49 protein-coding genes (2 of these 49 running past the window's edge) are annotated in these 57,343 nt (G+C 64.4%); 22 read left to right on the forward strand and 27 right to left on the reverse strand.

The window, feature by feature from the left end:
• Together RCH14_RS14260 and RCH14_RS14265 are read left to right on the forward strand one after the other, a co-directional pair.
• Window positions 1–521 carry the 3' portion of a histidine kinase gene (locus RCH14_RS14260; RefSeq protein WP_343026757.1) on the forward strand. Its footprint begins 430 nt before the window's first position, so 521 of the gene's 951 nt are visible here — the last part of the coding sequence; its start codon lies off the left edge, out of view; the stop codon is at window positions 519–521.
• Between the two features lie 230 nt (window positions 522–751).
• Window positions 752–1,675, forward strand: coding sequence for a diguanylate cyclase (locus RCH14_RS14265; protein ID WP_343026972.1), 924 nt, complete (start codon window positions 752–754; stop codon window positions 1,673–1,675).
• Between the two features lie 221 nt (window positions 1,676–1,896).
• Here RCH14_RS14265 and RCH14_RS14270 read toward each other — a convergent pair whose 3' ends face one another.
• The 3 genes from RCH14_RS14270 to RCH14_RS14280 form a co-directional block, all read right to left on the reverse strand.
• On the reverse strand, window positions 1,897–3,624 hold the full coding sequence (locus RCH14_RS14270; RefSeq protein ID WP_343026758.1) for a hypothetical protein: 1,728 nt from the start codon (window positions 3,622–3,624) through the stop codon (window positions 1,897–1,899).
• A gap of 260 nt (window positions 3,625–3,884) precedes the next feature.
• Complete coding sequence (locus RCH14_RS14275; protein WP_343026759.1) at window positions 3,885–4,160, reverse strand: hypothetical protein; 276 nt, start codon at window positions 4,158–4,160, stop codon at window positions 3,885–3,887.
• 13 nt (window positions 4,161–4,173) lie between these two features.
• A complete protein-coding gene (locus tag RCH14_RS14280; protein ID WP_343026760.1) occupies window positions 4,174–4,962 on the reverse strand; it encodes a DNA/RNA non-specific endonuclease in 789 nt (262 codons plus the stop codon).
• Between the two features lie 351 nt (window positions 4,963–5,313).
• Here RCH14_RS14280 and RCH14_RS14285 point away from each other — a divergent pair, with 351 nt between their 5' ends.
• Window positions 5,314–7,623 carry an ATP-binding protein gene (locus tag RCH14_RS14285; RefSeq protein WP_343026761.1) on the forward strand — a complete coding sequence of 770 codons (2,310 nt, stop codon included), beginning with the start codon at window positions 5,314–5,316 and terminating at the stop codon, window positions 7,621–7,623.
• 98 nt (window positions 7,624–7,721) lie between these two features.
• Here the strand turns inward: RCH14_RS14285 and RCH14_RS14290 are convergent, their stop codons facing one another.
• Together RCH14_RS14290 and RCH14_RS14295 are read right to left on the reverse strand one after the other, a co-directional pair.
• A complete protein-coding gene (locus RCH14_RS14290) occupies window positions 7,722–8,900 on the reverse strand; it encodes a glycosyltransferase (protein WP_343026762.1) in 1,179 nt (392 codons plus the stop codon).
• Between the two features lie 429 nt (window positions 8,901–9,329).
• Window positions 9,330–10,538 (reverse strand): hypothetical protein, encoded by a 1,209-nt coding sequence (locus tag RCH14_RS14295; RefSeq protein ID WP_343026763.1) that lies wholly within the window; start codon window positions 10,536–10,538, stop codon window positions 9,330–9,332.
• A gap of 145 nt (window positions 10,539–10,683) precedes the next feature.
• Here RCH14_RS14295 and RCH14_RS14300 point away from each other — a divergent pair, with 145 nt between their 5' ends.
• Complete coding sequence (locus RCH14_RS14300) at window positions 10,684–11,976, forward strand: NCS2 family permease (RefSeq protein WP_343026764.1); 1,293 nt, start codon at window positions 10,684–10,686, stop codon at window positions 11,974–11,976.
• Window positions 11,977–12,145: 169 nt separating this feature from the next.
• Window positions 12,146–12,949 carry a DUF481 domain-containing protein gene (locus RCH14_RS14305; protein ID WP_343026765.1) on the forward strand — a complete coding sequence of 268 codons (804 nt, stop codon included), beginning with the start codon at window positions 12,146–12,148 and terminating at the stop codon, window positions 12,947–12,949.
• A gap of 4 nt (window positions 12,950–12,953) precedes the next feature.
• On the opposite strand, the gene RCH14_RS14310 is transcribed toward RCH14_RS14305, so the two are convergent.
• From RCH14_RS14310 to RCH14_RS14320, 3 genes are read right to left on the reverse strand one after another with little or no spacing between them, the layout of a single operon-like run.
• Window positions 12,954–13,430 carry a GNAT family N-acetyltransferase gene (locus tag RCH14_RS14310; RefSeq protein ID WP_343026766.1) on the reverse strand — a complete coding sequence of 159 codons (477 nt, stop codon included), beginning with the start codon at window positions 13,428–13,430 and terminating at the stop codon, window positions 12,954–12,956.
• Entirely contained in the window at window positions 13,427–14,707 is a 1,281-nt protein-coding gene (locus RCH14_RS14315) for an MFS transporter (protein WP_343026767.1), read from the reverse strand. Before RCH14_RS14315 ends, RCH14_RS14310 begins: the two co-directional genes overlap by 4 nt.
• Complete coding sequence (locus tag RCH14_RS14320; protein ID WP_343026768.1) at window positions 14,704–15,024, reverse strand: thioredoxin family protein; 321 nt, start codon at window positions 15,022–15,024, stop codon at window positions 14,704–14,706. The genes RCH14_RS14315 and RCH14_RS14320 overlap by 4 nt, the downstream gene beginning before the upstream one ends.
• Before the next feature lie 222 nt (window positions 15,025–15,246).
• Here RCH14_RS14320 and RCH14_RS14325 point away from each other — a divergent pair, with 222 nt between their 5' ends.
• Window positions 15,247–16,086: a glucose 1-dehydrogenase gene (locus RCH14_RS14325; protein ID WP_343026769.1), complete on the forward strand. Its 840-nt coding sequence runs from the start codon at window positions 15,247–15,249 to the stop codon at window positions 16,084–16,086.
• Window positions 16,087–16,321: 235 nt separating this feature from the next.
• Window positions 16,322–18,112, forward strand: coding sequence for a sensor histidine kinase (locus RCH14_RS14330; RefSeq protein WP_343026770.1), 1,791 nt, complete (start codon window positions 16,322–16,324; stop codon window positions 18,110–18,112).
• Here the strand turns inward: RCH14_RS14330 and RCH14_RS14335 are convergent.
• A complete protein-coding gene (locus RCH14_RS14335) occupies window positions 18,102–18,581 on the reverse strand; it encodes an META domain-containing protein (protein ID WP_343026771.1) in 480 nt (159 codons plus the stop codon). The two genes, RCH14_RS14330 and RCH14_RS14335, sit on opposite strands and share 11 nt — an antisense overlap.
• 129 nt (window positions 18,582–18,710) lie before the next feature.
• On the opposite strand from RCH14_RS14335, the gene RCH14_RS14340 reads away from it, so the two are divergent.
• Window positions 18,711–19,325 (forward strand): M23 family metallopeptidase, encoded by a 615-nt coding sequence (locus RCH14_RS14340; RefSeq protein WP_343026772.1) that lies wholly within the window; start codon window positions 18,711–18,713, stop codon window positions 19,323–19,325.
• Here the strand turns inward: RCH14_RS14340 and RCH14_RS14345 are convergent.
• Together RCH14_RS14345 and RCH14_RS14350 are read right to left on the reverse strand one after the other, a co-directional pair.
• Window positions 19,252–21,759: a transglycosylase domain-containing protein gene (locus RCH14_RS14345; RefSeq protein WP_343026773.1), complete on the reverse strand. Its 2,508-nt coding sequence runs from the start codon at window positions 21,757–21,759 to the stop codon at window positions 19,252–19,254. The genes RCH14_RS14340 and RCH14_RS14345 overlap by 74 nt on opposite strands.
• Window positions 21,760–21,836: 77 nt before the next feature.
• A complete protein-coding gene (locus RCH14_RS14350; protein WP_343026774.1) occupies window positions 21,837–24,623 on the reverse strand; it encodes an EAL domain-containing protein in 2,787 nt (928 codons plus the stop codon).
• A gap of 116 nt (window positions 24,624–24,739) precedes the next feature.
• Here RCH14_RS14350 and RCH14_RS14355 point away from each other — a divergent pair, with 116 nt between their 5' ends.
• The 3 genes from RCH14_RS14355 (at window position 24,740) to RCH14_RS14365 (ending at window position 27,879) form a co-directional block, all read left to right on the forward strand.
• Window positions 24,740–25,240: a MarR family winged helix-turn-helix transcriptional regulator gene (locus RCH14_RS14355; RefSeq protein ID WP_343026775.1), complete on the forward strand. Its 501-nt coding sequence runs from the start codon at window positions 24,740–24,742 to the stop codon at window positions 25,238–25,240.
• Window positions 25,241–25,454: 214 nt separating this feature from the next.
• On the forward strand, window positions 25,455–26,216 hold the full coding sequence (locus RCH14_RS14360) for a ZIP family zinc transporter (protein ID WP_343026776.1): 762 nt from the start codon (window positions 25,455–25,457) through the stop codon (window positions 26,214–26,216).
• Window positions 26,217–26,298: 82 nt separating this feature from the next.
• Window positions 26,299–27,879, forward strand: a complete 1,581-nt coding sequence (locus RCH14_RS14365; protein WP_343026777.1) for a hybrid sensor histidine kinase/response regulator — start codon at window positions 26,299–26,301, stop codon at window positions 27,877–27,879.
• Window positions 27,880–27,898: 19 nt separating this feature from the next.
• Here RCH14_RS14365 and RCH14_RS14370 read toward each other — a convergent pair whose 3' ends face one another.
• The 8 genes from RCH14_RS14370 to cyoA are packed head-to-tail and all read right to left on the reverse strand — an operon-like array spanning window position 27,899 to window position 35,093.
• Window positions 27,899–28,300 (reverse strand): c-type cytochrome, encoded by a 402-nt coding sequence (locus RCH14_RS14370; RefSeq protein ID WP_343026778.1) that lies wholly within the window; start codon window positions 28,298–28,300, stop codon window positions 27,899–27,901.
• Window positions 28,301–28,302: 2 nt separating this feature from the next.
• Window positions 28,303–28,842: a response regulator transcription factor gene (locus RCH14_RS14375; RefSeq protein ID WP_343026973.1), complete on the reverse strand. Its 540-nt coding sequence runs from the start codon at window positions 28,840–28,842 to the stop codon at window positions 28,303–28,305.
• On the reverse strand, window positions 28,829–30,178 hold the full coding sequence (locus RCH14_RS14380) for an ATP-binding protein (RefSeq protein ID WP_343026779.1): 1,350 nt from the start codon (window positions 30,176–30,178) through the stop codon (window positions 28,829–28,831). Before RCH14_RS14380 ends, RCH14_RS14375 begins: the two co-directional genes overlap by 14 nt.
• Before the next feature lie 51 nt (window positions 30,179–30,229).
• On the reverse strand, window positions 30,230–31,057 hold the full coding sequence (locus RCH14_RS14385; RefSeq protein WP_343026780.1) for an SURF1 family protein: 828 nt from the start codon (window positions 31,055–31,057) through the stop codon (window positions 30,230–30,232).
• 2 nt (window positions 31,058–31,059) lie between these two features.
• A complete protein-coding gene (gene cyoD, locus RCH14_RS14390) occupies window positions 31,060–31,446 on the reverse strand; it encodes a cytochrome o ubiquinol oxidase subunit IV (protein ID WP_343026781.1) in 387 nt (128 codons plus the stop codon).
• Window positions 31,443–32,081, reverse strand: coding sequence for a cytochrome o ubiquinol oxidase subunit III (gene cyoC / locus RCH14_RS14395; protein ID WP_343026782.1), 639 nt, complete (start codon window positions 32,079–32,081; stop codon window positions 31,443–31,445). The genes cyoD and cyoC overlap by 4 nt, the downstream gene beginning before the upstream one ends.
• A complete protein-coding gene (gene cyoB / locus RCH14_RS14400) occupies window positions 32,074–34,083 on the reverse strand; it encodes a cytochrome o ubiquinol oxidase subunit I (RefSeq protein WP_343026783.1) in 2,010 nt (669 codons plus the stop codon). Before cyoB ends, cyoC begins: the two co-directional genes overlap by 8 nt.
• A gap of 2 nt (window positions 34,084–34,085) precedes the next feature.
• Window positions 34,086–35,093, reverse strand: coding sequence for a ubiquinol oxidase subunit II (gene cyoA, locus RCH14_RS14405; RefSeq protein ID WP_343026784.1), 1,008 nt, complete (start codon window positions 35,091–35,093; stop codon window positions 34,086–34,088).
• Between the two features lie 162 nt (window positions 35,094–35,255).
• Here cyoA and RCH14_RS14410 point away from each other — a divergent pair, with 162 nt between their 5' ends.
• The 3 genes from RCH14_RS14410 (at window position 35,256) to RCH14_RS14420 (ending at window position 40,684) form a co-directional block, all read left to right on the forward strand.
• On the forward strand, window positions 35,256–36,596 hold the full coding sequence (locus RCH14_RS14410) for an MFS transporter (RefSeq protein ID WP_343026785.1): 1,341 nt from the start codon (window positions 35,256–35,258) through the stop codon (window positions 36,594–36,596).
• A 342-nt stretch (window positions 36,597–36,938) separates the two neighbouring features.
• Entirely contained in the window at window positions 36,939–37,778 is an 840-nt protein-coding gene (locus tag RCH14_RS14415) for a PhnD/SsuA/transferrin family substrate-binding protein (RefSeq protein WP_343026786.1), read from the forward strand.
• 11 nt (window positions 37,779–37,789) lie between these two features.
• Entirely contained in the window at window positions 37,790–40,684 is a 2,895-nt protein-coding gene (locus RCH14_RS14420; RefSeq protein ID WP_343026787.1) for an EAL domain-containing protein, read from the forward strand.
• Between the two features lie 51 nt (window positions 40,685–40,735).
• Here the strand turns inward: RCH14_RS14420 and RCH14_RS14425 are convergent, their stop codons facing one another.
• From RCH14_RS14425 to RCH14_RS14445, 5 genes are all read right to left on the reverse strand, one after another.
• Window positions 40,736–41,644 (reverse strand): ZIP family metal transporter, encoded by a 909-nt coding sequence (locus RCH14_RS14425; protein WP_343026788.1) that lies wholly within the window; start codon window positions 41,642–41,644, stop codon window positions 40,736–40,738.
• Between the two features lie 226 nt (window positions 41,645–41,870).
• A complete protein-coding gene (locus RCH14_RS14430; protein ID WP_343026789.1) occupies window positions 41,871–42,608 on the reverse strand; it encodes an LrgB family protein in 738 nt (245 codons plus the stop codon).
• A complete protein-coding gene (locus RCH14_RS14435) occupies window positions 42,601–42,957 on the reverse strand; it encodes a CidA/LrgA family protein (RefSeq protein ID WP_343026790.1) in 357 nt (118 codons plus the stop codon). Before RCH14_RS14435 ends, RCH14_RS14430 begins: the two co-directional genes overlap by 8 nt.
• 67 nt (window positions 42,958–43,024) lie before the next feature.
• The gene (gene hppD, locus RCH14_RS14440; RefSeq protein WP_343026791.1) at window positions 43,025–44,134 is read right to left on the reverse strand and encodes a 4-hydroxyphenylpyruvate dioxygenase; all 1,110 of its coding nucleotides are present in this window, start codon (window positions 44,132–44,134) and stop codon (window positions 43,025–43,027) included.
• Between the two features lie 34 nt (window positions 44,135–44,168).
• Window positions 44,169–45,074 carry a LysR family transcriptional regulator gene (locus RCH14_RS14445; protein ID WP_343026792.1) on the reverse strand — a complete coding sequence of 302 codons (906 nt, stop codon included), beginning with the start codon at window positions 45,072–45,074 and terminating at the stop codon, window positions 44,169–44,171.
• Between the two features lie 174 nt (window positions 45,075–45,248).
• Here RCH14_RS14445 and hmgA point away from each other — a divergent pair, with 174 nt between their 5' ends.
• The gene (gene hmgA, locus RCH14_RS14450; protein WP_343026793.1) at window positions 45,249–46,544 is read left to right on the forward strand and encodes a homogentisate 1,2-dioxygenase; all 1,296 of its coding nucleotides are present in this window, start codon (window positions 45,249–45,251) and stop codon (window positions 46,542–46,544) included.
• 25 nt (window positions 46,545–46,569) lie between these two features.
• Here the strand turns inward: hmgA and RCH14_RS14455 are convergent, their stop codons facing one another.
• Complete coding sequence (locus RCH14_RS14455) at window positions 46,570–46,887, reverse strand: hypothetical protein (protein WP_343026794.1); 318 nt, start codon at window positions 46,885–46,887, stop codon at window positions 46,570–46,572.
• 35 nt (window positions 46,888–46,922) lie between these two features.
• On the opposite strand from RCH14_RS14455, the gene RCH14_RS14460 reads away from it, so the two are divergent.
• The gene (locus RCH14_RS14460) at window positions 46,923–48,323 is read left to right on the forward strand and encodes a PLP-dependent aminotransferase family protein (protein ID WP_343026795.1); all 1,401 of its coding nucleotides are present in this window, start codon (window positions 46,923–46,925) and stop codon (window positions 48,321–48,323) included.
• Window positions 48,324–48,398: 75 nt separating this feature from the next.
• On the opposite strand, the gene RCH14_RS14465 is transcribed toward RCH14_RS14460, so the two are convergent.
• A complete protein-coding gene (locus RCH14_RS14465; RefSeq protein ID WP_343026796.1) occupies window positions 48,399–50,090 on the reverse strand; it encodes a methyl-accepting chemotaxis protein in 1,692 nt (563 codons plus the stop codon).
• Between the two features lie 341 nt (window positions 50,091–50,431).
• Here RCH14_RS14465 and RCH14_RS14470 point away from each other — a divergent pair, with 341 nt between their 5' ends.
• The 4 genes from RCH14_RS14470 to RCH14_RS14485 all read left to right on the forward strand — a co-directional run bounded on the left by RCH14_RS14470 (window position 50,432) and on the right by RCH14_RS14485 (window position 55,069).
• On the forward strand, window positions 50,432–51,757 hold the full coding sequence (locus RCH14_RS14470) for a hemolysin family protein (protein WP_343026797.1): 1,326 nt from the start codon (window positions 50,432–50,434) through the stop codon (window positions 51,755–51,757).
• Window positions 51,758–51,776: 19 nt separating this feature from the next.
• Window positions 51,777–52,595: a TlpA disulfide reductase family protein gene (locus RCH14_RS14475; protein WP_343026798.1), complete on the forward strand. Its 819-nt coding sequence runs from the start codon at window positions 51,777–51,779 to the stop codon at window positions 52,593–52,595.
• Window positions 52,596–52,662: 67 nt separating this feature from the next.
• Window positions 52,663–53,364, forward strand: a complete 702-nt coding sequence (locus tag RCH14_RS14480; RefSeq protein ID WP_343026799.1) for an MBL fold metallo-hydrolase — start codon at window positions 52,663–52,665, stop codon at window positions 53,362–53,364.
• A gap of 331 nt (window positions 53,365–53,695) precedes the next feature.
• Complete coding sequence (locus tag RCH14_RS14485) at window positions 53,696–55,069, forward strand: amino acid permease (protein WP_343026800.1); 1,374 nt, start codon at window positions 53,696–53,698, stop codon at window positions 55,067–55,069.
• Here the strand turns inward: RCH14_RS14485 and RCH14_RS14490 are convergent.
• Window positions 55,044–55,601, reverse strand: a complete 558-nt coding sequence (locus RCH14_RS14490; RefSeq protein WP_343026801.1) for a DinB family protein — start codon at window positions 55,599–55,601, stop codon at window positions 55,044–55,046. The two genes, RCH14_RS14485 and RCH14_RS14490, sit on opposite strands and share 26 nt — an antisense overlap.
• Before the next feature lie 241 nt (window positions 55,602–55,842).
• Between RCH14_RS14490 and RCH14_RS14495 the strand changes: the two genes are divergently transcribed.
• A complete protein-coding gene (locus RCH14_RS14495; RefSeq protein WP_183552559.1) occupies window positions 55,843–57,075 on the forward strand; it encodes a 3-methyl-2-oxobutanoate dehydrogenase (2-methylpropanoyl-transferring) subunit alpha in 1,233 nt (410 codons plus the stop codon).
• 2 nt (window positions 57,076–57,077) lie between these two features.
• A protein-coding gene (locus RCH14_RS14500) for an alpha-ketoacid dehydrogenase subunit beta (RefSeq protein WP_343026802.1) crosses the window boundary here: on the forward strand, window positions 57,078–57,343 show its 5' end (the start). It continues 781 nt past the right edge of the window; the window shows 266 of its 1,047 coding nt (coding positions 1–266); it begins with the start codon at window positions 57,078–57,080; its stop codon lies off the right edge, out of view.

The following is a 57,343-nucleotide window of genomic DNA, read 5'->3' on the forward strand; positions in this document are numbered from 1 at the left end:
CTGCCCTGGCCAGCCGCCTGGAGAGCGCCATGCAGCACATTGACGGCGCGATCGGCGCCGTGCGCGCGGTGGCGGGCGGCCTGCGCGGGTTCGGCCCTGGCGACGGCTTGCGCCACGCGCTCGAACGCTGCCTGGCCGAACATGCGCACCTGTACGGGATGCGCTACCGCTTCGAGGCCGGCATTGACCCCAGCTCGCGCGCCACGCAGGATCGGAGCGCACGGCTGGCCGTGTTTCGCGTACTGCAGGATGTGCTCGCCACTGCTGCGCGCGTCCAGCACGGCGAACTGCACGTGCGTCTGCTGGAAAATGCCGGATCTCTGGGGTTGGAAATCGATGGCTGCGCCAGCGCTCCGGGCGAAGTGGCCTCATTGCCGGCCGAGCTGATCGACCAGATCCGCACCATGGGCGGCGTGCTGCGTGTGATTGCCACCTCCGGACACGCGGGCCGCTGGTCCTTGTCGCTGCCGGTCCGCAATAGCGCGCCCGACCTGGCCACCGAGATGGCCGTGGTTGCCTGATCGGCGTGCGACCGCACAACCGTGTGCGTTAAACACAACGCTGAAACCTCCTTGCTAAAGATCAATAGCATGTCTTGATGCCGGTAGCAGAATCGGTTTCTGACGGCCGCCACCCGGTTGCCGCAAACCGAAGCGTTACCAATCGCAGAGGACTGCTCATGATCAACACAAGCAGCAGCGCCGCACACCCGCCCCCCCTGCTACAGGACGTCGCCTTCGTCGGTCAGTTGATGGAAAGCCTGTCGGTGCCGGTCTTCGTGCTCGATACCCATGCGCGCGTGACGATCTGGAACCGTGCCTGCGAACAGCTTACCGGCGTACCGGCGCTTGAAGTACTGGGCACCGGCGACCATTGGCGCAGCTTCTACGATATCCAGCGGCCCACGCTCGCCGATCTCGTTCTGCGAACCGGGTGCGATCCTGCGCTGGCAGGCGAGCCCGCAGCCGCGGCCGTGGGCGATGCTGCGCGCGCAACGCCCGGCTTGTCCATCGAGAGCTGGTGCGATATGCCGCGCGCCGGTCGCCGTCGCTATCTGGCGGCCGACGCCAATCCCATTTTCGACGCCAGCGGTCAACTGTCGGCAGTGGTTGAAACCCTGCGCGACCTGACCGATGAAAAGATGGCCCAGGCAGCGCTGGAGCAACTGGCCACCCGGGACGGCTTGACGGGCCTGGCCAACCGGCGCTGCTTTGATGACACGCTGCAGGCAGAATGGGCGCGCGCGCTGCGCCAGGTGCAGCCGCTCTCACTGCTGATGGTCGATGTCGACAATTTCAAGGCCTACAACGATGCGCATGGCCACCTGGGCGGCGACGAATGCCTGAAGCGGGTGGCGCGCGCGGTGGCCAGCGAGATGCGGGCCAACGACCTGGTGGCACGCTATGGCGGCGAAGAATTCGCCGTCGTCTTGCCGAACCAGTCGCTCAAGGGGGCCGCGATCGTGGCCGAGCGGATCCGTAGCCGGGTCGAACAGCTGCAGTTGCCCTGCCGCTTCGCCGCCGGCCACGTCACCGTGTCCATCGGCGCGGCCACCGCAATCGCCGGCCCCGACAACCATGCCAACCAGCTCGTCGCCATTGCCGATGCCGCCCTGTACCGGGCCAAGCACCTGGGGCGCAACCGGATCAGCTTGCCGATGACTGAGGCGGCCTGAACGCTGCAGCAAGCGCACAGTTACACCGTTCAAATTGACTGGCCAAGCCGGTGGGGTGGACGGGTATGCCGTCCACGCGTTTGAAATAGCAGGATTTGTTGGACGCGTGGACGGGAAATCCGCCCACCCTACGAGGAAATCACCTGGCAAGTGCTCACAAACATGAAAAACGACGCCAATCGGCGCCGTTTTTACTCGTGCTTCACTGTTGCCAAAGGCGCTTAACGCATCATGCGTTCCCAGCCGTGACGCACTGCCGACTTCATTTTGTCCCAGGTCGACTGCTCGCCCGGATAACGGTTGTCCCAATCGCTGCGCAGATCGGTCTCGACCTCGGCCCATGGACGATTGCGATATTTCTCTTCGCGCGCCATTGCGGTACCGTAGTTGTAGGCCGGACGGTATTCATCGTAGGCGCCACCAGTGCTGCCGTAGACCGAATTCCAGTGATTACGGTAATAGACGTCGTCGTCATTGTCGTCCGTCATTTTATCCCAGCCATGACGCACGGCGTTCTTGACGCGATCCCAGGCCGATGGCTCGCTGCTGTCGCTGCCGGTGGTGCTAAATTCGCGGGTGCCGTCGATACGATTGTCCCAGCCGCTGCGCAAGTCGGTCTCGACATCGTCCCATGGACGGTTACGGTACAGCTCATTGCGACGCATTTCGGTACCGTACGAATAGGCTGGCTTGAGGTCGTCGTACTTCTCGCCGGTCGACGCGTAGGTGCTGTCGTAGTGACTACGGTAACCGTCGTCGTCGCCGGTCATGCGTTCCCAGCCATGACGCACTGCGGCCTTCATCTTTTCCCAGGTCGATGGCTCGCCGCCATTGGCGTAACGACTGTCCCAATCGTTGCGCAGGTCGGCTTCGATATCGTCCCAGGCACCGTTGGTGTAACGGCCACTGCGGGCAGCTTCGCTACCGTAGCTGTAGGCCGGTGCGTACTCGTCGTACGATGCACCGGTCGCGCCGTAGGTGGTGTCGAAGTGGTTACGGTAAGCCGTATCGTCGCCGCCGTAGGCGCCCATGGCGCTGCTGCCAGAGCCCGCTTCAAAACCCGTCGCCGCGCCCAGAGCCGCGTCCGATTGGCCGCGCGAGAAGATGCGCACGCCATTGCGCTGCTTGTCGGTGAACCTGGTGCCGGTGCTGCCGGTGCTGCCGATGCCGCCAACACTGGTGTCGCGCTGCAGCGAATCGCCACGGTCGACTGCGGTCGAACCCTGGCGAATCGAGCCTTCCAGCGCCGAACCCTGGATGGCCGAGTCACGCAGTGTCGAGGCTTGCAGCGACGTGCCGCCGGTGGCGGTCAGTCCACTCTGGCCCATTGGTTCCTGGTGCGTCGAGTTGGTCAGGTCGGCCGTGCCCAGCGACCCCTGATGCTGGAACAGCTGACGGTCGCCCGGATTGTCCAGCGACGGGATGGCGGCAGCTTGCACCGAGCCAGCGCCGGTCGACGACGATTGTGCCGACATCGACGATGCCTGCTGCATGCCGATCGTGCTGCCAGCATGCATCGCGCCGCTGCTGAAGCCGGTCGAGGCCAGGTCGGGCGTGCCGCTCGAGGTTTCATCGATGTCGGTCGGACCGTAGCGTTCGACGATGTCTGCGCCGCGCTCGACTTCAGGCAGCGAGTTGGCCACCAGCGTCAGCACGTGGCTGCCGCGGTTGACGGCGCCTTCATAACGATTGGCGTGCTCGGCATCATCCGAGCCGAACAGGTCGCCGAAGAAATTCTTGATGCTGGCAGTAATGCCCGTGTCGCCATCGGCGCTGCGGGTCGTGTCGAGGTCGGACGATGCGGAGAAGCTATCGCTTTGGCCGATGGTATCTGCATTGGCGCCCGACAGCCGTACATCGGTGCTGGTAAAGCCCGACGACAACAATTCGTTCATTGCGTTCTGTGCATCAGTGCGGTTATCGAACACCGCCACGAGAGTATGTTGCATGGTCGTTCCTCCGAAAAATAGTGGATCTTGCGCGGGCGGCGACGCCGCCTCTCCGTTCGCGCTATGTTGTCAACATTACTCTATTCTCGGCGGAACTCGCACACCATTGACGAGCGGAAATTTTACGATCGTTGCCGCACGCTTGCCCGATGACAGCGCCATGACATGCAGGAGGAAAGGGACTGGGAAAGAAGGTGCGAAAGGCTCATCCGCTCGAAGGGGATCGAGCGGTGTTGTCACGGCGCGGCGGGCGCGCGAGGTCATGCGAAGGGATTCTCGATGGTCTTGACCACCGGCGGCGGCAACTGGGCCGGCAACTCGCCCGATGACTCGCGCGCTTCCAGCGCGGCCACGATCTCGCCCAGCATGGCGTGCAGGCGCCGGGCGTGCGCCAGACCCGGCACGTCCGCAGTCAGGTCGACGTCACCCGATATCGTGATGCGGTCGATCCGGTTTTCCAGCATCAGGTCGCCAATGCCGATGACATCGGCTTCATTGGCGAACGGGACAAAGCTGACGGATTTTTTCTTGCTCATGGGGCCTCTCGTGTTATGAACGTTTTCTGGATTGCTTGATCTTCGGCAGGCGCAGCATCCGCTCCTTTTGCTGCGTAGTGAGCGACGGCAGCAGTTGAATGCCGACGATTCGCTCGAGCTCGGCCACGGGTACGACGTTGATCGGCGCATCGGCCCGGTTTTCCGTCAGCCAGGCTGCGCCCAAGCGTTGACGCGGACTGTAGACAACCTTGTACAGATGGGTCGGCACGATCACGTTGCCGACTTTTTTCAGGCTCGTGCCCAGAAACGCCGGCCCCGTAATCACATACAGCTCGCCTTCATTCTTTGCCATCGTGCGCACGGCGCCTTCGATGGGCGCCCAGATCTTGCGGTTATGGTCACGGTCTTGCGGCACCATATTGGCCAGCGAAAAACTCTCGCGCTGGGTGCGGCGATCGGGCATGTTCGCGTTGGGCGCCAGGTGGCCACGGTCGAAACCGCTGCGGGCGTAATCGGACAATTCGGCGCGCTGGCCGCGCGGCAGACGCGACTCGGCATGAAACTTGTCGTCCCGATCGAGCCCCTGGGCACGCTCGAGATTATCGGCGCGCACATACTCGGCCGACCATAACGGTGTACGGGTCACGCCCGAATGCACGACACCAAACACGCCATAGCATAGCTCGCGCGTGGACACGGCCAGCTTCTGGTTCTGGATTTCCGGCGCACGGCCGTCGAGGTAATGGACAGGGCAACTCGCCGCCTGGACAGCGGCGGAGGCCAGCAGCGCGCCGGCCAATGCAACCCGGGCGACCATGCTGGAAAGGGACAATCGAAACATGATAGCGACACAGTGAAGGAAACAGCCGGCATTCTAGCTGAGCGACAATTTCCTGAGCATACATTTAACGTAACGCATCAACGCACGCATGGCGCGGCGCTGCAGGTTGATGCCGACAACGGCAGCGCCGATGCCCTCCCGGAGGCGCTGACCACACCGGCGCCGTCGCGACAGGTGCCTGAAAAACCGTCATGCCGGCGCTCTTGCGGCGCATGCGGGAGACGCCTGCATGATTGTTTGCGGGCAAGTTTGACGTTGACACTTGTTCATCTGCGCATTAAATTGTCAGAATAAACACACTCGCACACCAGGCGCATGTTGAACGATCCGAACGACTGTCCCGACAGTCTCATGAGCAGTTGCATCCTGTTCATCTGCCAGCATCCCAACGTCGATCCGGTCGTGACGGAGGTTGCACGCGAACTGGGCAGAGCCGTACTGCATGCCACCTCCCTCGAAGATGGCCTGGCGCACGTACAGCGCCAGGCTTTCGCACTGGTCCTGGTCGGCTACGCGGGCGACCCCGAAGGCATGCTTGCCGACGTGGCCGCCGTGCGCAGCAACGCACGTTCGAGCCTGACGCCCATCGTCGCCATCGGCTTGCCGCTGCCAATGCCCATGCCGCACGAGGCGCTCTACGATGCCGGCGTGATTGCGGTACTCACCGCGCCACTTTCGCCGGCGATCCTGCGTGCCAAAGCGCGTTTCTATACCGCCGCCTTCGACACGCAAATCGAGCGCAGCCGCGCCGAGGCAGCGCTCGACGACACCAGCCGGCGCCTCGCACGCATTATCGAGGCTGCCGAGCTGGGTATCTGGTCATGGAATATCGGCGCCGATCGCGTCGAGGCCGACGAGCGCGTGGCCGGTGTGTTCGGCGTGCCACCAGACGAACGCAGCAGCGCCCCGCTGGCCCGCTACCTGGCCGCCATCCACCCCGACGATGTGGCATCGACGTTGGCCGAAATCCGCGCCGCGATTGCCGCATGTGGCGCCTATGGCGCCACCTACCGGATCCGCCTCGCCGGCGGCGGCTGGCGCTGGATCATTGCGCGCGGCCATGTCGACACCGATGGCCAGGGCAATGCCGGCGCAGTGCGCGGCGTGATCATCGACGCCACCCGCCAGCTCGAGGCAGAACAGCAGCTGCGCGCCAGTGAAGAGCGCTACCGCACCGTGTTCAACTCGATCGACGACGGCCTGTGCGTGATCGACATGCTGTTCGACACCCACGGCGCGCCCTGCAACTACCGCTTCATCGAAACCAATCCCGCGTTCATCGCGCATACCGGTCTCGTCGACGCGGTTGGCAAGACCGCGCGTGAACTGGTGCCGGGCCTCGAACAACACTGGTTCGACATGTACGGGCGGGTCGCGACCACGGGCGAGCCGGTGCGCTTCGAGAACGAGGCAAAGGGTCTCTCGCGCTGGTACGACGTGTACGCCACGCGGCTGGGCGGCCCGTCTTCGCACCGCGTCGCCGTCTTGTTTACCGACGTGACCGAGCGGCGCCGGTCCGATGCCGCACTGCGCCAGATGGCGACCGACCTGTCCGAGGCAAACCGGCTCAAGACCGAATTTCTGGCAACGCTAGCGCATGAGCTGCGTAACCCGCTGGCGCCGATCCGCAGCGGACTGCAATTTATCCGGCGCGCGCCGGGCGACGCCGCCGCCGTCAGTCGCGTCCACGAGATCATGGAGCGCCAGCTCGACCACCTGGTGGTGCTGGTCGACGACCTGCTCGACGTCGCTCGCATCCACCGCGGCCAGGTCGAGCTGCGCCTCGAGCCGGTCGATCTGGCAACCGTCGTGAACGCAGCGCTCGAGACGAGCATGCCGCTGATCCAGGCAGCGCGCCACAGTGTCGACCTGCGCCTGCCGGCCATGGCGCTGCCGTTGCTGGCCGATCCGACGCGCCTGACCCAGGTCATCAGCAATCTGCTCAACAATGCCGCGCGCTACACGCCCAAGGGCGGGCACATCGCTCTGTACGCCGAACGCGACGGCGATGAGGCCTTGATTACCGTCACCGACAACGGCATCGGCATCGCGCCCGATGCGCTCGAAGCGGTGTTCCGGATGTTCACGCAGGTGGGCCAGGCGCAACAGCCGGGCTCCGGTGGGCTGGGCATTGGCCTGTCGCTGGTGCGTAGCCTGGTCGAACTGCATGGCGGCAGCGTGCGCGCCGATAGCGCCGGCACGAATGCCGGCAGCCGGTTCACTGTCCGCCTGCCGCTGGCCAGCGAACCGGCCAGTGCGGCGCCGCCGGCAACGCGCACACTGCCAGCCGGCGTGGTGCCGCCGCGCAGCGTGCTGGTGGTCGACGATAACCGCGACGCGGCCGAAACCCTGGCCGCGCTGCTGTCGATGCTAGGCCACAGCGCCCCGGTCGCCAACGATGGTCATCAGGCGCTGCGCATGCTGCCAGGGTTGATGCCGGATGTCGTGTTTCTCGATCTGGGGATGCCTGGCATGTCCGGGTACGAGGTGGCGCGTGCGATCCGCGCCGACGCCCGTTATGCGCCTGTGCGCCTGGTGGCGCTGACCGGCTGGGGCGGCGAAGCCGACCGCGAGCGCACCGCGCAGGCGGGGTTCGATGCGCACCTGACCAAGCCGGCGACAGTGGAGGCCATCGAAGACGTGCTTCGGCAGATGACATAGCGAATAAATCCCGGCACGGTCGCCAGCGCCATGCAGCCACGTAAAAAGGGCCGGTATCCTGCGATACCGGCCCTTTTTACGACTGCTGGTGACTGCGCTTAACCGGCGTTGGCAACCGCGACCAGATCTGGCGTGCTCGGCACGGCTTCCTGGTTGCTGGCGAAGAAGCGCTCGACCTTGTTGCTGCGCACCGCGCTGTCGATCAGCGCGTGCATGCTGCTCGCGGTCAGGTCCCACGAGGTACCGGCCACGACTTCACGCATGCGCGCCGCCATCGTTGCGCGCTCGTCGGGCGTCAGCGCCAGCTGCCGTTCGCAAGCCGCGATGAAGTCAGCGTGCGATTCGGCGATCTCGACCACGTCACCGTACGGCACCTTGACGTCGGTAATCGGCGTGGACACCGACGGCAGTTCGGCCGCCATGTATTCAAGCACCTTGGTCGGGCTGATGAACTTGGTCGAATCGTTGATCGCGAATGGCAGCAGGCACACATCCCAGCCAGCCAGGAACTGCGGCAGCTCGTTATACGTGCGCTGGCCCATGTAATGCACATTGGCCTGCTTCGGCAGCGTTGCCGGATCGATCTTGACGACTGGACCGACCAGCACGATCTGCCATTCCGGATGCGCATCGGCCATGCTCGAGACCAGATCGACATCGAAACGCTCGTCGATCACGCCGTAGAAGCCCAGGCGTGGATGCGCAATGTGCGCCTGGTCAGGATGCGAGATAGCGGCATCCTGTGCCTGACGGAAATGGCCTGCATCGACGCTGCTCGAGAAGCAGTGGGCGTTTGCGTGACGGTCGCGCTTGGACTGATACAGGCTCGGACCACCGGTGAAGACCACGTCGGCGATGTTGAGCAAGGCGCTTTCGCGCTGCAGCAGCTGCTTCGGCGCATTCTTGAACATCGCCAGCTCATCCATGCAGTCGTAGATCACCTTCGACGGCTTCAGGCCTTGCAGCAGTGGCAGCGCCATTGGCGTGTAGAACCACACGACTGGCTCTTCGCCGGCAGGCACGAGATCGGCCAGCAGGTTTTGCAGCGTCGGCAACTGGTCATCGTGGAAGCCCCACTGATGGATCGGCGTGTGCGGACGGCACACGGTAATGTTGGCCGCGACTTCCATCTTTTCCAGGCGCGCTTCGCCGTCCGTGTGCATCGGCTCTTCGACGAAGAGAATCTTGTAGTGTTGCGCCAGACGTGTCATCAGGTGCTGGGGACGTTGAAACACGAAATCCCAGCGGAGATGGCAGAACACGATGAGGGTCGGCATGTGAATTTTCCTTTCGCCTTTGTGGCGCTATAGTTGTTGGTCATTGTGCAGTCGGACGGCTCTTCTCTCTCTACTGAAACCACCGCTAAGGGCGCGTGGGAGCCTGCCGGACCAGCGGATCCTAACATGCAATTTTCTTAATTTTTTGATTTGTGCAGAGCACTATTTCAAGGAATGTAACGCGACCGCAGGTGGTTTCTGCTGAGCGTCATAGGAGGACGAGATTCGTCGTGCCGCTCCCTGTCAGCGACGTCCTACAGGGCGACAGGTAGTTCCACTACGACGACAAGTGGAAATCTTGACAGGCCACACCGAAAGTCACCCGCGAAAATCGCGCCCCGAGGCTGTTTGCAGTGCACCACGGTTGAGTCTTCCGGTAATGTGGTGGCACCAGGGCGGCGCGGAGGGCGCCCTGGTGGGTTGCAGGACTCAGCCCGGCTGATATGGTTCGGCGCCTTCGGCATGGCCATCGTCGCTAAACCCCACGGCGATCGACACGCCTTCCAGCCCGAGCGAGAGCAGCGCCTCGCACAGGTCATCAACCTCGGCCACCAGATCGGCCGCCAGATCGACCGGTTTCTCGACGCTGCCCCATGGCTGTCCACCGTCCAGCGCGTACAGGTTGGCACGCAGCTGGATGTGGTCACCCATGTCGATGGGCGCGACCACCGCGTGCACGGCATCCGGCACCAGATCCTTGGCCTGCAGCAGGCCCTTGACGTCGGCCAGCACGCCCAGCGTCGCCAGTTCGGCCACGCCCAGTTCCTTGGCGCCGTAGAACAGGTCCTGGTACAGGAAGTTCAGTTCCAGCCGTGCCGGGTCGGCTGCCAGAACGCGCGCCACCAGCGGCGCCGCGGCGACGGTCCAGTCACGGTAGCGGTCCATGCGCGCCGTGAAGTAGGCGTCGCTGCCGGCCTCGTCCTTTGGAACCCGGTAGAACGCATCGTCGCTGCGCTTGAACGAAAAGCCGAGCAGAAAACGCAGCTCGAGCGCGGTTTCGTCGGGCGCCACTGGCTCGCCGGTCCAGCCGCGCATGCTTGCCGCGATGGTTGGCGCCGGCTGCAGTTTCTTTTCCATCAGCGAGGCGGCCGCTTCGCGCAGCATCTCGTGCAGCGTGCCGTAGGCAATATGGTCGATCTCGCCCAGGTCAAACGCGTGCTGGAGCAGGATTACGCGCGCATTCGGGCTGTCCAGGGCACCATCCTTGAAACTGGCCACGAGCGCCTCGAAGGCGGCTTCGTCCTGGAACAATTCCTGCGCGGCCAAGCCGCCCTGGCTGCGCACGAACAGCGGCACCATGAAGGCGTCAATTTCGTGTTCCGGGCCGCCTTCTCGCCCCACGCGTAGCGTGGCCGCTTCTTCTTCGATGCACCCGCGCAGCACGCGGCAGGCGAGCGGATCGGTGTAGCGGGCCAGTTCGATGGCCTCGTACAGGACCTCGTCGCGCTTCTTGCGCACGGCCTTGCGCACCGCCAGGGCAAGCTGCGCGCGCCGTGCGTCATCGATGTCGCTGGTAACCATGTCTTCGCGCTCGGCGATCTCGAGGGCCAGGTCGGCCATCTCCTGGGCCTGGGCATTCGTGTCCGGTTCGCGTGTGTTGTTCGAGGTGCGGGGCACCGGACGCTTATTTTTTGGCATGTCTGAAGTAGAAGAGTGAAAATGAAAAAACGATCGTGCCCGCATGGTAACACTGTGGCAAGGCCCCCGACACCCACCGTTGACGCGGTGCGCAATGGTGCTGCTCGGTGATATGCTTCGCGCTACCGTACTCTGCAGGATCATCATGCTCGACCGTTTCTTCCAACTCAGCGCCAACAACACCACCATCCGCACCGAACTCATGGCGGGCCTGACCACGTTTCTGACGATGGTCTATATCATTTTTGTCAATCCATCGATCCTCGGCGATGCGGGCATGCCCAAAGAGTCTGTGTTCGTCGCCACCTGCCTGATTGCCGCTGCCGGCACCGCCCTGATGGGCCTGTATGCCAACTACCCGATTGCGATGGCGCCCGGCATGGGCCTGAATGCCTACTTCGCTTACGCCGTCGTGCTCGGCATGGGCATTCCGTGGCAGGCGGCGCTGGGCGCCGTGTTTATTTCAGGGTGTCTGTTCATCGTCGTCACAATGGTCGGCCTGCGCGGGATGATCGTCGACGGTATTCCGCGCTCGATGCGGGTTGCGATCACGGTCGGGCTGGGCATGTTCCTGGCCCTCATTGCGCTCAAGAACGCCGGCATTGTCGTGGCCAGCGAGACCACGCTCGTCAAGGCGGGCGACCTGCACCAGCCGGCTGCACTGATGGCCGTGCTGGGCTTTTTCGTGATCGTCGCGCTGGACCGGCTGCGGGTGCGCGGCGCGATCCTGATCGGCATCGTCCTGGTGACCGGGCTCAGCTTTTTCTTCGGCGGCAATACGTATCAGGGCGTGTTCTCGCTGCCCCCGCCCATCTCGCCGACGCTTTTCGCGCTGGACATCCCGGGCGCACTGGCGGCCGGCATCCTGAATGTGGTGCTGGTGTTCTTCCTGGTCGAACTGTTCGATGCGACCGGCACCCTGATGGGCGTAGCGCGCCGCGCGGGCCTCCTGGTCGAGGGCAAGATGGAGCGCCTGAACAAGGCGCTGCTGGTCGACAGCAGCGCCATCGTCGCCGGCAGCGTGCTGGGCACGTCGAGCACGACGGCGTACATCGAAAGCGCCGCCGGTGTGCAGGTGGGCGGCCGCACCGGCCTGACCGCAGTGACGGTCGCGGTGCTGTTTCTGGCCTGCCTGTTCATCGCGCCACTGGCCGCGGTCGTGCCAAGCTATGCCACCGCGCCGGCGCTGCTGTTCGTCGCCTGCCTGATGCTGGGCGACCTGAGCGAAGTCGACTGGAGCGACACCACCGAGAGCATCCCGGCGGCCGTCACCGCGCTGGGCATGCCGTTCACGTACTCGATCGCCGAGGGCATTGCGTTCGGCTTCATCAGCTACGCCGTGCTCAAGCTGCTGACGGGACGCGCGCGCGACGTCAAACCGGTCGTCTGGGTGATCGCTGCACTGTTCGCGTTCAAGATCGCCTACGTCGGGGCGTGATTGCCGGTGCCATGCGCGATCCGGGCGCCGTGCACGTCGCGTCGTACAGGCGATGCGTTACAATATCGGCCAACTCGCGGCAGCCTGGCTGCCGCGCACGATTCACGAACGATGGGCCGGTTGCCCTGCGCAGGTCTGGCGGTGCAGTGCGGCCCATGCTTCTCAACGGATGCTGATGAAACTATCCCCGATCCTGGCGCTGCTCCTTGTCAGCGTCCACGGCGCGGCCAACGCGGCCCCCGACCTCCCCCAAGTAGGCGACGTTCACGCGCCGCTGAAAGTCATGATGCCGTCGATTCCCGACGGTGGCTGGTTCACCTCGGCCGAGCTCGGTGCGATCAATACCTCCGGCAACACGAGCGGCACATCGGTGACGGGCAAGATCGACGCCCGCCACGAGACGTCGCAGTGGAGCCATGAATTCATTGCCAGCGGCTACTTCAAGGAAGACGAGTACGAGAACGAGGAAGGCGAGCTGCAGCGCACGCGCTCGGCCGAGCGCTGGGCCACGTCGGCCAAGGCCTCGTTCAAGCTGCTGGGTGACGGGCGCCGCGCGTTCGTCCTTGGCTCGCACGTGAACGACAAGTTCGGCGCCTACGTGCGCTATTCGTCGCTGTCGGTCGGTTACGGCTCGCGCTGGTACACGGCGCCGGACAAGACGCTCGACGTCGAAATCGGTCCGGGCTACTTCAATGGCAAACGCGAAACGGACGAAGAAGAAGACGGCCTGACCGTGCGCGGCGCGGCGCAGTTCCGCTGGCAGGTCAGCCCGTCGGCGTTCTTCGCGCAAACGGTCAGCGTCGAAAAAGGCACATCGAACACGCACTCGGTGGCCGAGACGTCGCTGTCGACCAAGATCAACGGCAGCATGCAGATGAAGGCGGGCTTCAGCGTGCGCAATGACAGCAGCGTGCCCGAAGACAAAAAGAACACGGACACCCAGACCTCGCTGACGATGGTCTATTCGTTCTAGGGCATCAACGCCAGACCAATTCCAGGGTGACGCCGTCGTCGCGCGCGACGGCAAAGCCGCAGGCCGCGTACAACGCCCGTGCGGCGAGATTCTCGGCGCGCACGCGCAAGGCCATCATGCGCTGGCCCCGGCAAGCATCCTGCAGCGCCGCCAGCACAGTGCGCGCGACGCCCCGGCGGCGCACCTGCTGCGCCACCGCCAGATCGACCACGCGCAGCGTGTCACTTCCCCAGTCCAGCACGATTCGCCCCAGGGCCTGCCCGCCATCGGTGAGGAGCCACGTCTCGGCTGCGGGATAGCGCGCGGCATAGTCCGCGCTCTGCAACTGCTGCTGGTGCCGCGCAATGCCCTCGATCACGCTGCGCGGCACGGGCAACGCCCCCAGGTCGGGCCGCGTCGCCAGGTACAGCGCCGCCAGGAACGCCGCATCGCTTGCGTGCGGCGCGCGTCCCGTCAGCGCGCCGAAGCGGCGTTCTTTCACGCCCTGGTCGTGTGCGGCATCAGGCCCCGGGCCAGGAACAGCGCCAGCAAGCTGATCAGCGCCGCGCCACTCAGGTAGTAGCCGACAAACTCCAGCCCGTAGTTTGTGCCCAGCCACAGCGCGATGTACGGCGCTACCGAGGCGCCCAGGATGCTGGCGAAGTTGAACGTCAGCGACGCCCCGGTGTAGCGCACCTCGGCCGGGAACAGCTCGGCCAGCAGCGTCCCCAACGGCCCGTAGGTGAAACCGACCAGGCACATGCCGAGCACCATGAAGGTGCCCACCGACCACGCGCTACCGGCCCCGAACAGCGGCCCGTAGAGCAGCCCGAAGACGGCGATCGCCCCGCTGACCAGCATCATCGCCGTGCCCCGGCCGCGCCGGTCGGCCAGCAGCGCCGACAGCGGAATGGTCAGCGCAAAGAACAGCACCGCAAACAGTTGCAGCAGCAGGAATTGCTGGCGCGTGTACCCGAGCTGCGCCGTGCCCCAACTGAGCGCGAATACCGTCATCAGGTAGAAGATGACAAAGGTGGCCAGTGCAATGAACGTGCCCAGCACCAGCGCGCGGCGATGGTCACGCATCACGGTCACCACCGGCACCTTGACCCGCGCCTTGCTGTCCAACACCTTCTGGAAGTCGGGCGTCTCGGTGATCTTGAGGCGAATATACAGACCCACGCCGACCAGCACGGCGCTGGCCAGGAAAGGAATGCGCCAGCCCCAGGCGAAGAAGTCGGCGTCGGTCATCAGCTCGCCAAGCAGCAGGAACACGCCGCCCGACAAAAAGAAGCCGATCGGCGCGCCCAACTGGGGAAACATGCCGTACCAGGCACGCTTGCCCGGCGGCGCATTCTCAGTGGCGAGCAGCACCGCCCCGCCCCATTCGCCGCCCAGGCCCAGGCCCTGGCCGAAGCGGCACAGCGCCAGCAGCAGGGGCGCGGCAACGCCGATCTGTGCGTAGGTGGGCAACAGGCCGATCAGGATGGTGGAGACCCCCATCGTGAGCAGCGCCGCGACCAGCGTCGCCTTGCGGCCCACGCGGTCACCGAAGTGGCCGAATACGGCCGAGCCCACCGGCCGTGCGAAAAAGGCAATGGCGAACGTCGCCAGCGACTGCAGCATCGCGGCGCCCGGATCGGCGGTCGGGAAAAATAGCCGCGGAAACACCAGCACGGCGGCCGTGGCGTAGATATAGAAATCGTAGAACTCGATCGTCGTGCCGATCAAGCTGGCGAACAGGACGGTACGGGGCTTGTTGGCCGTGACGACGCTCATGCAGCCGCCATGGCCAGCGCTTCGCCCACGGCGCCGGCATCGGCCGGGCGCACCACGCGCGCAACTTCATGGCCATCCTTGAGCACCACCACCGTGGGCCACAGCTTGACGCGGAACGAGCGTCCCAGCGGCCGCCCGGGACCATCCTCGACCTTGACGTGTCTGGCGTCCGGGTGCGCGGCAATGGCCTGGCCAATGACCGGCGCGGCCGCGCGGCAGTAGCCGCACCAGTCGGTACCGAAGTCGAGCACGAGAACGCCGGGTGCGGCGTCGATCTCGGCGCGCTCGGGCTGGTGGGTTGCATAAGATGCGGACATGCGGGTCTCCTGGTATTGGCCGATGCCGGCCTTGTCAATAGCATAAGCCTACCTGAAAACGCCCCTGCGGCCTATCGTGGTTGCTACTGACCGGCAACAGGGCGCCCCAGGGTGTGTCACCTAACCGACCATTCGGGCAGATGCTGTCACGCTGTCGTCACCTGCAGTCAGCGCTCCAGATTCAGCTGTCAATCCAGCTTCAGATACCGGAAGGATCCACCGATGAACATGCCATCCCAGCAGCAAACACCACCGGGCAGCGAGGCCGCCCTGCATCCCAAAGCCGATCACGGCGAAACGACGTACCGCGGCTCCGGCCGTCTGCAGGACAAGGCCACGGTGATCACGGGCGGCGACAGCGGCATCGGCCGCGCCGTGGCACTGGCCTATGCGCGCGAAGGCGCCGACGTACTGATCTCGTATCTGAACGAGCACGAGGACGCGAAAGAAACAGCGCGCCTGGTCGAAGAAGCGGGCCGGCGCGCGATCCTGGTCCCTGGCGACCTGGCCGACCCGGCGCATTGCCGCGCGATCATCGAACGTGCCGTGACCGAATTCGGGCGCATCGATGTGCTGGTGAATAACGCTGCTTTCCAGATGAGCCACGAAGCCATCGAAGACATCCCGGACGACGAATGGGACTACACCTTCCAGGTCAATATCACCGCCATGTTCCATTTGTGCAAAGCCGCGGTGAAGCACATGCCGCGTGGCTCGTCGATCATCAACACGACGTCGATCAACTCGGACAAGCCCAAACCGACGCTGCTGGCCTACGCCACCACCAAGGGCGCGATTGCCAACTTCACGGGCGGCCTGTCGCAGCTGCTTGCCGAGAAAGGCATCCGTGTCAACTCGGTCGCACCGGGCCCGATCTGGACCCCGCTGATCCCGTCGACGATGCCGCCCGACGAAGTGGAAAGTTTCGGCGACGAGACACCGATGAAGCGCCCCGGCCAGCCAAAGGAAGTGGCGCCCGTGTTCGTGATGCTGGCCTCGGATGAGGCCAGCTATATCTCCGGCGCGCGGATTGCCGTCACCGGCGGCACGCCGATCCTCTGATCGCCTTCACTGATCTCCTTCACTGCTCGCCGACACTGATCGCCGACACCGATCGCCTGGGCTGTACTCCGGTACCGTTCACCATCATGCGCGTGCAGGCCGGCATTTCCGTCCGGCACGCGTACGTCGATCGGACGCATCCGATTATTAACTTAAGTACAATACGCGCTGGCCCGGCACGGCGGCCAGCATCTGCTGCATGCCGCCTTCTCGTCGCGCCAGTTGCCGACTATCGATGAAAACCCGTACTTACCTGTTCCTGATGGCAGGGGCGATCCTGCTTCCTGTCGCAATCGCCTCGTGGATCGGCCTGTCCATGCTGCTCGACTGGGAGCGCGACTCGCGCCTGCGCAGCGTGCGCGAAATGGCGCGCGCCACGGCGTTCCAGATCGACCGCGAAATCGCCGCCGCCGAGGCGTCGCTGCGCAGCGTCGCCTATTCGGATTGGATGCGCCAGCGCGACTATGCAAACCTGCAGCGCTGGACCTTGAGCACGAACGAGGACAATGAACAGTCGTGGACCGTGCTGTACGACAGCAGCGGGCGCGAGCTGTTCACCACACAAGCACCGATAGGTACCAAGCTGTTATCGAAGACCCGCGACTGGGCGAGCCAGGTCTCGCTGGAGGGCGGCACCCTCGTGTCGGGCTATTTCATCGACGAATATTCGGGACGCCCGTCGGTTGGGGTCAGCGTGCCGGCACCGCTCGCGGATGGCCAGTACAACATCGTCAGCCAGATCTTCGACGTGCGCTTCTTCGAGCGCATCCTGCGCCATGACGCGATCGCCGACGACTGGAAGGTCGGGATCTTCGACCGCGACGGCGTAGCGATCATGCGCAACCGCGGGTCTGACACGCTGGGCCAGCCCATGGGGCCCGACTTCCTGGCCGCAGTGCGCTCCACGAACCACGGCGTGTTTCGCCACGTGACGCAGGACGGGCGCGATGTCTACGGCGTGTTTACCCACTCCAAGAGCAGCGACTGGACCATTGTCATCGGAGTGCCCGTGGCGCAGATCGAAGCGGCCGCACGCACCGCGACCTGGTATGCCGCGCTCGTGCTGCTGCTGCTGCTTGGCCTGGCCGTCGCGGTTGCCCTGTACCTTGGCCGCACGCTCGAACGCGCGCTGAGCCAGGCGGCGGCAGCGGTCACACTGCTGGCCGGTGGCGCGATCGCCCTGCCCGCCCGCACCCGGGTCGAGGAAGTCGACGCCCTCGTCGAGGGGCTGGCCACGACCAGCGAAGCGCTGGCGCGCGAGAGCCAGGTGCGCAAGTCGCTGCAGGATGAACGCGAGCTGCTCCTGGTCAGCGAGCAACACGCGCGCCGCGTGGCCGAGGCCCAGAGCCGCGCCAAGGACGATTTCCTCGCGATGCTCGGCCATGAACTGCGCAACCCGCTGGCGGCGATCTCGGGCGCGATGTCGGTGCTGGACATGCCCAATCTCAAGCCGCAGGTCGCGGCCAACGCGCGCGACATCAGCCGGCGCCAGATGCGCCACCTGACCTGCATCGTGGACGACCTGCTCGACGTACAGCGCATCCTGTCCGGCAAGATCGTGCTGCACCGCGCCCGCGTCGATGTCGCGCAGATCGTGCGCAGCAGCGCCGAAGCCAAGGCGCTGGTCGACGCCGGCGCCCACGCCTGGACCATCGAGACGATCCCGGACGCGTGGGTCGACGGCGATCGCACGCGCCTGGAACAGGTCGTCGACAACCTGCTGCACAATGCCATCAAGTACACCCCCAAAGGCGGCCGTGTCGACGTGCGCGTCTGGCGCGATGGCGATCAGGTAGCGGTGAGCGTCAGCGACACTGGCGTGGGCATCGCGCCCGAATTGCATCCGCTGATTTTCGACGTGCTGGTCCAAGGGCCGACCAGCATCGACCGGGGCCAGGGCGGCCTGGGCCTGGGCCTGGCGCTGGTCAAGCAACTCACCGCGCTGCACGGCGGCACCGTTGCCGTGCACAGCGACGGACCCGGCAAAGGCAGTTGCTTCGTCGTGCGCGTGCCGGCTATGGCGTGATGCGCTCCCACACATAGGTGCCCGCGTCGGCCGGCAGTCCCGTATGCAGGCGATTGTCCTGCAGGCGCCAGGTGCGCAGCGCCGGCAAGTCCTGTGCCAGGCGCGTACCGACCGCATCCGGCGAACACATGGCGCGGGTCGTCGCCACCGGTCCCAGGCGCAACGTGCCGCCCGTCGCATCGGTGGCCAGCGCTTGCCATGGACCGTTGCCGCGATTGCAATCGAGCTTGACGGCCATGCGGCCATCCTTGCCGAACGACAGCGTGAAGCCATCCGGCGTGCCGGGCCGCAGGGCCTGACTGCCATCGTCGTTCGTCTGGAACGACGCCAGGCGCCAGCTGCTGCCTTCCAGCGCTGGCGTGGCAGCCGCAGTGGCGTTGGCGGTGGCGGTGGCAGATGCGCCGTCGGGCGTGCTCGAGCATGCGCCCAGGGCGAGACTGAGGGACAGGATACAAAGGGTGGAACGCATGGTTGTTTCTCTCCAGTAAAAGTAGCCGCCTAGAATATCGCATCACCCGCCGATGACCCGTCCTGCAGGCTGGGAATCCGGCAAAGCGTCCCCACCTGAGTGATATCAACTTGTCAATACGAGAACCCTATGCGAATCTTTCTGCGCGCCCTCGTGGTGGCTGTGATCCTGATACTGGGATACAGCCTCCTGCAACCGACCATCGAACGGGCGCTGTACACGATGCGGCTGGCCTCGATGCCCAAGCCGAGCGCGTTGCCAGTGCCGGTCGACGGCGTGCGCGCACGCGCGCTGCGCGACACCTGGGGCGGCGCGCGCAGCGAGGGCCGCAAGCACGAGGGCATCGATATCTTCGCCAAACGCGGCACGCCGGTCCTGTCGAGCACCGAGGGCATCGTGGCGCAGGTGGGCACCAACCGTCTCGGCGGCCTGGTGGTCTGGGTCACGGGTCCGGGCGGCCAGCGCCATTATTATGCGCACCTGGACCGCTACGCCGATGTCGAGGCCGGCATGCGCATCGAGGCCGGGCGCGTGCTGGGCTATGTCGGCAACACGGGCAATGCGAGAGGCACGCCGCCGCACCTTCACTACGGCATCTACGACACGGACGGCGCGCTCAACCCGTATCCGCTGCTGCGCGCCGAACCGGCCGCAGCGGCCGCAGCGGCGGCTAAGGCTGCGCGGGAGACGCCGACGGAACCTGGTCGCCCGGCGGAATCGGCGCCGGCGGCAACTGCCCGCTAGAGGCCGGCGGGCCCTCGACCTGCGGCTCGGTCACTTCGATCGCTTCTTCCTGCTGGATCGGCACCGGCTGCTGCAGGAAATCGAGCTGATCGGCCCGCGAGCCCGGCGCGAGCTCGATCGGCGCTTCCTCGAAGATCTCTTCTTCAGGCGCTTCTTCCTGATAGCGGCGCGGCTCCGGGCGCTTGCCGCCTGGAAGCAGGGCCGCCGCATCGAGGCGCTTGGCATCGAGCGCGCCACGGAAGAAGTCACCCACCAGCAGCGCGGCATTATGGCCGCCCTGCCCCCAGTAGGTGCTGCGGATGGCCACGCGGTTGTCGTTGAAGCCGACCCAGGCGCCGGCCACGAGGTTCGGATGCATCATGATGAACCAGCCATCGGTATTGTTTTGGGTGGTGCCGGTCTTGCCGGCGATGTCGCCGTAGATGCCGAAGCGACTGCGCACGCCGGCGCCGGTACCGCGCGTGACGACGCCGCGCAGCATGTCGATCAGGGTCAGGGCCGATTGCTGCGACATGGCGCGCTCGGGCGCGCTGCCGCCAAAGTCGGCGATGACGTTGCCGTCGCGGTCTTCGATGCGGCGCACCAAGATCGGCTTGCGGTATTCGCCCTGCGCCGCGATGGTCGCGTAGCTGCTGACCATTTCCAGCAGCGTCACCGGGCTGGTGCCCAGCGCCAGCGCCGGCACGGCTTCGAGCTTGCTCTGGCGGATACCCAGGCGCTGGCCCAGGTCGATGATCGGCTGCAGGCCCACTTCCTGGCTGACCTGCGCGGTGATCGTGTTTTTAGAATAGATCAGGCCATCGCGCATCGACATCGCCCGGCCCGTGTTGCCACTCATGTCGGTCGGCTTCCAGACGCTGCCGTTGGCGCCACGGAATGTCTGCACGACGTCGCGGTACATCTGGTCTTGCGGGATGCCCCGTTCGAGCGCGGCACCGTACACGATCGGCTTGAAGGTCGAGCCCGGCTGGCGCGCCGCCTGTGCCACGTGGTCGAACTGGTCGCGCTCGAAATCACGGCTGCCGACCCAGGCTTTCACTTCGCCGGTGGCCGGGTCGATCGCGACAAAGCCCGCTTCCAGGCGCGACTTGGCGCTTTTCAGGTCGGCCATGAAGCTGCGGTCGGCCTTGATGCGCTTGAGTGCGTCAAGCGGCGCTTCGCCGCCTTCGACGGCATTGCGGTAGGCGCCGGTCTCGCGCACGAATGCATCGAGCTCGCGCCCGTGCGTGATCCAGTAGTAGGAAAACGGATCGACATTGGGCCGCATCGATGTGTACATGCCGCCTGAGGTCGAGCGCGGGACATTGGGATTGGCCCATTCGACGTCGGCAATGGCCTGCAGCATGTCGGCCTGGCGCTTGACGGCGCGCTCGGCAGCCGCCTGCAGGGCGGTGTCGAGCGTCGTGCGTACGACCAGACCGTCGAGCTGCAGGTTGACATCGTTCTCGTCGGCCCAGTCGAGCAGCCACTTGCGCACGTAGGCGCTGAAGTGGTTGTCCTTGCCGCTGCGGTCCGGCAGACGCGCGAAGCGCAGGCGCAGAGGACGTTTGACCAGCGCCGCATAGCGCCGCTCGTCGAACGCGCCATGCTTGCGCATCTGGCCCAGCACGACGTTGCGACGCGTCAGCGAGCGCACCGGATTGGACACTGGATTGTAGTAGTGCGTGCCCTTGAGCATGCCCACCAGCGTGGCCGACTCGAGCACGTCAAGCTTGAGAGCCGGTTTGTTGAAATACGTGCGCGCGGCCATCTCGATGCCGTACGCGTTGTACAGGAACGGCACCGTGTTCAGGTAAGCCTCGAGAATCTGCGTCTTGCTATAGGTGTTCTCGATCTTGATCGCGGTGATCAGTTCCTTCATCTTGCGGCTGATGCTGCGCGCCCGCCCGATCTCTTGCGGAAACATATTGCGCGCCAGTTGCTGCGTGATCGTCGAGCCACCCTGCGGGGTGCCCTTCACGCTCGACCACAGGGCGCCGCCCACGCGCCGGAAGTCGATGCCATGGTGATCGTAGAAACGATGGTCTTCGGTCGAGATCAGCGCCTTGACGACGTGCGGTGAAATCTGTGACAGCTTGACCCGCTCCTGCAAACCCTGCTCGAAGGTGCCGAGCGACTTGCCGCCGGCGTCCAGGATCACGGTCGGGCGCGCCTGGCTTGCCTGCTCGAGGTCGTCGATGCCGGGCGTGAGCGGCACCAGCACCAGCAGCCAGGCCAGGATCGCCATCAGGCCGGCCGCCATCGTCCACAAGGCAATCAGCGCCAGCTTGACCGGCAGCGGCCGCCCGCGCAGGCGCTGCTGCGCGCCGGACCTGAGCGCACCGGCCCCGGTTTGCGCCCCGGTGAATGCGCGCCGGGCGAGGCGTTGCAGACGTTGCTGAAAAGTCGGCGCAGGCGTGCTGTCCGTGTTGTCGTCGTTGTGCTGTTGGTCCACGCGCTATCCCTGCCTGCTCAATCTGTCAATTCGGCAAGTATAGCCGACCGTTGGCCCGTGCCCGGCGCGCCAATGCGTCACAGGGCGCTGAGGTTGGGCTCGATGTGGCCGGCGCGCAGCAACACCTCAACGCGCTCCACCGTCTGCGCGCGGCTGTAGACGTGGCCCTGCACCTCGTCGCAACCGGCGCCGCGCAGAAAGTCGAGCTGCTCGATCGTCTCGACCCCCTCGGCAATGACGTGCATGCGAAGGCCATGGGCCAGTGAGATGATGGTGTCGACCAGCGCCGCGCCATCGGCGCTGCCCAGCATGTCCTGCACGAACGAGCGGTCGATCTTGAGCACGTCGACCGGCAGGCGCTTCAGGTATTGCAGGCTGGAGTACCCAGTACCGAAGTCATCGATCGACAACTTTACGCCCATGCGCTTGAGGCATTCCATCGTGTGGATGGCCGACTCGATGTCGCCCATCATCATGCTCTCGGTCAGTTCGATCTCGAGCGAACCGGGCGGCAAACCGGTTTCGCGCAGCACGCGCTCGACGTTGGTCAGCAGGTCGGGTTCGGCAAACTGGCGCGCCGACAGGTTCACGGCGATCCGGAGCAGCCCCAGCCCGCTGCGTTGCCACTGCCGGTTCTGGCGGCACGCCGTCTGCAGCACCCAGGCGCCGATCGGCACGATCAGACCGGTCTCTTCGGCCAGGCCGATGAAGCGCTCCGGCTGTATCGTGCCCAGCAGAGGATGACGCCAGCGGATCAGCGCCTCGGTGCCCACGACGCGACAGGTGGCCAGATCGACCTGCGGCTGGAAATGCAGCGTGAACTGCTGCTCCTGCAGCGCGCGGCGCAGTGCACTTTCCAGCGCCAGCCGGTCGAATGCCTGCGCGTTCATGTGCGGGGCATAGAACTGCACCGCATTGCGCCCGTCCGACTTGGCGCGGTACATCGCGATTTCGGCATGCTTGACCAGCGTGTCGGCGTCGGCGCCGTCGACCGGCCAGGCCGCCACGCCAGCGCTGCAACCAAGCACGAGGTGCTGGTCGGCCAGCTGCAATGGTTCGGCCACGACATCGCGCACCTGTCCGATGCGGGTGGCCGCCTGGCATTCGTCGCGGCAGCCGCACAGCACGAGCACGAAGTCGTCGCCGCCGACACGCGCGGCCGTGTCGAGCGGGCGCAGCGTGCGCTTGATGCGCGCGGCCAGCAGGCGCAGCGCCTCGTCACCGGCACGCCTGCCCAGCGTATCGTTGATCAGCTTGAAATGATCGACGTCGAGCAGCACGACCCACACCGGTGCACCGTCTGCGGCGGCGATCGCGCGCTCGATGCGGTCGGCCAGCAGGGCGCGGTTGGCCAGGCCCGTGAGCGTGTCGTAACGGGCGTAACGCTCGAGTTCGGCCTCATAGCGCTTGGCGGTGGTGACATCGTAGACGGTCACGACGAAATGACTGACCTCGCCGTCGGCGCGGCGCACTGGCGCGATATACACGTCGCTGATCAGCTCGGCGCCGTCGCGCGTGTGCATCGTCAACAGCGCATGCTCTTCGCGTTGCTGGCGCAGCGACGTGCACAGCACGCGCACCGCCGGCTGGTCGGTGTCCGTGCCGAGGAGCAGCACCAGCGGCTGGCCGGCCAGTTCGTGCGGCGCGTAGCCGAAGGTGCGCGCGCAGGCAGGATTGGCATAGCCGATCGGGTAGCCCGGAGGCTGCGCATCGACCAGCAGGATCGGGTTGGCGCTGGACGCCATCGCCCGTTCATAGACGCGCAGCGAACCGGTGGCCCGTTCGAGTGCGGCAGTGCGCTGCGCCACCAGGGCTTCGATGCGGCGTGTGCGCGCCACGCGCTGCTGAACCAGTGTAGCGGCAAGCAGGCTCAGGACCAGGCCCAGCGCGAGCGCCACCAGCTCGGCCGTATGACGCCCGAATGCCTGCGGCTGTTGGTCGACCACGACCTGCCACTGACTGCCGGCAATGTCGATGGATTCGACATGGTGCAGCAGGTTCCCGCTGTGCGCGGGGCCATGACGGTAGGCCGTCACCATCTGCCCGGCCGCATCCCGCCCGTGCAGTGACAACCCGATGGCCTCGTCATCAAGCAAACGTACCGCATGCAGGCTGCCGCCCACCAGCAGCGCGACATCGATCACGACCTCGACGTGCCCGACCACCGCCGCGCGACGCGCCATGACGTCCGCGGGACGCTCGCTGCCCCGGTAAACCGGCACGGTGATCAGGATGCCGCGGCGTTTGCCGCCGCCCTGCAGCAGCGTGACGAGCGGGCTGGCGACCGGCTCGCCGGCATCGATCGCGTTCTGGCTGACACGTCGCAACGGCGGATACGCCCATGCATCGATGCCGAACACGATCGCGTTACCGAGGATGGGCGCGACGTAATCGTTGACCAGATACAGGGGACGCTCACCGGCGCGCACCAGCGTGGCGCCATCGCCAGGTGCGCGTTCCCGGATCTGGAACTCCGGCCAGAAGGATCGGCGTTCGGCCTCGAACGCCGGGCGCTCGGCGGCGCTGACGAAGCGTTGGAACACAATCGCCTTCAGGTAGCCGTGGTGCGCCACGAGCGGCAAGGCAAAGGTATCGAATTCGTCGCGCGTGATCCGGTGCGACGCGCGAAACAGCAGGCTGGCGGCGCGCGCCGCATCGACGGCTTCGGCAAACGCGCGCGTGACCGCCGCCACGCGCACGCCGGCGCGCTGCGTGAATTCGGCATCGACGCGCTCGGCCTCCAGCGAGCGCACGACGCCGCACAGGGCGGCAGTCAGCATCAGGCCGAGCAGGCAGGTGGCCAGCGCAGCCCGCGACAGGCCGCGTCGGGAGGCACGCGAGTGGTGGACAGATGCACTGTACATACAGAGGATGCTAGCGCAGAATGGCGCGTCCGGGCGCAGCGTTGATACCGCGTGCATGCAGAAGAATCTGCATTGCGCTGATGCGTTTTGACAACGCTTGGATTATCATCTCGCGCATGTCGTCCGAACCCCTAGCCCCTGCCCCGCCCTTGCCGACCGATGCGCCGCCGCAACGCGTGCTGCGTCAATTCCGTATCGTCTTCAATGCGGTCAAGACCCACTTTCGCCAGCTCGAACACGAATCGGGCCTGGGGGGCGCCCAGGTCTGGGCGCTGTCGGTGATCGACAGCCAGCCCGGGATCGGCGCGACGAGCCTGAGTCGCGCGCTCGATATCCACCAGTCAACCGCCAGCAATCTGGTGCGTGGCCTGGTCGAGCGCGGCTACGTCAGCGCGGCGCGTGAAGGCGCGGACCGGCGCAGCGTCGCCCTGCGCGTGCTGCCAGCCGGCCAGGAAGTGCTGCGCCGCTCCCCGGCGCCCTTGAGCGGCGTACTGCCCAACGCCCTGGCCACGCTGGACGAATCGACGCTGCTGCGGCTCGAACAGGATCTGGGGACATTGATTGGGCAGCTCGATGCCGATGAGGCAGCAGGCAAAATTCCGCTTGGCCAGTCGTAGCGGGAAGCCATCGACAGACGCGAAAAAAAAGCCCCCCACGACTGCGGGGGACGAAAAGAAGCGGCTCTCACCGCCTCTTTGCTGATCGGGGCAACCGGGTCGACCGACCCATCTGCCACATCCCTATATTGCCCCAAAAGTATTATCAAGGCAACCTCATTTGTGCCAATGGACACACGAGGATGCTGCGCAGCGCACGACGACAGGAATACGCATGGAAATAGCAGGCTGGTTGCAGGCAGGTGGATGGGGATTGCTGGCAGGCGGCGCCCTGCTGATGGGCGCCGGGATCGGGGTGCGCTATGCAGTGCCGCAGCGTCTCGTCGCCGCGATCATGGCGTTTGGCAGCGGCGTGCTGATTTCGGCGCTATCGTTCGAATTGATGGACGAAGCGGTGGAGACCGGCGGGCTCGCCTCTACTGCAGCCGGCTTCGTCATTGGCGCGGGGATCTATACCGGCGCCAACTGGCTGCTCGCGCGCAAGGGCGCCAAGCACCGCAAGCGCTCCACGCCGCAGCAGGGAACCGACCCGAAAGCCCAAGCCGGCGGCACGGCAATTGCCATTGGCGCCCTGCTGGACGGGATTCCCGAGTCGATCGTGATCGGCCTGTCGCTGCTGGGTGGTCAGGGGGTCAGCATGGCCATGGTGGCGGCGGTGTTCCTGTCGAATCTGCCGGAAGGCTTGTCGAGCGCAGCGGGGATGAAGCGCGCTGGCCATTCGAGGGGGTATATCATGGGCATCTGGGCGGCGATTGCCGTGGCGTCCGGCCTGGCGGCGACGGCAGGCTACACGCTGTTTCACCAGTTTCCGCCTGAAGTTCTCGCCGCCATCACCGCGGTGGCCGCCGGGGGCGTGCTGGCCATGGTGGTGGACACGATGATTCCCGAAGCATTCGAAGAGACCCACGATTTCGCCGGGCTGATCGTTGCCGCGGGGTTTCTCGCCGCCTTTGCACTGAGCAAGTTCTCTGAATGAACTTGCAGTGTATTACTGTTTATAATCATCCATCCAAACGGACGCCAGGTCCACCGCCTCGCAACCTCAACCCATCCTGATCATGCAAACCCAGTTTTCCGGTGGCACCTGGCGCGACGGCGCGGCGCCGCCCGTGTTGCGTTATCTGTTCGGGCTACTCCTGTTCCTTGTGGCGCTGGCTGCCCGCTTCATGCTGGTCGACCTCTTGCCGGCGCGCGGATTCCCGTTCCTGTCGTTCTTCCCGGCGGTACTGCTGGCGGCCTACCTGGCCGGTCTCGGACCGGGCCTTCTGGCCGCGTTCCTGAGCACTTGGGCTGCGTGGGCATTCTTCATGGGGCCTCGCCTGGCACCGGCCGCCATGGCGCACAGCGACCTGATCGCGCTAGTCTTTTTCGCGCTGATCCTGGTCGTCGACTGCCTCGTCATCGAGCGCATGAACCTGGCCATGCGCAAGCTGCGCGCCACCGGCACCCGGCTGCGCGAGAGCGAAGATGCGCTCGTCGCGCGCCAGGCGGAGCTGAGCGAGGCCAACCGGCAAAAAGACGTCTTCATCGCGATGCTCGCGCACGAGCTGCGCAATCCGCTGGCGCCGATCCTGTCAGCGGCCCAGCTGATCGCGATGCGCGCGGGCGACGATGCCGGGGTGGCGCGCGCGGCCGCCATCATCCGGCGCCAGGGCTTGCAGTTGACGCGGCTGGTGGATGATTTGCTGGACGCCTCGCGCATTCACTCCGACAAGCTGACGGTGCAGCAGGCGCCGGCCGACCTGCGCGACGTGATCGCCAGTGCGCTGGAAACCAGCGCGCCGCTGATCGAGACGTCACGCAGCGCGTTCGAGCTGGTGGTCCCGGCCCAACCGATCCCCGTGCTGGTCGACAGCACACGCATCGCCCAATGCGTGTCGAATCTGCTGCACAACGCGTTCAAGTTCACGCCCGAGCCCGGACGAATCAGCCTGCATGTCAGTCTGCAATCAGACCGCACGGTCAGTATCCGCGTCACGGACACGGGCCGCGGCATTTCACCCGACATGCTGCCACGCCTGTTCGACATGTTCACGCAAGAGGGGCGCAGCGGCAGCGACGGTAACAGCGGCCTGGGCATCGGCCTGGCACTGACACGCGATCTCGTGCTGCGTCACGGCGGCACGCTGGGCGCGCATAGTGACGGCCCAGGCCTGGGCGCATCGTTTGACATCACGCTGCCCGTCAGCACCGAAGTGCACAGCGCCGCCGCCAGCGTGCCGCCGCTGGCCCCAGTCGAAGCGCCCCGGCACGCGCCGTCGGTGCTGGTCGTGGACGATAACGTGGATGCAGCCGAACTGTTGCAGGCGCTGCTCGGACTGCACGGTTTCGAAGTGCACATCGCCCATACCGGCGGCGCCGCCCTGGCCGCGCTGGCAGACGCTCGCTACCAGGTCATATTGCTCGACATCGGCTTGCCCGACATGACCGGCTACGAAGTCGCCATCGCTGCGCGCGCGCAGGGCTTGCTTGACGACACCACCTATATTGTCGCGCTGACCGGCTGGAGCGACGCCGCGTCACGTCAGCGCTCGGTCGATGCGGGCATCGATCACCATCTGAACAAGCCGGTGCAGATGGAAGCGCTATTGAGCCTGTTCGATGCGCGCATCTTGTCGACCAAGCAGGCCGTCGCGTGACACGGCGCGCCGCGCTGCGCTACTTCTTCGGCGGTGGGGTTGGTGCGCCCTGCGTGCGCAGGTAGGCCACGATCTCGGCCGCCTGCTTCTCGCTCATGAAGCTGAGAAAACGCATCTTGTTACCCGGTACGACCTTCTCGCTGTCGCGAATGAATGCGACCAGATTCTGCTCGTTCCAGACGAAGCGCGCGTTCTTGAGCGCCGGCGAGTAGGCATACGCAGGCTCGCTGCCGGCCTTGCGGCCCACGACCGCATTCAATTGCGGGCCGAAGCCATTGCGTGCGCCCGGGCCCACTTCGTGACAGTTGGTGCAACGCGCGAACAGCCGACGGCCGGCATCGACCTGGGCTTGGGTCGGCGCTGCCAGCACCTCGGCGACCTGGCAAAACAGCAGTGCAACACCCACGATGAGCGCGCGCATGATCACTTGACCCGCTGCTTTTCGAGCTTGCGCGCGAGCGTGCGGCGATGCATGCCCAGCCGGCGCGCCGCCTCGGAGATATTGAAATCGGTCTCGGCCAGCACCGCGTGGATGCGTTCCCACTCGAGCGTCTTGATCGACGTCGACCGATTGGTCACCTCGATCTCGGCGCTGCCGGCAATGTGCCCGAACGCCGCTTCGATATCGTCGGCATCGGACGGCTTGGCCAGATACTGAACGGCGCCGAGCTTGATCGCTTCGACGGCAGTGGCGATGCTGGCGAAGCCGGTCAGCACGACAATGAGCATGTCCGGGTCATGTTCGTGCAGCAGCTGCACGCAGGCCAGGCCCGAGGTCTGGCCCTTGAGCTTCAGGTCGACCACGGCGTAGCCGGGATTGTGCTGCGCGAGGATGGCGGCGGCCTCATCATGGCCGGTCGCGCCCAGCACGCGGTAGCCGCGCCGCTCGAATGAACGGCTCAGCGTGCGGGCGAAGGCTTCGTCGTCTTCGATGATGAGCAGCAGCGGCTCAGGATTCGGCATCATTCAGCTCCTCTTCCAGTTCAATGGCCGACATCGGCAGCCGCAGGATCACCACGGCGCCACCCTCTGGCCGGTTCGTCGCCGCCACCGTGCCGCCAAGTTTGCGCACGACGTTTACGGCCAAAAACAACCCCAGGCCACCGCCGGGTTTGCCCTTGGTGGACTGGTAGGGTTTGCCGAATTGCGCCAGCATGCTGGGCGCAAAGCCGGGCCCCCGGTCAAGTACGGACAGCACCAGCGTGCGCTCTTCGATGTGCGCATCGAGGCAGACCCAGTCGGGCGATGCTTCCAGCGCATTGTCGAGCAGGTTGTCGACCGTCTGGCGCAGCGCCGAGTCGCTCGCCACCGGCCAGTCGTCGGCGATGCGGTTATTGTACGTGAATGCGCGCACCGGGCGGCTGGCCTGCCAGCGTTCAACCAGGCCGTCGAGAAAACCCCGTACGGTCGTGCGTTCGGCCGATTCGCCGCGCGCTTCGCCGGCCGAGAGCAGGATCCCGCTGACGATCGACTTGCAGCGCTTGAGCTGCGTCTGCATTTCGGTCAGTTCGCCCAGCAGCTCGGGGTCGTCGCGAAACGCCGGCATGCGCTTCCAGTCGCCGAGGATCACCGAGACGGTCGACAGCGGCGTGCCCAGTTCATGGGCGGCGCCACTGGCCAGCAACCCCATGCGCACGATGTGTTCTTCTTCGGTCGCACTCTGGCGCAGCGCCGCCAATTGGGTCGCCTTGTCGCGCACATTGTTCGAGATGCGCGAAACGAACAGCACCAGGAGCGCCGCATTGAGCGCGAAGCAGACCAGCAGACCCTGGACGTACAGGCTGCCGATCCCGCGCTCATGGTCGAACGGCAGCGCGAGCGGCTCGGCGAACGCCGCCAGGCCGGCCATGCAGGTGATCGTGATGACGACGATGCACCAGGTCCATAGCACCTCGAGCAACACAGCCGCGACGATCACCTGCAGCAAATAGAGGAAAGCAAACGGATTGGTGGTGCCGCCGGACAGGTACAGAAGCACGGTCAGGCTCGAGACGTCGACCAGGATGGCCATGAAGGTCTCGCCATTCGAGACCGGGCGCCGTTCGTGCCAGCGCAGGTGGCTGGCAATGTTGAAGGCGATCAGGCACGAGAGCACCTGCAGCATGTGCACCAGCGGCAGCGCGATCCCGAACAGCACGATGGCGGCGGCAATCGTGCTGACCTGGCCGATGACGGCGATCCAGCGCAGCTCGATCAGCTGCAGCATGTTCTTGTGACCGGCAGCGAATTCCACGTTCGCGGCCGCCGCCGACGGCGATATGCGCGCCGCCCTGGCGAAGAAGTCCAGCGGAGATTGCATCGAAATCCGTTCGTTCAGTGCCCCTGCATCCGGCAGGTGCGGACGCAGCGTTTAATCGTCGGCGGCGCGGGAACGCCTCGCTTCATAGCGGACCACCCACCACCAGGCTGCGGCCACCATGAGGGCCAGAGCATACCAAGTCAGCGCGTACACGAGGTGATTGTTTGGGAACGAGATGACGGTCAGGCCGCCCACCGCGCGCTCGGGCGCGGCCACGGGGTCCTGGTTCTTGCCGGCATCGACGAAAAACGGCGCCGTGCGTGCCGGATCGAAGCCGCGCGCGGCGGTCAAAGCGGCGACGTCGCGCGAATACCAGCGGTTGCCGGTCGGGTCATTGTCGCGCAGGAAGCCGCCCTTGGGCTCGCTGATGCGCAACAGACCGGTCAGCTTGACCGCCTCGCCCGCGGCGGCGCAGGCGTCAGGACCGGCCGTGCGCGCCGGGAAGCGCGTGGCGATGTCGCCCGAAGACGGGATGAAGCCGCGGTTGACAAAGATGATGTGGCCCTCGTCCGCGCAGAACGGCGTGAGCAGCCAGAAGCCCGCGCCCAGCTCGGACAAAGCCTGGACGGGTGCGGTAAATTGGTAGAGATAATGACCCGACAGGGCAACAGCCCGGTACTCGTCGGATTCTTTGGAAATCTGCGGCCACTGCGCCACCGGAGGAAGCGCAGCAGGCGCCGCATGAACGCGTGCATCGACGCGTTCGATCAGGTCCAGTTTCCATTGCAGGCGAATCACCTGCCAGGTCCCCAGAACTGCAAACAGCACGAGCAGCAGCAAGGCCAGCACCGCCACCAGGCGTCGCACAAAGGGCGAACGCCGTGGCGGGGGCTGATCGGGCGCCGACAGGGTCGGCGACTGCTGCTCGTGCATCACCATCGTCAGGTCATGTCGGAGGTGTTTTCAGCACCCATGCCCGGCATCATGTTGGTGTTCATGTGGTGCATGACCCAGATCGAGCCCGACATCACGATGACCAGCAGCACGAGGGTCAGGATCAGCGCCATCATGTTCCAGCCGCCTTCCGCCTTCGAATTCAGGTGAAGGAAGTAGATCATCTGGACCACCAGCTGGACCGCGGCAAAGCCGAGGATGACCCAGCGGGTCATGTCCGGGGCCAGCACGTTGCCCATCACCAGCCAGAACGGAATCGCCGTGAGAATGACCGACAGGATGAAGCCGATCGCGTAATCCTTGCCACTGTAGTGGATCTGGTAGCTGTCGTGACCATGATGATCATGACCATGCTCGTTGTGATGATCGCTCATGGCAGCACTCCCATCAGGTAGACAAAGGTAAACACGAAGATCCAGACCAGATCCAGGAAGTGCCAGAACAGCGACAGGCAAGCCAGGCGACGGAAGTTTTCCGGCGTCAGGCCGTGCTTGGACAGCTGCACGAACAGGGTCACCAGCCAGACGATGCCGAACAGCACGTGCAGGCCATGGGTGCCGACCAGCGAGAAGAACGCGGTCAAAAAGCCCGAGCGCTGTGGACCGGCGCCCAGGTGGATCAGGTGCTGGAATTCATAGATTTCCAGCGACAGGAACGCCACGCCCAGCAGGCCGGTCGCGATCAGCCACAGCTTGGTCTTGCCCAAGTTCTTGGCTTGCGCCGCGATCATGGCCATGCCGAAGGTGATCGACGACACCAGCAGGAACGCGGTATTGAGCGCGATCAGCGGCAGTTCGAACAGCTCGGCACCGGTCGGGCCGCCCGCATAGTTGCGGCCCAGCACGGCGTAGCTGGCGAAGAGCGATGCGAACAGCAGGCAGTCGCTCATCAGGTAGAGCCAGAAGCCGAGCAACGTGCCCTGCTCCGGGTGGTGTTCCCGCGCCATGTAGCGCGCGGTCACTTCGGCGGGTGTCAACCCGCCCGTCATGGTTGCTTTAATTTCAGACATGGCTTTCCAGCATACGAGTACGTGCGGTTTCGGTTTTCAGGACTTCTTCAGCCGGAATGTAGAAATCGCGCTTGTAGTTGAAGGTATGGGCAATGATCGTGCCGAGCAGGACAATGAACGCCACGATGACCGCGGCCCACATATGCCAGATGATGGCAAAGCCGACCGCGCACGCCAGTGCCGAGATCACGAATCCGGCCCAGGTGTTCTTCGGCATGTGGATCGCAACGAAATCGGCCAATGGACGCTGGTAACCGTTCTTCTTCATGTCGGCGAAGGTGTCGTTGTCGTGCACCACCGGCGTGAACGCGAAGTTGTAGTCCGGCGGTGGCGACGAGGTCGACCATTCCAGCGTACGGCCATTCCACGGATCGCCAGTGAAATCGCGCAGACGTGCAGTGTTGCGGTCACGGAAGCTGACATACAGTTGCATCAGCAGCGCGCCGATACCACCGGCAATCATCAGGGTACCCAGGAACGAGATCTGGAACAGCCACTGGACCGACATGTCATCGAAGTGACTCACGCGGCGGGTGTAGCCCATGAAGCCCAGGATGTACGGCGGCGTGAACGCAACCCAGAAACCGATCGACCACAGCCAGAACGACACGGTGCCCCAGAATTTGTCGAGCTTGTAGCCAAACGCTTTCGGGAACCAGTAGTTCAGTCCGGCGAAGATACCGAACACCACACCACCGATAATCACGTTGTGGAAGTGGGCGATCAGGAACAGCGAGTTGTGCAGCACGAAGTCAGCTGCAGGAATCGCCAGCATCACGCCGGTCATGCCGCCGATGGTGAAGGTCAGCATGAACGAGATCGTCCACATCATTGGCAGCTCGAAACGGATCTGGCCGCGGTACATGGTGAACAACCAGTTGAACAGCTTCGCGCCGGTCGGGATCGAGATGATCATCGTCGTGATGCCGAAGAACGCGTTGACGCTGGCGCCCGACCCCATCGTGAAGAAGTGGTGCAGCCAGACCAGGTACGACAGCACCATGATGACGCAGGTCGCGTAGACCATCGAGGTGTAGCCGAACAGGCGCTTGCCGCAGAAGGTCGAGACCACTTCGGAGAAGATACCGAACGCCGGCAGGATCAGGATGTAGACCTCGGGGTGACCCCAGATCCAGATCAGGTTCACGTACATCATCGCGTTGCCGCCACGGTCGTTCGTGAAGAACGCGGTGTCGAACAGGCGGTCCATGCCCAGCATTGCCAGCACGGCGGTCAGGATCGGGAAGGTCACGACGATCAGGATGTTGGTGCACAGCGAGGTCCAGACGAAGACTGGCATCTTCATCAGGCCCATGCCCGGTGCACGCATCTTGATGATGGTGACGATCAGGTTCACACCGGACAGCAAGGTACCGACACCGGCAATCTGCAATGACCAGATGTAGTAGTCGACGCCCACCCCCGGACTGGCCAGGATGCCCGACAGCGGCGGATACGCGAGCCAGCCGGTACGTGCGAATTCACCGACGAACAGCGAGGCCATGATCAGCACGGCGCCCATCGTGGTCATCCAGAACGAGAAGTTGTTCAGGAACGGGAACGCCACGTCGCGCGCACCGATCTGCAGTGGCACCACATAGTTCATCAGACCCGTCACGAACGGCATCGCCACGAAGAAGATCATGATCACGCCGTGGGCGGTGAAGACCTGGTCGTAGTGGTGCGGCGGCAGGAAGCCGGCGTTGTCGCCAAAGGCGAGCGCCTGCTGGGCACGCATCATCAGGGCATCGGCAAAGCCGCGCAGCAGCATGACCAGACCGAGGATCATGTACATGATGCCGATTTTCTTGTGGTCGATACTGGTGATCCAGTCTTTCCACAAGGAGCCCCACAGGCGGAAGTAGGTCAGGATGCCCACGAGGGCAATACCGCCTACGATCACACCTGCGAAGGTAGCAAGCAGGATCGGCTCATGGAAGGGAATCGCATCCCAGCCAAGCCGCCCGAAGATAAACTTCGTCAAGTCGAAAGTGTCTTGCATGGTTACTTCTTCACAGTGTTAAAAGGGGCGACGCACATTTCCAGCGCCTCGGCCAGCATGGACTTGCCATCTTTCGGCAGCTGACGGATGGCCGCAGCCATCTCGTTGCGCTTGTGATCCTCGTGCATTTGCTGGTTCATGCACATCGTGCCTTCAGCGACGCATCGGTTCAGGATGCGGTTGAACAGCGCGGGCTCGACCTGTGCGTAATGGCGCACCGGCTCCTTGGCGGTCGGTTTTTCGAGCACCATGTAGTCAGCGCGGTCGAGCACTTCGGTACCGGTCTTCATTTCTTTGACCCAGGTGTCGAAATCGGCCTGCGTCACGCCCTTGTAGGCAAACTTCATGTGCGAGAAACCATCCCCGCTGAAGTTGGCCGACAGGCCGCGATAATCGCCGGTCTTGTTCAGCACCGCGTTCAGTTCCGTCTCCATGCCCGGCATTGCGTAGATCATGCCAGCCAGGGTCGGGATGTAGAACGTGTTCATCACGGTCGACGACGTGATCTTGAAGCGCACCGGCACGTCGATCGGGGTCACCAGGTGATTGATCGACGCGATACCCTGTTCTGGATAAATGAACAGCCATTTCCAGTCCAGCGCCACCACTTGCACTTCGAGTGGCTTGACCGAGGCCGCGAGCGGACGGTTGGCATCGATGCGATCGAGCGGACGATACGGGTCGAGCTTGTGGGTACTGACCCAGGTAATCAGACCCAGCACGATGATGATCAGGAGCGGTGCGCCCCAGATAACCAGTTCGAGCTTGGTCGAATGGTCCCAGTCAGGTTCGTAGGCCGCATTGGCGCCCTTGCGGTAGCGCCAGGCGAACCAGACGACCAACAACATCACCGGAATGATGATGATCAACATTAATAGAACCGATATGACAATCAGATCGGCCTGCTGCTTTGCTATATCGCCGGTGGGATTCAAGACGACTGCGTTACAGCCAGAAAGCGCTGCAAGCAGAAGTAAAGGCAGTCCGCGGCGGACAATTTGTGGAATCATGCTAGGTATCTCACATTACATGGAGGGAGTACGTGCTACTGTACTGCCAACGGTCGCCAAAGAACATTGGACAGTTTGTCCCACCCTTTGCCATACTGCAATTTCAACATGAGTGTTACCCACAATAGTGGCGACCGCGACACGACTTCGGGAGAATTAACCATGCACAGCACCACCCACGGCGGCGACGACGCCGCTCCAATCACGAGCCCCAACAGCGGTGCACGTAACATCAACGCCCGCGACGAGCACGTCTCTCCCGGAGACATCGCCGTCGGCGTCATTGTCGGTCGTTCGGCGGAGTACTTCGAGTTCTTCGTCTATGCCATTGCCTCGGTACTGGTGTTCCCGTCAATCTTCTTCCCGTTTGCCGATCGCCTCGAAGGCACACTGTACGCTTTTACCATTTTTGCGTTCGCGTTCATCGCGCGGCCGTTCGGCACATTGCTGTTCATGTGGATCCAGAAGCGCTGGAGCCTCGACCTCAAACTGCTGATCGCCCTGTTCATGATGGGCACCTGCACCGTCGTCATCGCCCTGCTCCCGAGCTACAGCGAAATCGGCGGCGCCGCCATCGTGATGCTGGCACTGCTGCGCATCGGCCAGGGTCTGGCCCAGGGCGGTTCGTGGGACGGCCTGCCGTCGCTGCTGGCCCTGTCCGCCCCTGAAGGCAAGCGCGGCTGGTACGCGATGCTGGGTCAGCTCAGCGCACCGCTCGGCTTCGTCATCGCTGCCGGCGTGTTCGCCTATCTGATCGGCAACCTGTCGCAGGAAGACTTCCTGACCTGGGGCTGGCGCTTCCCGTTCTTCGTCGCCTTCGCTATCAACGTCGTCGGCCTGTTTGCCCGCCTGCGCCTGGTCTCGACCACCGAGTATGCGCGCTTGCTGGACAGCAAGCACATGACGCCTGCCCCGGTCGGCGAACTGATGCGTAATCAGGGCACCAACATCGTCATCGGCGCGATGACCGCACTGGCCAGCTACGCACTGTTCCACCTGGTAACCGTGTTCCCGCTGTCGTGGATCCAGCTGTACGATACGCGTCCGGTCGAATCGTTCCTGCTGGTCCAGATGGCAGGCGCTGCCCTGGCCGCGCTGGGCATCCTGGCGTCGGGCTATATCGCCGACAAAGTTGGTCGTCGCACCACGCTCGGTACGCTGGCCGCACTGATCGCGCTGTTCTCGGTCTTCGTCCCATCGCTGATCGATGGCGGCACCGCCGGCCAGAACACCTTCATCCTGGTTGGCTTCACCCTGCTGGGTCTGTCGTATGGCCAGGCAGCGGGCGCCACGACGTCGAACTTCCAGAAGCACTTCCGCTACACCGGTGCGGCGCTGACGTCGGATCTGGCATGGCTGGTCGGCGCGGCATTCGCACCGCTGGTCGCCCTGGGCCTGTCGGCAAACTTCGGCCTGGGTTATGTCAGCCTGTATCTGCTGTCGGCAGCGGTGGCCACGCTGGCCGCGCTGAGCCTGAACCGCAAGCTGGAAATCCGTGACTGATCTTTTCCAGTAGATCACGCAGTAACGACAACGGCCCTTCGGGGCCGTTGTCGTTTTTGGGGCACGTACAGGACATGAACCGGCTAATTTACTAATTACAACATTGCATTCCATCCGGCAATGTTTGCTGATAGTATGATCTCGTCTGTTGCCACGCGCACGCGCCGCCGGCCCGCGCTACAGTCATCCCTCGCGCATCCATTGACGGATGGCGACGCCAGCCTACTGAGCCTGTCGGCGATGTGGGGCGCGGCATGTCTGTCCACTGGCACAACATCACGGCGCCCAGCCCGGCACTCCGGACGTGGCCGTAGTTCACTTTGTCTTCACGATCGAACCTCCATGAATCTGCATCTGTCACTGCTGGCTGGCGCCCTTCTCGTCACGCAATCGGCCTTCGCCGCGCCGCCCGCTTGCTACAATTTCTCCCCGGTCAATCAATTCAATGTCCAGGTCTCAGCCAGCTTCTGGAACCCGATCATCCGTTACGTCTCGGCCAGGAGCAAGGTGTGCATGAAGCTCAAGCTGGGCCGAACCTCGGCGGACACGACCAGTTTCGTGCTCGCCCGTGAAGTCGACTTTGCGTTCACCAACCACCTGTTCAGTCCGGATCGCGACAAGATGGGATGGACCGTCTTCGGGCGGCGCAACTCGCCGCCCCTGCATGCGCAGATCGTGGTGCCAGCCGACTCGCCGATCAGGGATATCCGAGAACTGGCTGGCGCGTCCGTGAGCTTTCCCGGCGCCGAAGCACTGGTTGCCTACAAGGTCAATTACGCGCAACTGCTGCGCGCCGGGATTCCCGTGAACGTCGTGTTCGCCGGCAATCAGGACGCCGCATTCACGCAGCTGTTTGCGGGCATGGTCAAGGCCGTTGGCGCCAATTCCCAGTTGGTAGCCAATTGGAGCGGCCGGGAAGGCAACGCGTTTCGCGTGCTGTGGAGTTCGGCGCCATTCAACGATCTGGCCCTGATGGCCTCGCCACGGGTGCCGGCAGAGCAGGTGCGCGCCGTCGCCAATGCCTTCCTCACCATGCACAACGACCCGGAAGGCAAGCGCGTGCTGGCCGAATCAGCGACACTGATCCACGCCCCGGTGCCGCTGTCGTTCGTCGCCGCCAGCCACGCCGACTACGCGAGCTATCGCGCATTCTACGCCGACGCGCCGGCCAGCCTGCGGTGACACCCTCCGCCATGACATCGTCTTCGCTGCGCCTGCTCAAGCGTGTCTTCATGCCGCGCTCCCTGATGGGTCGTGTGTTCGGCGTGTTCGCGGTCACGCTGCTGCTGCTGCTGGCCGCCGGCCTGGGCATGGTCTACCGCTACCAGTACCTTCAGCATATCGAAGAGACGCAAGACAATGCGCTGATGCTGGTCGAGGCGGTGATCCAGCCGATCGAAGAGAGCGTTGTCATCGGGGATTACGACACGGTCAAGCGCACGCTGGGCAAGATGATCGTCAAGTCGCCATTCAACCGTGCCCAGTTCCTCGAGGTGGGCGGCGGCGCGATCAGCCTGGAGGCGCAGGATAGCCAGTACCCGGCGCCGCCCGACTGGTTCACGGCGCTGATCGTCGAACGGTTCTACGATGTCAACCGGGTCATCACCGTCGGCGGCAAGGACTATGGCGTCATTCGCCTGTCGTTCGACGTAACCAGGCTGGCGGCGCAGCTCTGGCAGCTGATCATCGAAACGGCGGCGGTGGCCTCGGTGCTCGCCTCGGCCAGCCTGTTGATGATGCGCGTGCTGCTGCGCCGCTGGCTGGACCGTCTCGGCGGCCTGCGCGCATTCGAACACGATGTCGCCGCCGGCCTGGTTACGGCCGAGGCACCGCTGCACGACGATGCACCGCTCGAGATCCAGGAAGCGATCCTGGCCGTAAACCGCGGTACCGCCAGCCTGCGCGTGCAGTATGGCGAGCGCATCGAGCTGTTGATGAATTCGCTCGTGCAGCACAAGAGCGCGATGGACCAGGCCGCGATCGTGTCCGAAATCGATGGCGACGGCCGCATCACGGTGGTCAACGAACAGTTCATTGCCAACAGTGGCCTGTCGCGCGCCGAGATCGTCGGGCAGCCGCTGGCACACCTGACCATCCCCGGCCCGGCGCCGCTGTGGATGCCCGGCCCGGATGTCTGGAAAGGTGACGTCACCATCGCCGGGCGCGACCGCACGCTGCAATGGCACCGCACAATCGTGCCGATGTTCGATGCGGGCGGCACGGCGCGTTATATCTGTATCGATATCGACATCACCGAGCGCAAGACGTTCGAACGCACGATCCTGGCCACGGCCCGTCGCGAGAACCTGATCGCCGAACTGGGCCGCGTGGCCCTGACGGCCACGGACCTGCACCACGTGTTCCAGGAAGCGGTCCAGGCCGCAGCGGGCGGCCTGGATGCCACGAGCGCGGCGCTGTTTTCCCTGGAACCGGCGCCGATCGGGCGTTCACTGGTGATCCGCGCCGGCAGCGGTACGCTGGCCCTGGCCACCGGCTTCGTGCTCGACTGCCCGCTGGGTCCGATGCCGCAGCAAGCGCCGGCTGACCTGTTGCGTCCGCTGTTCGCGCCAGTCGGCGCCGCCTACCAGGTGCGCAGCAGCGTCGATACCTGCGTGATTTGTACCGAAAGCCCGTTCGGCGTGCTGGGCGTGTTCAGCGACGACGCCCGCCAGTTCGGTCCCGACGACCGCAACTTCTTGCGCAGCATCGCGCACATCCTGGCCACCACCATCGAGCGCCACACGGCTCAGCAGCGCCTGACCTACCTGGCCCAGTACGACGCCTTGACCGACCTGCCCAACCGGCGCTACCTGTCCGAGTCGCTCGACCTGGCCATCGGCGCGGCAGCGGCGCAGACGCGCCGCGCCGGCGTCATGTTCATTGATCTCGACCACTTCAAGAAGGTCAACGACATGCTGGGGCATGGGGTCGGCGACCAGCTGCTGGTACTTGCCACCAAGCGCCTGCAGGGCTGCGCCCGGCCCGGCGACCTGGTCGCGCGGCTCGGGGGCGACGAATTTGCGCTGATCCTGCCCGACATCGTGGCAGACGACGACATCGACGTGCTGTGCACGTGCATCATCGATGCGCTGGCAGCGCCTTTCCTGCTGCAGGGCCAGCAGCTGTTCGTCTCGGCCAGCATCGGCGTCGCGCGCTATCCGCAGGATGGCGCCAACGCGGAGGTGCTGCTCAAAAGCGCCGACACGGCCATGTACGCGGCCAAACACAATGGTCGCGGCAATTTCCAGTTTTTCAGCGCCGCCATGCACGACGCGACCACCCAGCGCAACAAGCTCGAAGCAGAGCTCCACCAGGCACTGGAGCGACGCGAATTCTTGCTGCACTACCAGCCCAAGCTCGACCTTGCCACCGGCAACACCAGTGGCTTCGAGGCGCTGCTGCGCTGGAACCACCCGCAGCGCGGCCTCGTGCCGCCGCTCGAATTCATTTCGGTACTCGAAGACACGGGACTCATCATCGCAGTCGGCGAATGGGTCGTGGCAGAAGTCTGCCGCCAGCTCGGCGCCTGGCATGCCGACGGGTTCCCCGTCGTGCCGGTGGCGATCAACCTGTCGGCGCGTCAGCTCGAACAGGGCGACCTGGCAGCAACGATCGAGGACATCGTGACGGCCAGCGGCATCGCACCGACACTACTCGAGTTCGAGCTGACCGAATCGATGCTGATGGTGAATCCGGACGCCGCGGTCGAGATCCTGGGACGCATCAAGGCACTGGGCATGCGCTTGTCGATCGACGATTTCGGCACCGGTTATTCGAGCCTGGCGTACCTGAAGCGCTTCCCGCTCGATGCGCTCAAGATCGACCGCACCTTCGTGCGCGACCTGCCGCACGACAGTGACGATGCGGCGATTACGCGCGCCGTCATCAACCTGGCCCACAGCCTGAATCTGACGGTGGTGGCCGAAGGCGTGGAGAATCTCGAACAGTTGTGTGAACTCAAGCGCTTCGGCTGCGACGAAATCCAGGGTTATTATGTGGATCGGCCGCTGGGGCCAGCCCATTGCTTCGTCGCGGCGCAAAGCGCACTGCCAGCGGATCTGCAGCGCGCCGCCATGCTCGTGCTGTAATCGGCATGGGCACCAGAGCGCAGAGATGCGGGCCGGTACGGTGCCAGCCGGTCAGGCCAGCGCGGTATCGAGCACCGTCATCACGATGAACCCGATCACCAGCGCGATGCTGGCCTGGGTGCCATTACCTGACTGGCGCGATTCGGGAATCACATCATTGACGATGACGAGCAACATGGCGCCGGCAGCGGCAGCCAGGGCATACGGCAGCAGGCCAGCCGCGATACCGATGAGTGCGACGCCGAAGACAGCGGCGATCGGCTCGATCAGCCCCGACACAATCCCCATGCCAACCGCTGCCAGCCGGCTATAACCGACTGAATGCAGCGCCAGTGCCACGACCAGGCCTTCCGGCACATCCTGGATCGATACGCCGGTGGCCAGTGACGTGGCTTTTTCGAGGTCGATGCCGGCGAAGGCAACGCCGATCGCCAGGCCTTCAGGCAGGTTATGCAGCGCGACGGCCCACACGAACAGCCATGCGCGCCGCAGCGACACCTGGTCGGGATCGGTCGAGAGAATGCTGTCGGTATGCACCGCGCGGCTCAGCAGGAGAATCGCCCCGGCGCCGGCCAGGATGCCCGCGCCCACCATCAGGCTGGCTTCCCAGCTGCCCGCCCCGGCCGATGAAGCCGCGTTCAATGCTGGAATAACCAGCGAAAACGCGGTAGCGCCCAGCATGACACCGGCGCCGAAACCGAGAAACGAATCGTAGGTGCGTCTGGAAAAATTCTGGGCAAACAACACCGGCAAGGTACCAAGCGCGGTTGCCGCTGCAGCCGCGCCGCCGCCCAGCAGGGCCGCCATCATCTTCGGGTTGGCATTCATGAACTGCTCGATCATGCTGCCGATCAGGATAAACAGGACGACCGTGCAAATACCAAAAACAATGGCGCGCCGCGGGGTGAGCCAGCTCGGCATGCCGCGGTGTGGTGGGGCTTTCTCGATTTGACTATCCATGCGGCTTCCTGTAACTGATTGCCGGCTGCGGCACAGGGTGCGGCAGCCGGCGCGGTGTCGGTGAGCGGACTCCAGAGGGAGGTCATCATCGGCTCATCCGATGCGTTGATGCTGCTCTATCGTACCACTGGATGCAGATTGCATCGTGCCCGATTCGGAACCGTTCCCCGGCATGGCCATCGGGCCTGACTGCGCGCTGGCCCGACATTGGCCAGGCATCAAGCCGCTACCCCATCCAACGCATGACGAGCGGCACCAGCCAGGGCGCAAACAACGCCGTCAGTGCGCCATTTAAGCCCATCGCCAGCCCGGCGAATGCGCCCATCTCGGGGCTGAGCTGGAACGCGCGCGCCGTCCCGATTCCGTGTGCGGCCAGGCCCATCGCGAACCCGCGCGCTGCATCCGAACGCACGCGCAGCCCATGAAACAGCCAGGTCGAGCATATCGCGCCAAAAATGCCCGTGCCAATCACCAGCGCAGCAGTCAGGGAAGGAATGCCGCCCAACCGCTCGGCCACCGCCATCGCGATCGGCGACGTGACCGACTTGGGCGCGAGCGTGCCGATCAGCGCTGGCGTTGCGCCCAGCAACTGCGCCACGACGACCACCGACACGATGGCCGTCACGCACCCGGCCAGCAGCGCCGCCGTCAGGGGCAGCCAGTGCTGGCGCAGGCGCGGCAACTGGCGCACCAGCGGCAAGGCCAGCGCCACCGTCGCCGGGCCGAGCAGGAAATGCACGAACTGCGCGCCCGCAAAATATCGCTCGTACGACATGCCGGACAGGCTCAGGATGCCGACCACGATGGCAATCGCGATGGCGACCGGGTTGGCGATCGGCGCGCCCTTGCACCAGGCGCCGACCCGCTGCGCGGCCAGATAGGCGCACAGCGTCATGGTCAAGCCCAGCAAGGGCGAGGCCGCCAGGTAGACCCAGAACTGACGCAACTCGGCGAATTCAAGCATCGCGATCTTTCGCTGCGCCACTTTTCATGCCGCGCAGCAGCAAGCCGGTCACGGCCAGCGCCAGCAGGGTGCTGACGACGACGGACGCGACGATCGCCAGCCAGTGACCGCTGCCGCTGCTTGCTGCCACCACGATGCCCACCCCGGCCGGCACGAACAGCAACGACAGGTGCGCCAGCAGTGCATTGGCGGCCTGCTCGACCAGTAACTGCAATTTGGGAAAGACGATCAGCGCCGCCACCAGCAGCAGCATGCCCGCCACGGGACCGGGCAGCGGCAGGCGCAGCACGAAGACGAGGCCCTCCCCCAGGCATTGAAACAACAACAGGACCGCAAACGCCGCCAGCATGCTTTCTCCTTTACGCAAGACGGCGGCCAAGGGCCGCCGCAAACATGCAGGATAGCAAATTGTCGGGTCAGCTGGCGGTCGTTGCCTCGCTGGCGGCGCCAAGGGCGCCGCGCTTGACCTGGTCGCGTTCGATCGATTCGAACAGTGCCTTGAAGTTGCCTTCGCCGAAGCCGTCGTCACCCTTGCGCTGGATGAATTCGAAGAACACCGGACCCAGTTGCGCCACGCCAAAGATCTGCACCAGGAGTCGCGCCTTGCCGTCCGTGACGGTGCCATCGAGCAGCAGGCCGCGCATCTTGAGCTGTTCGGCATCTTCGCCATGGCCCGGGAGACGCTCCTCGAGCATCTCGTAATACGTCTCGGGCGGCGCCGTCATCAGTGGCACGCCAGCGGCGCGCAGGCTGTCCACCGTGGCGATCAGGTCTTCGCTCAGCAGCGCGATGTGCTGGATGCCTTCGCCGTTGAACTGCATCAAAAATTCCTCGATCTGGCCGCCACCCGCCTTGCCTTCTTCGTTCAGCGGGATGCGGATCATGCCGTCCGGGGCCGTCATCGCCTTCGAGGTCAGGCCCGTGTACTCGCCCTTGATGTCGAAGTAGCGGATTTCACGGAAGTTGAACAGCTTCTCGTAGAAGCCGGCCCAGTACGACATGCGGCCGCGGTACACATTGTGCGTCAGGTGATCGATGATCTTCAGGCCGTGGCCTTCCGGATTGCGCGGCACGCCTTCGATGAAGCGAAAGTCGATGTCATAGATCGATTTGCCGATCGTGTCGCCTTCGTCGAAGCGGTCGATCAGGTACAGCGGCGCGCCGCCGATGCCGCGGATCGCCGGCAGGCGCAGCTCCATCGGGCCGGTTGGAATCTCGACCGCCTGCGCGCCCAGTTCCAGCGCTCGGGCATAGGCCTTGTGCGCATCGCGCACGCGAAACGCCATGCCGCAGGCCGACGGGCCATGCTCGGCCGAGAAATAGGCCGCATAGCTTTTCGGCTCGTTGTTGATGATGAAGTTGATGCCGCCCTGGCGATACAGCGTGACGTCCTTCGAACGGTGCACGGCCACCTTGGTAAAGCCCAGCGCCTCGAATACGGGTTCGAGCACGCCCGGGGTTGGCGAAGCGAACTCGACGAACTCGAAGCCCATCAGGCCCATGGGATTGTCAAACAGGTCTGCCATTGTCTCTTCCTTGTATACGGTCTTACGTTGACGGTCATTCCGCGAACACGTCGGCCAACAAACCGCGCAACCACACATTGCCGGGATCCTGGTTGAAGCGGCGGTGCCAAAAAATATTCGTTTGCAGCGGCGGCAAATCCAGTGGCGGCGTTACCCATTCGAGCGCGAACGGCAGGCCGGCCCGTTCGGCCAGTTTTTGCGGCACCGTCACCACCAGGTCGCTCGAACTGACGATATACGGCACCGCCGTAAAGTGCGGCACCCGAAAGCGCGTTGCCGGCGCGATCCCGGACCTGGCCAGCACCGCGTTGACCCGGTCGTACGGGCTGTCGGCGGCATCGACCAGCAAGTGCTCGGCGGCGGCGAAGCGCGCCAGCGTCAGCTCGCCCTTGCCCAGTGGATGCCCCTTGCGGAACATCGTCACGAACGGCTGGCGAAACAGGTGCCGCTGGTACAGCGCATCGGACACATCCTCGAACGGGCCCACCGCCAGGTCGACCCGCCCGCCTTCCATCTCTTCCTTCAGCGTCGCCGCGCCCACACGCACCGAACTGAGTTCGACGTGCGGCGCCAGCTGTCGGCAGCGCTCGATCAGCGTCGGCATGAAGTACACCTCGCCGACATCGGTCATTGCCAGCACGAAGCGGCGACTGCTCGTGCCCGGCTCGAACCGGCTGCGCTGGTTCAGCGCCAGCGCCACCTGCGCCATCGCCGCGCCGATCGGTTCGGCCATCTGCGTCGCCAGCGGCGTCGGCTGCATCCCGCTGGCCGTGCGCACGAACAGCTCGTCACCAAACGCGCGCCGCAGTCGCGCCAGTGCATTGCTCACCGCCGACTGGCTCAGGCCAAGGCGGCGGGCGGCGCTGGAAATCTGGCGCTCCCGGTAGACTTCCTGGAATACCGACAGCAAATTCAGGTCGATGGTGCGCGGTTCGATCATGGGTTTCAGTGTTGCTGGCGCATTGTCCACGGGTGGTGGTGGTCGAGGCCAGCAGTATTCATCGAATCAATAGTCTACATTTTTCTATTCATCTCGTAAAACTGGCGGGATTATTCTAGAGTGCTGCCATCGACCCGCAATCGCACGCCCAACACCTGTCCCAGGAGACCCAGCATGACCCACCCGTCCGGTTACCTGTCCGGCTTCGGCAACGAATTCGCCACCGAAGCGCTGCCCGGCGCTCTGCCGCAGCACCGCAATTCGCCGCAGCAAGTGGCCTACGGACTGTATGCCGAGCAGTTGTCCGGCACCGCGTTCACCGCCCCGCGCAGCCATAACCGGCGCTCGTGGCTGTACCGGATCCGGCCGGCGGCCGTGCATGGCAGCTTTGTGCCGCTGGATGCGCCGCGCCTCGTCAGCCGCTTCGACAACCCGGCGCCCCCGAACCAGTTGCGCTGGAGTCCGCTGCCAATGCCGACGGCGCCGACCGACTTCATCGACGGCTGGGTGACCATGGCCGGCAATGGCTCGGCCGAAGCGATGACGGGCTGCGCCGTGCACCTGTACGCGGCCAATCAGGCGATGGACGGCCGCTATTTTTACAATGCCGACGCCGAACTGCTGATCGTGCCGCAGCTGGGGCGCCTGCGCATCGCCACCGAACTGGGCGTGCTCGACGTCGAGCCGCAGGAAATCGCCGTGATACCGCGCGGCGTGCGCTTCCAGGTGACGCTGCCCGATGGTCAGGCGCGCGGCTACCTGTGCGAGAACTTCGGCGCCCTGCTGCAACTGCCCGATATGGGGCCGATCGGCTCGAACGGGCTGGCCAACCCGCGCGACTTTCTCACGCCGGTCGCGCAGTACGAGGATATCGACGGCGATTTCGAGCTAGTCACCAAGTTCGGCGGGCGGCTGTGGCGCGCGCCGATTGGCCACTCGCCGCTGGACGTCGTGGCGTGGCATGGCAACTACGCGCCGTACAAATACGACCTGCGCCACTTCAATGCCATCGGTTCGATCAGCTATGACCACCCGGACCCGTCGATCTTCCTTGTCCTGCAAGCGCCATCGGATACACCGGGCGTCGACACGCTCGACTTCGTGATCTTCCCGCCGCGCTGGCTAGTGGCCGAGGACACGTTCCGCCCGCCATGGTTCCACCGCAACGTGGCCAGCGAGTTCATGGGGTTGATTCATGGCGCCTACGATGCCAAGGCCGACGGCTTCGTGCCCGGCGGTTCGAGCGTGCACAACTGCATGAGCGGGCACGGCCCGGATGCCGCGACGTTCGACAAGGCCAGCAGCGCGGACACGCGCCAGCCGCACAAGGTGGGCGACACGATGGCGTTCATGTTTGAGACGCGCAATGTACTGGTGCCAACCGAGCAGGCGCTGGCGTCACCGCAATTGCAGGGGGATTATCAGGGGTGCTGGGCCGGCATTAGCAAGCGGTTCCGCACGACGCCATGATCATGGCGCACGAGCCGCTCGTTCGTTATCCCGAAAAGTTCCAGTCCAGGCCGAGCTTCCTGACCAGCAGAAGTGTCAGGTAGCCGAGCACCGCAAGCAGGACCAGGAAGATGATGACGACCTTGGCCACGCCGATCAGCAGCGCGCGCCGGTTCACGCCTTTGTCTTTCTTGTCCTGGTCGTAGTGCCATTTGATGGCGAAAAACATGCCTGTGCCGAGCACAAGCGCTTTGAACGTAAAGAAGACGATCGGGAACCATTCCATTGTGTGCGGATTTCCAGGCTGTTGCCGGACAAGGTCGATGAAATAAGGACGGCGCCGGCGGAGAGAGTATTCAAGCATACTACTTGAAAGCAATTTCCATACATCGAGACAAAATGTCCCAGGCAAGACCCGTACAAGACCGGCAGGTTCCGGACTGGCCACCACGGTTGAACGCGAACGGCGGGCCCCGTTTTTTGCAGATTGCGGATGCGTTGCAAGCGGCCATCATGACGGGATCGTTGGCACCGGGTGACCGTCTGCCGCCGCAGCGCCAGTTGGCAGCACGGCTGGACGTCGACCTGACGACGGTCACGCGCGCCTACGACGAAGCCAGGCGCCGCAACTTGCTGGAGGGGCGCGGCGCGCGCGGCACCTACGTCGCGGCCCCGAAAGTCGCCTCGTCACCGGTGATCGACTTGAGCATGAACACACCGCCGCCGCCCGCTGGCGTGGACTTCGACGACCTGCTGAAACAGGGCTTGTCCCAGGTCTTGACGAGCGCAGACAGTCAATCACTGATGACCTACCACCTGGCCGGAGGCAGCGATGCCGACCGCAAGGCAGGCGCCACATGGCTCGAGCCGATGTGCGGTCGGCTGGATCCCGCGCACATCGTGGTCTGTCCGGGCGCGCAGGCTGCGCTCGCCGCCGCGATCCTTGCGCTGACGGCGCCGGGCGATGCGATTTTCGCTGAACCGTTGAGCTACCCCGGCCTGCGCGCCGCTGCGGCCCAACTGGGCCGGCGCGTCGTCGCTGTCGAGGCCGACGAACACGGGATGGTGCCCGAGCGGCTCGAACAAGCCTGCCAGCGCGAGCAGCCCGGGCTGGTCTACCTCAATCCCACCTTGCAGAACCCGACTGCCAGCACGATGCCCGAGGACCGGCGCCAGGCGCTTGCCGGCATCGCGCAGCGCTGCAATGTGCGCATCGTCGAGGACGATCCGTACTGGCTTCTGGCCGATGCCCCGCCACCACCGATTATGACGCTCGCCCGGCAACACGTGCTGTATGTCTCAACCCTGTCAAAATGCCTGGCGCCCGGCTTGCGCGTCGCGTTCGTGGTCCTGCCCGACCCGCACCAACGCGCCCGTTTCCTTGCCGCGCTGCGATCGCTCGCATTGATGGCCGCGCCGCTGTCGGTCGCGCTGGCCACCCAGTGGATCCTCGACGGGTCGGCTGCCAGGCTGATGCAGGGGATACGCGATGAAGGCCGCCTGCGTCACCGGATGGCACGGGCTGCTCTGGCTGGACAGTACAGCAGTCATGGCGACGGCCTGCATGTGTGGCTGACATTGCCGGCGTACTGGAACGCCGCGCAGTTGGCAACCGCGGCAGCTGCGGAAGGCATCGTGGTCACGCCAGCTGATGCTTTCGCGGCAGGCGGCGGATCGGTGAATGCGATCCGTATCTCTTTGGGCAACATCAAGGACCGTCAAGCGTTGCAGACCGGGCTGCAACGGCTGTCGGATCTGATCGCCCGGCGGCCGGATGTGTTCAACCCAGCGCCAGGTTGACATTGCGGTCGCTACGATCATCGCCACCCGCAACACAGTGCTACCGGCGCTGACATCAGCACAGAGAGTCAATCGCTAAAACTGTTCCCACCCGACTTGCGTGGCTGATGTCGGAGCGCGTCTGGCGGCAGGTGCGCGCGCCGCCGACACGGCAGTCTTGGAACCTTGCGTCCTGGGGCTAGCCGGTGCCTGCGGTACCGCGTTTGGGGCGTCCCCGGATGCGAGCTGGAAGATGCTGACAACCTTGGCCAATTGCGCAGCCTGCTCCTGCAGTGAGGCGCTGGCCGCTGCCGCCTGCTCGACCAGCGCTGCATTTTGTTGCGTGACCGTATCCATGTCGTTCACCGCCTGGTTGATCTGCTCAATGCCGGCATTCTGCTCCTGTCCGGCGGCAGAGATATCGCCCATGATCGTGGTGACGCGCTCGATGCTGCCGACCACTTGGGTCATGGTCGCGCCAGCTTTGACGACAAGATCGTTGCCAAGATTGACTTTTTCCAGAGAGTCGCCGATCAGGATTTTGATTTCCTTGGCCGCTGCAGCCGAACGCTGCGCCAGATTGCGCACTTCGGACGCAACCACGGCAAATCCCCGACCCTGTTCGCCCGCGCGCGCCGCTTCCACGGCCGCATTCAGCGCCAGGATATTGGTCTGAAATGCAATGCCGTCGATGACGCCGATAATATCGACGATCTTGTTCGACGTGGTGCTGATCACACCCATCGTCGTGACGACTTCGGCAACCACCGCGCCGCCCTGGCGGGCAATCTCCGACGCTGACCGTGCCAGCTGGTTTGCTTCATGCACATTCTCGCTGTTTTGTTTGACGGTCGAGGTCAATTCTTCCATCGACGATGCGGTTTCTTCCAGCGAGCTGGCCTGTTGTTCAGTTCGCGCAGACAGGTCACTGTTGCCGACTGAAATTTCCTTGCTGGCCGTGGCGATCTCGGTGGCGCCTGAACGCACCTGGCTGACGATGTCCAGTAAATTGGCATTCATGTTTTTTAACGCAGTCAGGAGCGTGCCGATTTCATCGGTATTGGTCTGGTCGATGTGTTGACTCAGGTCGCCGCTGGCAACTGCCTGGGCGAGCTTGAGCGCGCGGTTGACCGGCACGGTAATCGAGCGGGTGGTCAACACGGCGACGATCGTCGCGACAATCAGGGCACCGATGGTGAGCGCGATGGAGGTCAAGATTGCCGACTGGCCGTCCGCCCGCACCTTCGCGCCTTCATTGTCCATCAGCGACTGCTGGAACGCTGACATGGCATCCAGGGCCGCCACGAACTCTGCCTGTGGTCCGCTGACTTCTTTCAGCACATACGCACCCGCCTCGGCGGTTTTCCCTTCTCGCAACAACTTCATCGCCGCGATCCGTGCAAGACCGTATTTCTCACGCGCCTGGCTCAGCGATCCGTACAAGGCCTCGCCCTTCGGCGTATTGAGTATGCTCTTCAGTTTGGTCATGAACTCGTCGGTCCGGTGCACGGACTCTGCAATCTTGTCCACGATCGACGCGACCTGCGCTTGTTCGCCAGCGCCGAGAATGATGGCATTGCGCAAATCTCGCGCCTGTACATTGATCTCGGTTTCAATCGATTTGGTGAGGATGACTTTGACGTAGCGGTCTTCCAGGATGAAGGCGATGGCCCGGTCCGACGCGTTGATGTTGGTAATCGCCAAGCCCGACAGCAAGATCATGAAAACCACCAGCAGCCCGAATCCCATGCCCAAACGTGTAGCCAGCTTCCAACTTGATAGTTTCATAATCTTTCCTTCCAAAAATTAGTCGAGCCATCATCCGACAAGAGCGGCTATGCGTGACGCGAGGAGATTGAATCCAGTTTCCCTTAAGAATCAAATTTAAACCCAATATTTGCTTGAATCAATATTTTCGACCTTGAATTCGTCAACAATTCTGATTTGTTGTTTTTTCTTTTTATTTGATGGTCAAGTGTCCACTCAATGGATCGAGACACGGCGCTGACAACATGCAGCACCCAAACGGTATGCCACGCTTTTGTCATTTATGCCATGATTCGACCGTGCGCCATCGTGGCGGACCCGGCCACGGCCCGGAATGCCCGGCCATAGGCCTTCTGCTTGTCATGTCAGATATATTGATCATCCTCGCTCTGATCCTGCTGAACGGGGTGTTCGCGATGAGCGAACTTGCGCTCGTTTCCGCAAAACGCATGCGCCTCGAACGGCGCGCGCAAGAAGGCAGCCGTGGCGCGCGCAGCGCCATCGCACTGGCCGATAACCCGAGTCACTTCCTCTCGACCGTCCAGGTCGGCATCACGCTGATCGGTATCTTTACTGGTGCCTTCGGCGAAGCCTCGCTCGTCACGCGCCTGCAGCCGCAGATCGAAATGGTGGGCTTCCTGGCGCCATACGCCTATGAAATCGCCTTGTTCATCGTCGTGCTGGCCATTACCTTCGTCTCGATCGTGCTGGGTGAACTGGTCCCGAAACGCATCGCGATGCGCCATCCCGAAACGATGGCGACCCTGATCGCCCCGCCGCTGTCGGCCCTGTCGATGATCATGTCGCCATTCGTCAAGGTGTTGTCGCTGACGACCGAGGCCATCGTGCGCCTGTTTGGCATCCACGATGCGAAAGAAGAAGCGCCGACCGAAGAAGACATCACCGGCATGTTCAAGGAAGGCACCGACGCCGGCCTGTTCGAAAAGACCGAGTACGACATCGTCTCGCGCGCCCTGCGCCTGGATGACCGGCACCTGAAAGCGCTGATGACGCCGCGCGTCGACCTGATCATGATCGACCTGGACGCCGAACGCCGCGACACGCTCGAACTGATCGCCTGCCATACCTACAGCCGCTTCCCGGTCTACCGTGGCGACCGCGCCCAGATTCTGGGCTTTGTAAAAGTGCGCGACCTGCTGGCGCAGTCAGTGCGCCATGGCTCGCTCGAGGCGGTCAATATCGAGCATGCGGTGCAGGACGTGTTGTTCGTGCCCGAAACCGTCGGTGCGATGGTGCTGCTCGAGCTGTTCAAGAAAAACCGGGCCGAACTGGCGCTGATCGTCGACGAATACGGCGACATCCAGGGCATGGTCACGCTGTCGGACGTGATGAGCGCCCTGGTGGGCGACGTCACCGTGAATGGCGAAGAATCCGATCCCGATGCCGTCCAGCGCCAGGATGGCAGCTGGCTGCTCGATGGTGGCGTGGATCTCGACCGCTTCCGCGATGTCTTCAACACCACCGACCGCTTCCCGGACGAAGAACTGGGCGCGTACCACACGCTGGCCGGCTTCGTGCTGTACCAGTTCGGGTATATCCCGAAAGCGTCCGAGTCGTTCGACTGGAACGGCTATCGCATCGAAGTGGTGGACATGGACGGCAACCGCATCGACAAGCTCCTGATCGAACAGCTTGCGCTGCCCGAGCCGGCGCCAGCCGCAGAATGATCCGCGCGCGTTGAACGGGATGGACGCCGTCCGGCTGGGGCCGTTGTACCTCCCGATCGCGGTTGCCCTGTCGCTGACGGCGGTGCTGGTCGCTACGCTGGTGGCCGAATGGTTCCGGCGCCGGCGCGGCATCGATCCGGGCGGGGTGCTGTGGCGCATGATCGTGGCCGGATTTGTGTCGGCGCGCCTCGCGTTCGTGCTGAAACACCATGCAATTTACCTGGCCGCGCCCTTGAGCGTGTTCGATATCCGCGACGGCGGCTTCGCATCGGTAGCCGGCCTGATTGCAGCTTGCGTCGTCGGGGCCGAGCTGACGCGCCGCCAGGCGGCGCTGCGGCGGCCCGTGCTGGCCTGTGTGCTGGCCGGCTGCACGGTCTGGTTTGGCGGAACGCTGTTGAACCAGGCGCTGGCGCCGGCCCATACGCCGCTACCAGACGTCATGGTGCGCCAGCTTGACGGCCGCGAAGTCGCTCTGCGCAGTTTTGCCGACCGCCCGGTAGTACTGAATCTGTGGGCCACCTGGTGCCCGCCCTGCCGGCGCGAGATGCCGGCCCTGATGGCGGCGCAGGCGAGCCACCCCGACGTTGCTTTCGTGCTGGTCAACCAGGGCGAGTCGGCCGCCACCGTGGCCGCGTATCTCGAGCGCGAGCGCCTGCCGGTGCACGCGCAGTCAGCCACGCTCGTGCTGGACCCGGGCAGACAGGTTGCCGCGCGCCTCGGGGCGGCCGGCATGCCGACCACGCTGTTCTACGACGCCACAGGCCGCCTGCGCACGCGCCACGTCGGTGAGCTCTCGCAGGCGACACTGGCCGACAAGCTGGCGTCGATCCGGCCCTGAGCCACGCCGCTGCCTGTTCTCACCGGCACGCTTGTGGTACAACATGGGCGCTACCGAGGAACCCATCATGCAACTGAATCCGATCCAGCTGTTCGACGCCGAGTCGTCCACCTTCACCTATATACTGGCCGCGCCCGGCGCCAGCGACGCGGCGATCATCGACCCGGTCGACCGCCACTTCGAACGCGACCTGGCGCACCTCGAGCGCCTTGGCCTCATCCTCACGCACGTGTTCGAAACGCACGCGCACGCCGATCACGTCACGTCCGCCGGGCGACTGCGCGCGCACACGGGCGCGAAAGCGTGCGCGCCAAGCGGCTGCGGCATCGCGCCGGCGGAAATCCAGCTGCAGGACGGTGACCGGATCAGCTTTGCCGATGGCGAAGAGATTGCGGTGATCCACACGCCGGGCCACACGGCCGGCAGCATGTGCTATCTGTGGCGCGGCAACCTGTTCAGTGGCGACACACTGCTGATCGGCGGTTGCGGGCGCACCGATTTCCAGGGCGGCAGCGCGGGCGACCTGTACGACAGCGTCACCCGCAAGCTGTTTGCGCTCGACGCCGCCACGCGGCTCTGGCCCGGCCACGATTACAAGGGCCAGTCGGTCTCGACGATCGGCTGGGAGCGCACGCACAATGCCCGCCTCGCCGGCCGTGAGCGCGCTGACTTCATCGCGCTGATGGCGGCGCTCGACCTGCCGCGCCCTGGTCTGATGGATGTCGCGGTGCCGGCCAACCGCAATCTGGGACTGGCGCACAGCGTCTGATGCGCGCGCGCGATGGTCGGGGCGAAAAAAAAGCGCGGCCGAAGCCGCGCTGACCGAACCGTCACCCGAGGGGTGACGGTTCTTTTTGCTTTCAGTAACGCCAGGTCTTCTTTTGCGCGACCGGGCGCTTCATGACCTTGGTCTGAAACTGTTTCCACAGCAGGCCCGCCAGGGCCATCATGATCATCTTGCGCATGCTTGTCTCCAGTGAGTGTCGGCGAATTGCCATCACCACCAGCATAGCGTGCCAAACGAAACCGTGGCGCGAGTTTGCCGCGCCCCGCCAATGCAGTAGAATCCCTGTCTTTATAGCAAGATCAAGAAACCGGCGATGGACGACGGGCACCACCAACTCAAGCGCGGGCTGAAGAACCGCCACATCCAGCTGATCGCCCTGGGCGGCGCGATCGGCACCGGCCTGTTCCTCGGTATCGCCTCGACCATCCAGATGGCCGGCCCATCGGTGCTGCTCGGGTATGCCATCGCGGGTGCGGTCGCCTTTCTGATCATGCGCCAGCTGGGCGAGATGATCGTCGACGAACCGGTGGCCGGCTCATTCAGCCACTTCGCCGACAAGTATTGCGGGCGCTGGGCGGGTTTCGTTTCGGGCTGGAATTATTGGGTCATGTACATCCTGGTCAGCCTGGCCGAACTGACGGCGCTGGGGATCTATATGCAGTACTGGTTCCCGGAACTGCCAACCTGGGTCTCGGCGCTGGGCTTCTTCGTGCTCGTCAACCTGCTCAGCCTGATGAACGTGAAGGCCTTCGGCGAGCTCGAATTCTGGTTCGCCGTCATCAAGGTGACAGCCGTGGTCGGCATGATCGTGTTCGGCCTGTACCTGTTGATCGGCGGTGGCGCCGGCCCCGAAGCGGGCGTGTCCAATCTGTGGCGCCATGGCGGGTTCTTCCCCAATGGCGTCGCCGGTCTGGCCATGGCCATGGCGGTGATCATGTTTTCGTTCGGCGGGCTGGAACTGATCGGCATCACCGCCGCCGAAGCGGACGACCCGTCGCGCACGATCCCGCGCGCAACCAATAACGCGCTGTACCGCATCCTGATCTTCTACATCGGCGCGCTGGCCGTGCTGTTGATGCTGTTCCCGTGGCAGAAGGTCGTCACCGGCGGCAGCCCGTTCGTGCTGATCTTCGCTGCGCTCGACAATGGCTGGGTCGCCAACGTCCTGAACCTCGTCGTGCTGACGGCCGCGCTGTCGGTCTACAACGGCTGCGTCTACGCCAACAGCCGCATGCTGTTCGGCCTGGCCGCGCAAGGCAACGCGCCGCGTGCGCTGATGCGCACCAATGCACGCGGCGTGCCGCTCAATGCGCTGGCCGTGTCGGCCGTGGCCACCGGCTCGGCAATCCTGATCAATTACTTCCTGCCGGACGAAGCGCTCGGCATGGTCATGAGCCTGGCCGTTGCCGCGCTCGTCATCAACTGGGCGATGATTTCGTGGAGCCACCTGCGCTTCAGGCGCAGCAAGGACAACGCGGGCCAGGCCACATTGTTCCGCAGCCCCTGGTTCCCGCTGTCGAATTACGTGTGCCTGGCGTTCGTCGCCATCCTGCTCGTGATCATGGCGATCACGCCGGGGCTGCGCATCTCGGTGATCCTGATCCCGATCTGGCTGGCGCTGCTGGGCCTGGGCTTCTGGCTGCGCGAGCGGCGCGCCAGCGTCACGCCGGCGCCCGGTCCTCGATAAGCACCAGCAGGTCGGTCACGCCCAGGTCGGCGCCGGCCTGCGTCAGCAACGTACTGGCCTGGCCGCGGTGATGCGTCTGGTGATTGAAGAAATGCAGCAGCAAGCTGCCGAACGGCTTGCAGAACAGGGCACCGCGCGTGTTGCGGTAGGCCAGCACGTGATCCAGATCGGCTGGCGTCACTTCGGCCGCGAGCGCCGTGATGATCGCGTCGATCCGCTCGCGCTGCACGCGCAGTAGCGGCAGCTTGTCCCCGTACGACTGGCGCAAGTCGCTCGGGATTGGCACGCCGCGCAGCGTCTCGAGCGCCCGAAACGCCGTGCCATGGCAGGCAAAGCGCGCTAGCCAGATCGAGTCGGCCGCCACCACGTGGTTCAGCGTTCCCAGCAACGAGCCAAAGAAAGCCCCGCGGTCAGTGGCGAGCGCCTCGTGCGACAGCGTCGCAGCGGCCTCGTAGACACTGCGGTTCATGGTCGCGCTGTAGCGTGCCAGCAAAATGATGTCGTCGCAGGTCGGCATGATGCCTCCGCTCATGGGGGAAGCTCGATTCTCTCACCAGCGCGTCTTTCCTCCAAAAACTAAATTGCTGCATCGCGTTGCACACGCCGCGGGGTCGCAAACGCAGCATGACCCTGCGCAAACAACACCGTTCGTGCGCGCACGCCGGCCCCATATGGTGCATAGCAATATGAAAATACTTTGCCGCAGTTGACGTAAACGTCAATCAGCACGCTATGATCTTCATGCTGCACACCACCTCACAAGGGAAGCACATATGAGCCAGAGCAATCCTCTGTCGCTGCACGTACCGGAGCCTACCGGCCGTCCGGGCTGCAAGACCGATTTTACGTACCTTCAGTTGACCCCGGCCGGCGCTGTCCGGCGCCCGCCTATCGACGTGGCCCCGCTCGAGACGAGCGACATGGCCCAGCAACTCATCCGCGTGCTCGACGAGCATGGCAACGCCGTCGGCCCATGGGCCGAAGCGCCCGACCGCGAGCTGCTGCGCTTTGGCCTGCGCACGATGATGAAGACCCGGATTTTTGACGCGCGCATGGTCATCGCCCAGCGCCAGAAGAAAATGTCGTTCTACATGATCAGCCTCGGCGAAGAAGCGATCGGCACCGCCCACGCGCTCGCGCTGCAGGACGGCGACATGAATTTCCCGACCTACCGCCAGCAAAGCCTGTTGATGGCGCGTGAAGTGCCGCTGGTCGACATGATCTGCCAGTTGCTGTCGAACGAGCGCGATCCCCTCAAGGGTCGCCAGTTGCCGGTGATGTACTCGGTGCGCAGCGCCGGGTTCTTCACGATCTCGGGCAACCTCGCCACCCAGTACCCGCAAGCGGTCGGCTGGGCCATGGCCTCGGCCATCAAGGGTGACACCAAGATCGCGTCGGCCTGGATCGGCGACGGTGCCACCGCCGAATCCGACTTCTCCACCGCCCTCACCTTTGCGCACGTGTACCGCGCGCCGGTCATCCTCAACGTGGTCAACAACCAGTGGGCGATTTCGAGCTTCCAGGCGATTGCCGGCGGCGAGAGCGTCACCTTCGCCACGCGCGGCGTGGGCAGCGGCATCGCTTCACTGCGCGTGGATGGCAATGACTTTCTCGCCGTGCTGGCCGCCTCGCGCTGGGCCGCCGAACGTGCGCGCAGCAATCTGGGCCCGACGCTGATCGAATGGGTCACTTACCGCGCCGGCCCGCACTCGACCTCGGACGATCCGGCGCGCTATCGCCCGGCAGACGATTACGCCCGCTTCCCGCTGGGCGACCCGATCGCCCGCCTGCGCCAGTACCTGACCAACCTGGGCTGGTGGTCGGACGAAGAGCACGACGCGACGCACACGGCGCTCGAAGCCGAGATCCTGGCCGCGCAAAAAGAAGCAGAGAGTTTCGGCATCCTGGGCGACGAGCGCGCACCGAGCGCCGCGACGATGTTCGAGGACGTTTATAAAGACATGCCGGAGCACCTGCGCCGTCAGCGTCAACAGCTGGGAGTATGACGATGGCACGCGACGATTTACCGAAAGACGCGGCCACCGTGCCGATGACCATGATCCAGGCGCTGCGCTCGGCCATGGACGTGATGATGGAACGCGACGACAACGTCGTCGTCTACGGCCAGGACGTCGGCTACTTTGGCGGCGTGTTCCGTGTTACTGACGGCTTGCAGGCGAAGTACGGCAAATCGCGCGCGTTCGACGCGCCGATTTCCGAGGGCGGCATCGTCGGCACCGCGGTCGGCATGGCCGCCTACGGCCTGCGCCCCGT

The organism is Massilia sp. MP_M2 (assembly GCF_039123635.1).
Lineage (GTDB): Bacteria > Pseudomonadota > Gammaproteobacteria > Burkholderiales > Burkholderiaceae_D > Telluria.

What these genes read in the sequence shown, in the direction of transcription:
- RCH14_RS14265 (WP_343026972.1), top strand. Translation starts at nt 752, where the DNA reads ATGGAAAGCCTGTCGGTGCCGGTCTTCGTGCTCGATACCCATGCGCGC.
- RCH14_RS14270 (WP_343026758.1), bottom strand. Translation starts at nt 3,624, where the DNA reads ATGCAACATACTCTCGTGGCGGTGTTCGATAACCGCACTGATGCACAG.
- RCH14_RS14275 (WP_343026759.1), bottom strand. Translation starts at nt 4,160, where the DNA reads ATGAGCAAGAAAAAATCCGTCAGCTTTGTCCCGTTCGCCAATGAAGCC.
- RCH14_RS14280 (WP_343026760.1), bottom strand. Translation starts at nt 4,962, where the DNA reads ATGTTTCGATTGTCCCTTTCCAGCATGGTCGCCCGGGTTGCATTGGCC.
- RCH14_RS14285 (WP_343026761.1), top strand. Translation starts at nt 5,314, where the DNA reads ATGAGCAGTTGCATCCTGTTCATCTGCCAGCATCCCAACGTCGATCCG.
- RCH14_RS14290 (WP_343026762.1), bottom strand. Translation starts at nt 8,900, where the DNA reads ATGCCGACCCTCATCGTGTTCTGCCATCTCCGCTGGGATTTCGTGTTT.
- RCH14_RS14295 (WP_343026763.1), bottom strand. Translation starts at nt 10,538, where the DNA reads ATGCCAAAAAATAAGCGTCCGGTGCCCCGCACCTCGAACAACACACGC.
- RCH14_RS14300 (WP_343026764.1), top strand. Translation starts at nt 10,684, where the DNA reads ATGCTCGACCGTTTCTTCCAACTCAGCGCCAACAACACCACCATCCGC.
- RCH14_RS14305 (WP_343026765.1), top strand. Translation starts at nt 12,146, where the DNA reads ATGCTGATGAAACTATCCCCGATCCTGGCGCTGCTCCTTGTCAGCGTC.
- RCH14_RS14315 (WP_343026767.1), bottom strand. Translation starts at nt 14,707, where the DNA reads ATGAGCGTCGTCACGGCCAACAAGCCCCGTACCGTCCTGTTCGCCAGC.
- RCH14_RS14320 (WP_343026768.1), bottom strand. Translation starts at nt 15,024, where the DNA reads ATGTCCGCATCTTATGCAACCCACCAGCCCGAGCGCGCCGAGATCGAC.
- RCH14_RS14325 (WP_343026769.1), top strand. Translation starts at nt 15,247, where the DNA reads ATGAACATGCCATCCCAGCAGCAAACACCACCGGGCAGCGAGGCCGCC.
- RCH14_RS14330 (WP_343026770.1), top strand. Translation starts at nt 16,322, where the DNA reads ATGAAAACCCGTACTTACCTGTTCCTGATGGCAGGGGCGATCCTGCTT.
- RCH14_RS14335 (WP_343026771.1), bottom strand. Translation starts at nt 18,581, where the DNA reads ATGCGTTCCACCCTTTGTATCCTGTCCCTCAGTCTCGCCCTGGGCGCA.
- RCH14_RS14340 (WP_343026772.1), top strand. Translation starts at nt 18,711, where the DNA reads ATGCGAATCTTTCTGCGCGCCCTCGTGGTGGCTGTGATCCTGATACTG.
- RCH14_RS14350 (WP_343026774.1), bottom strand. Translation starts at nt 24,623, where the DNA reads ATGTACAGTGCATCTGTCCACCACTCGCGTGCCTCCCGACGCGGCCTG.
- RCH14_RS14355 (WP_343026775.1), top strand. Translation starts at nt 24,740, where the DNA reads ATGTCGTCCGAACCCCTAGCCCCTGCCCCGCCCTTGCCGACCGATGCG.
- RCH14_RS14360 (WP_343026776.1), top strand. Translation starts at nt 25,455, where the DNA reads ATGGAAATAGCAGGCTGGTTGCAGGCAGGTGGATGGGGATTGCTGGCA.
- RCH14_RS14365 (WP_343026777.1), top strand. Translation starts at nt 26,299, where the DNA reads ATGCAAACCCAGTTTTCCGGTGGCACCTGGCGCGACGGCGCGGCGCCG.
- RCH14_RS14370 (WP_343026778.1), bottom strand. Translation starts at nt 28,300, where the DNA reads ATGCGCGCGCTCATCGTGGGTGTTGCACTGCTGTTTTGCCAGGTCGCC.
- RCH14_RS14375 (WP_343026973.1), bottom strand. Translation starts at nt 28,842, where the DNA reads ATGCCGAATCCTGAGCCGCTGCTGCTCATCATCGAAGACGACGAAGCC.
- RCH14_RS14380 (WP_343026779.1), bottom strand. Translation starts at nt 30,178, where the DNA reads ATGCAATCTCCGCTGGACTTCTTCGCCAGGGCGGCGCGCATATCGCCG.
- RCH14_RS14385 (WP_343026780.1), bottom strand. Translation starts at nt 31,057, where the DNA reads ATGGTGATGCACGAGCAGCAGTCGCCGACCCTGTCGGCGCCCGATCAG.
- cyoD (WP_343026781.1), bottom strand. Translation starts at nt 31,446, where the DNA reads ATGAGCGATCATCACAACGAGCATGGTCATGATCATCATGGTCACGAC.
- cyoC (WP_343026782.1), bottom strand. Translation starts at nt 32,081, where the DNA reads ATGTCTGAAATTAAAGCAACCATGACGGGCGGGTTGACACCCGCCGAA.
- cyoB (WP_343026783.1), bottom strand. Translation starts at nt 34,083, where the DNA reads ATGCAAGACACTTTCGACTTGACGAAGTTTATCTTCGGGCGGCTTGGC.
- cyoA (WP_343026784.1), bottom strand. Translation starts at nt 35,093, where the DNA reads ATGATTCCACAAATTGTCCGCCGCGGACTGCCTTTACTTCTGCTTGCA.
- RCH14_RS14410 (WP_343026785.1), top strand. Translation starts at nt 35,256, where the DNA reads ATGCACAGCACCACCCACGGCGGCGACGACGCCGCTCCAATCACGAGC.
- RCH14_RS14415 (WP_343026786.1), top strand. Translation starts at nt 36,939, where the DNA reads ATGAATCTGCATCTGTCACTGCTGGCTGGCGCCCTTCTCGTCACGCAA.
- RCH14_RS14420 (WP_343026787.1), top strand. Translation starts at nt 37,790, where the DNA reads ATGACATCGTCTTCGCTGCGCCTGCTCAAGCGTGTCTTCATGCCGCGC.
- RCH14_RS14425 (WP_343026788.1), bottom strand. Translation starts at nt 41,644, where the DNA reads ATGGATAGTCAAATCGAGAAAGCCCCACCACACCGCGGCATGCCGAGC.
- RCH14_RS14430 (WP_343026789.1), bottom strand. Translation starts at nt 42,608, where the DNA reads ATGCTTGAATTCGCCGAGTTGCGTCAGTTCTGGGTCTACCTGGCGGCC.
- RCH14_RS14435 (WP_343026790.1), bottom strand. Translation starts at nt 42,957, where the DNA reads ATGCTGGCGGCGTTTGCGGTCCTGTTGTTGTTTCAATGCCTGGGGGAG.
- hppD (WP_343026791.1), bottom strand. Translation starts at nt 44,134, where the DNA reads ATGGCAGACCTGTTTGACAATCCCATGGGCCTGATGGGCTTCGAGTTC.
- RCH14_RS14445 (WP_343026792.1), bottom strand. Translation starts at nt 45,074, where the DNA reads ATGATCGAACCGCGCACCATCGACCTGAATTTGCTGTCGGTATTCCAG.
- hmgA (WP_343026793.1), top strand. Translation starts at nt 45,249, where the DNA reads ATGACCCACCCGTCCGGTTACCTGTCCGGCTTCGGCAACGAATTCGCC.
- RCH14_RS14455 (WP_343026794.1), bottom strand. Translation starts at nt 46,887, where the DNA reads ATGCTTGAATACTCTCTCCGCCGGCGCCGTCCTTATTTCATCGACCTT.
- RCH14_RS14460 (WP_343026795.1), top strand. Translation starts at nt 46,923, where the DNA reads ATGTCCCAGGCAAGACCCGTACAAGACCGGCAGGTTCCGGACTGGCCA.
- RCH14_RS14465 (WP_343026796.1), bottom strand. Translation starts at nt 50,090, where the DNA reads ATGAAACTATCAAGTTGGAAGCTGGCTACACGTTTGGGCATGGGATTC.
- RCH14_RS14470 (WP_343026797.1), top strand. Translation starts at nt 50,432, where the DNA reads ATGTCAGATATATTGATCATCCTCGCTCTGATCCTGCTGAACGGGGTG.
- RCH14_RS14475 (WP_343026798.1), top strand. Translation starts at nt 51,777, where the DNA reads ATGGACGCCGTCCGGCTGGGGCCGTTGTACCTCCCGATCGCGGTTGCC.
- RCH14_RS14480 (WP_343026799.1), top strand. Translation starts at nt 52,663, where the DNA reads ATGCAACTGAATCCGATCCAGCTGTTCGACGCCGAGTCGTCCACCTTC.
- RCH14_RS14485 (WP_343026800.1), top strand. Translation starts at nt 53,696, where the DNA reads ATGGACGACGGGCACCACCAACTCAAGCGCGGGCTGAAGAACCGCCAC.
- RCH14_RS14490 (WP_343026801.1), bottom strand. Translation starts at nt 55,601, where the DNA reads ATGAGCGGAGGCATCATGCCGACCTGCGACGACATCATTTTGCTGGCA.
- RCH14_RS14495 (WP_183552559.1), top strand. Translation starts at nt 55,843, where the DNA reads ATGAGCCAGAGCAATCCTCTGTCGCTGCACGTACCGGAGCCTACCGGC.